This window comes from Pseudoalteromonas sp. GB43 (assembly GCF_054923805.1).
On the sequence record NZ_JBPCHJ010000002.1, the window covers coordinates 634,386 to 692,056 of the forward strand.

The following is a 57,671-nucleotide window of genomic DNA, read 5'->3' on the forward strand; positions in this document are numbered from 1 at the left end:
CCTCTATTTTGGCTATTATCGCTTTAGCAACAACGCAGTTTTTTAACAATGATCTGGGCTTGAAACTTTACCCGGTCATTATAAATACAGTAATGGCCATAACCTTTGCTTATTCGCTGAAAAGTGGCCCAACAGTCATTGAGAGTTTTGCTCGAATTAAAGAGCCTGAGCTTGATGAAAAAGGGGTTAATTACACGCGCCAAGTTACTAAAGTATGGTGCGCGTTTTTTATTATTAATGGCAGTATTGCGTTATACACTAGCCTATTTACTTCGTTACAGACATGGACACTGTACAACGGACTAGTAGCCTATATTTTGATAGCTCTCTTGGGCCTTGTGGAATGGCTTGTTAGACAAAAGGTTAAAAATAATGGTATCGAGTAACCTGAAATTTCACCCAGATGCTGCATTTATTATTGCAGGGCAGCCAATAACACACACACAGTTTTTTGCTGATATTGCCGCTTATCAAAGTAAGCTTACGGCGCTTAAAGCTGGCAGTCATGTGGTATTATTCCACCCCGATACCTACCAATTTGCAGTTCGCTTATTTGCCTTAGCCTGTAGTGGTCATAATGTTATTCTGCCGCCTAATGGTCAGCACGAAACCTTAAGTTTATTGCTTGCTCAGTCTGCTTTTTTTGCAGGCGATGCGACCAATATCGATGATGATGTGCTATTTACCAACCTTGAACTCAGTCTGGGTCACACGCCTTTGCAAACTAACCGTTTACAATGGCCAACAAACACAGCGGTTATATTTTATACGTCAGGCTCATCAGGACAATCTAAACCGATAGTAAAACCGTGGCGGGTATTAAATCGAGAGCTTGCAGTACTTTCAATGTCATTTGACTTACCCAGCCAATTTACGTTTTTAGCAACCGTTTCGCATCAACATATTTACGGCTTATTATTTCGTTTACTTTGGCCGTTGGCGAAAGGCCATATAATTGATAGTGAACAAATTCAGTACCCTGAGCATATTGCGCAAAGGCTAAAAAATATTCGTTATGCAGCGCTCGTTTCAAGCCCTGCGCAACTTGGTCGCTTATGTGCTGATAATGTGTTAATTCCTGAGCGTGACAAAATTAAATGGTTATTTTCCTCTGGCGGACCGCTCAATAATGAGCATGCCGAAACTTTATTTAACCAGTTAGCTCGCCCTGCTACCCAAGTATTTGGTAGTACCGAAACCGGCGGTATTGCTTATCGACAAGTTACACAAGCCGCGGTTGATGTACCATGGCAGCCGTTTAATGGTAATTTTTTATCGCTGAATCATGAAGGACGCTTGATGCTAGACTCTGCGATTTTAGAGCAATCGAATTTTCCTTTAGATGATAGAGCACTCGTTCATAAAAATGGTCAATTTAAACTGTTGGGCCGTATAGACAGAACGATAAAAATTGAAGAAAAACGTTTAAATCTAGATGAGCTTGAGAGTTATCTGCAAAGCCATGACTGGGTAAAAGAAGTTAAAGTGGTGGTTATTCCAGCTAAGCGCGTGCAAATTGGTGCGGTGGTTGTGCTCAGTGATGAAGCTAATAAAGAGCTTGAACAGCAGGGTAAATTGGCAATTAACCGCACATTACAAGCGCACCTCTCAAACCGCTTTGAACGTATTTGCTTACCGCGTAAATGGCGCTATATCGATGCACTTCCTTTTAACAGCCAAGCTAAATTAAGTTTAAAAACATTGGAGCAGTATTTTGCCAAGCCTGAATAACGTGACCCCAGAGGTGGCCGTTTTATCACAAACAGAAACTAGCGTGAGTTTAGCGTTAACCATTGCGGCTGATTTAGATTATTTTCGCGGCCACTTTCCTGATGCTCCAATTTTAGCAGGCGTAGTACAGCTGGATTGGGCAGTAAAATATGCTCAGCAATATTTGGGTTTTGGCAAACTAGTACAAGATTTAGAAGTGTTAAAGTTTCAGGTGGTAACAACCCCCGATATGACGGTAAACCTAACTCTTGAGCGCAATGCAAAAGGCAAGTGCCTGTTTAGCTATCACTCAGACAAAGGCCAACATGCATCCGGTCGAATAGTATTTTGTGATTAAGCCATGAACCAGTTTTGTATTGTTATTCCTAATTACAATCACACCCATGCTATTGCTGCTGTACTCGATGAGCTAAAAGAGCTACAGCTGTCGATAATCATGGTTGATGATGGCAGTGACGCTGATGCCAAGCAAGTATTTGCAGAGCTTGACGCACAGTACGATTTTTTGACCTTGATAAGCCATGCTCAAAATCAAGGTAAGGGTGGGGCAGTTCAAACTGGCTTGCTGGCTGCCTATCAGCAAGGGTTTAGCCATGCCATTCAGGTTGATGCTGACGGCCAGCATTCGTTAGCAGATATTAGTAAGTTGATTGAACTCAGTAATGCATCACCTAACAAGGTGATCAGTGGTTGTCCTATTTATGATAGCTCCGTGCCAAAGCACCGTTATTTGAGTCGTTACATCACCCATTTTTGGGTTTGGGTAGAAACACTCAGCTTTGATATTGTTGATTCAATGTGTGGTTTTCGGGTTTACCCATTAGCAGCCGTTGAACAATTAATGGCTAAGCAAGCGCTTGGCAAGCGCATGGACTTTGATATTGAAATTTTAGTCAGGCTTTATTGGCAAGGTGTTAAAGTCACGTTTTTGCCAACCCAGGTTATTTACCCTGAAAATGGCGTATCTCATTTTCGAGCTTTACACGATAACGTGGGAATTTCGTGGCTGCATACGCGTTTATTCTTTGGTATGTTGCTACGCTCTCCCAAGCTACTTTGGCGTAAGGTGGCTGGCTAATGGCTGTAAAGCACTGGTCAAAAATGCAAGAACGTGGCAATCGCTTTGGCATGCAAATATTGCTCGTGTGCTATCGCGTATTTGGTCGTAAAGGCTTGTGGTTGGTGTTGTTTCCGGTGGTGTTTTATTTGTTTTTAACAGGCAAAACTGCCCGTCAAGCGTCACATGCATTCTTAACCCAAGCGCGTAAAGTGAATGGCAATAACAAAGCGGTTACTTGGCGCGATAGCTTCCGTCATTTTCGCTGCTTTGCTGACAGCGCCTTTGACAAAATAGATGCATGGCTTGGACGAATTCAGCAACATAATATTCTTTACACCAACGAAGCGCTGTTTAAACAACTCGATGAGCAACAGCAAGGGGCTATTTTTATTGGCTCACACCTTGGCAATTTAGAGGTGTGTAGAGCACTTAGCCAACACCGAAACAGTAAAACGATCAATGTATTGGTGTTTACGCATCATGCTGTTGAATTTAATAAATTACTGAAAAGTATCAATCCGGATGTTGCAGTAAACCTCATTCAAGTAACCGATCTTGGCCCAGATATGGCAATTATGCTCAAAGAAAAAGTCGAGCAGGGTGAAATTGTGGTGATTGTCGGTGATAGAACCAGCACCACCACCGCAGGAAGAGTTATTGAAGCGGACTTTTTAGGTAAGCCAGCCCCTTTTTCACAAGGGCCATTTATTTTAGCTGCGCTGTTAGATTGCCCGGTGTTTCATCTGTTTTGTTTAAAAGATAAAAAGCCAAATGGCGAAACATGTTACCGCGTGATTTTTGAAAAATACGCCGACAAGCTCGTTTTACCGCGTAAAACGAGGCAACAAACATTACAACAAATTGTTAGCGATTATGCGCAAAGGCTCAGTTTTTATGCTGCGGCCTATCCGTATCAATGGTTTAATTTTTATGATTTTTGGCAAAATGACGAGCAAGTGTCTCGTAGTCAAAACAAGGAGAACTAAGGTGTCAGAGCACTCGACTACCGTATTTGGCCAACAGCGTTTATCAATCGAAGATATTGTTCATATTGCATTAGAGCAAGGTGCTGTAGCGTTAACATCAGACCGTCAATTTGCAAATAAAATAGACAGCGCAGTAGCGTTTTTAGATAAGTTGCTTGAAGATGATGGCGTGATATATGGTGTTACCACAGGTTATGGCGACTCAGTAACCGTAAAAGTGCCACTTGATTTAGTCAATGAGTTACCACTGCATCTTACTCGTTTTCATGGTTGTGGCCTTGGCGATGTGTTTAATCAAGCCCAAGGGCGCGCTATTTTAGCGACTCGTTTAACCTCGCTTTCACAAGGTTATTCTGGTGTTAGCTGGGAGATGTTGAATTTATTACGTGACTTTTTAAACCACAATATCGTACCGGTGATCCCGCAAGAAGGCTCAGTGGGAGCCAGTGGTGATTTAACGCCGCTTTCGTATGTAGCCGGTGCTATGGTTGGTGAGCGAGATGTGTATTACAAAGGCGAAATTAAAAACAGTCTAGAGGTGATGCAAGAACTTGGCTTAAAGCCATTAAAGCTGCGCCCGAAAGAAGGGCTGGCAGTCATGAATGGCACGGCTGTGATGACAGCTTTAGCATGTCTTGCTTATGATAGAGCTGATTACCTAGCCAAACTGACCAGCCGTATAACAGCCCTTGCAAGCCTTGCATTAAAAGGTAACAGTCATCACTTTGATGATATTTTGTTTTCGGTGAAGCCACATCCAGGGCAACAGCAAGTAGCTGCATGGATCCGTGGAGACTTAAACCATGTAGAACACCCGCGTAATGCTGACCGCTTACAAGATAGGTATTCAATTCGCTGTGCTCCACATGTTATTGGTGTGCTGCAAGATAGTTTGCCGTGGTTTAGGCAAATGATTGAAAATGAACTAAATTCGGCAAATGATAATCCAATTATCGATGGTGAAGGTGAGCACGTATTGCATGGTGGTCACTTCTATGGTGGTCATATTGCAATGGTAATGGATAGCATGAAAACCGCTGTTGCTAATTTAGCCGACTTAGCAGACAGACAAATCGCATCCTTAGTTGATACGCGCTATAACAATGGTTTGCCTTCTAATTTATCGGCGAGTAATGATGAGCGTCGCTACATTAACCATGGTTTTAAAGCGGTCCAAATTGGTGCCAGTGCATACACGGCTGAAGCATTAAAACTAACCATGCCAGCAAGTGTGTTTTCTCGTTCAACCGAGTGTCACAACCAAGATAAAGTGAGCATGGGAACCATCGCTGCACGAGATTGTTTGCGTATATTGCAACTTACCGAGCAAGTGGTTGCTAGTACCTTGCTTGCGAGTATTCAAGGTTTGCGTTTACGTATTAATAGTGGCGAGCTTGAGTTTGCTAGTTTAACCCCTGATGTACAAAGTATGTATCAAGACATTAGCGAGTTTTTCCCGCTGCTTGATGAAGACCGTCCTCTAGAGGCTGTTCTTCGTTTTACAGTTGACGCTATTCAAACAAAACGTTGGAGTTTATATGCATAGTCGTGGCTCGTTGCTGAGCACTCATGTTGAGATTGAAATTCCTTTTCATGATTGCGATCCAATGAATGTGGTATGGCATGGTAATTACCCGCGCTATTTAGAAGTCGCGCGCTGCGAATTACTGCGTTTGTTTGATTATGATTATGTGCAAATGCAAGAGTCTGGCTATGCGTGGCCGATTATTGACATGCATATTAAGTACGTCGGCTCAGCATTGTTTACACAAAAAATCCGCGTTGATGCCTACTTAAAAGAATATGAAACACGATTACGTATCGATTACGTAATCACTGATTGCGCTACAGGTAAAAAGTTAACCAAAGCAACGACTATCCAAGTTGCGGTTGATATAGAGAAAAAAGAAATGCAGTTTGTTTCGCCGCCTGTGCTACATGAAAAACTTCAAAAGGTGATTTAATGCGATTAAGCGTGTTGTTACTGAGTGTTATTGTTTTTTTTCCTGTGTTTGCATCAAGCGCTGTGACAAAGCAAGGCACATTCAGCCAAGAGAAGCATTTTATAGGGTTTAGTAAACCTTTTATATCAACAGGTTCGTTTGAGCTTGCTGAAGATGGCCTCACTTGGCAGGTTGAATCTCCGGTTAAAAGCACGCTATTAATCAAGCAAGGGCAAGTATATACCCTGAATGACCAAGATGAGCCGCAGCTACAAAAAGGCGCGGAGCCTTACGTTAATTTGCTGCAAGCGATTTTAAAGCATGATGAAGTTGCACTTGCTGAGCAATTTACGATGACAGAGCATGCAGAGCCCGGTTGTCAGACTTTATTGCCTAAAGATGACTTGCTAAAGCAGCTATTTAGTCAGTTCGAATTATGTGTTGCAGCAGAGCAAGTGAGCCGTGTGCGTCTTCAAGAAGCAAATGGTAACTTTACTGTGTTACGCTTTGCTTATCCGCAAAATGAGCAAAAACAGTGAAAGCATGGGGCCTAACGCTCGCTTGGCTGAGCCTATTAGTTAGCGCCTTAGTGGTTGTTTTTATTGTAAAACAGCCGACGTTGAATAATGATATTTTGGCTTTGTTGCCAAAGCCAGAACCGCGTTTACAGCAAGTCGAAGAACACTTTTTTTCAGCTAACAAACAGCAGTTGAGTTTTTCTTTTCGTGGTGAGAATGCAGTAAAAGCTTATGATGATTTACATCAGTGGCTTTCTAGCAAACATATTGAGCCTCGTTTTAAGTTACCAGAAATATCCCAGTTGGCAGCATTTTACGGTCAGTACGCAGGGCATTTAGTGTCCGAGGAATATAAGCAAGCGATTGGCGATGCTAATCGCTTTCAACAGTATTACTTTAGCCAGTTGAGTAAAGTCGCTGATCCTTTTGTTTCAAGTACTATCAACCAAGACCCTACGCTTGCTACAGCGGGGTTCTTATCTGAGGCTATGGCACACACGCAGCAATTTGAGCTGCAAGATGGCCGAATTAACATTAACTATCAAGGTGATGAGTATTTAATATTATTCGTGCAAAGTGCTGACAATGCCTTTTCAATAAATCAATCAATAGCGTTAAGCAATGAGATAGTTGCCTATATCGCTGAGCTTGAAGGCCGCTATCCAGATACACAAATTCGCTATGCCGGTGCTTTATTTCATACCGCAGCAAATGCACAGCAAGCCAAATTTGAAATGACCTTGTTTGGTTCGGTGAGCTTGCTGGCACTTATTGTGATGGTGGTCTGGGTGTTCCGCTCGATAAACGCATTGTGGTTGGCCTCTGTAACCGTGATAAGCGCCGCTATTGGCGGCACCATTGCGCTGATCAGTATTTTTAGTCAGGTGCATGTATTAACCATGGTGTTTGCCGTGACGCTGATTGGTATTGCCATTGATTATGCATTTCATGGCATGCTTGATTTAACCGAGCAGCCGCAAGGTTTTAGCCAAGGGCTCAAACTGGCGCTGGTGTTGTCGTTACTAACTACCACACTCGGTTACGCGAGTTTGTTTTTCTCGCCAGTGCAGTTACTCAGTCAAGTGGGTGTTTTCGTTGTTGCAGGGCTAGTTACAGCTTGGCTTTGCACCCGCATTTTATTGCCTTATTGGCAAGCTGGTTTAACCATTAACACTGTTGCGCATCAGTTAGCAAACAGGTTAAGTGGTTATTTAGAACGATTAACGCATTATCGCGTCTCACTCAGCATGCTGATGTTAGTGTTTTTGAGTGCTTTCGCCTTACTAAAACCCCCTGTGATTAATGATGATGTAAAGCTGCTAAATGCAAGTTCTGCTGATTTAATGCAAAACGAAGCGCTGCATATGTCTTTATTTGGTAAAGATAATGGCCAAATCATGATTTTATTTGCCGATAATGCGCAGCAGTTATTAGTACAACAAGAAGCATTAAAAGCAACTATTCTCGGCCTTAATGGCACTGCTGTGATGCTTAGTGACTTAGTGCCTAGTAAACAATTACAACAGCAAAACTATGCGCAACTGCATTCGGCCCAGCAAGCGATGAGTGTGGTTAGCCAAATGACAGGGACGGCCGTTGAGCTTTCAACATCAATGCTTGATTTAAACGCGGCACTTAATTCGCCGTTAGCGCCGTTAATTGCTAACCAAGTGATCTCAAACAATACACTAACCGCAAGCTGGTTTATGGTAACCGGTGTAAATAAATCCGAGCTGATGGATTTAGCCAACGCTGACCCAGATTTAATTGTTTACGATAAAGTCGCGATGATAAGCGAAGGTTTAAGTCATTACTCAAATTCGTTACTGGTGACACTGGCCATAGCGATAACCTTTGCGTTACTACTCTTTAGCGTTAAATTTGGTTTTAAAACGGCGTGTAAGCAAACGTTAGTGCTTGTACTAACTACCGCAGCTGTACTGCTACTATGCAGTGCGCTGCAATCTCAGCTGTCGATTTTTAATTTATTAGGCTGTTTATTGATATTAGCGTTGGCAATCGATTACTTGGTGTTTTATCAGGTCAATAACTTAAGCCCGAGCAATGTACTCGCAATTAGTTTGTCAGCGGCATCATCGATGTGGGTATTTGGCATGTTGGCCGTTTCGAAAACACCGGCCATTTTCAGTTTCGGATTAACGATATTAGTGGGGCTAGTTTGTATCTATATCTTTGCGCCGCTCAGTATTGCATTACCTAAAAATAAGGAAAAATAATAGGTGAATAATCAAGTTCAACAGGCTGATGTTGTTATTATTGGTGCGGGTCCTTCAGGTGCCGTGGCTGCTAGTTTACTGGTGAAAAAAGGTTGGCATGTGGTGGTGTTAGAGCAGCAAACCTTTCCGCGTTTTTCGATTGGTGAAAGTTTATTACCCCAGTGCATGAGCTTTTTAGCAGAAGCAGGTCTTGAGCAAGCGGTGCAAGCACAGGCACAATCGCTTAGTTTTCAGTTTAAAAATGGTGCGGCGTTTCAGCGTCGGGGCGACCACACAACAATCGATTTTACAGAGAAATTTAGCGACGGCCCTGGCACGACTTTTCAGGTAAAACGCGCTGACTTTGATAAGTGCTTAGCCGATGGTGCCATGCAGCAAGGGGCTGAAATACGTTACCAACATAGCGTGTTAGCGTTCACCGATTGTGAGGATGGCGCTTTACTTGATGTTACGGATGAAAACCAGCAGCGCTATCAAATTAAAGGGCGCTTTGTCCTTGATGCCAGTGGTTTTGGTAGGGTATTACCTCGCTTACTTGATTTAGAGTCAGCATCAAATTTCCCTGTACGGTGGGCTTTTTTCAGCCATTTTAAAGATAATATTAGCGATCCCCTGTTTGACCGCGAAAAAATCTTAATTAATGTTCATCCAGAGCATAAAGATATTTGGTATTGGCTGATCCCATTTAGTGATGGTACGGCAAGCATTGGTGTAGTTGGTAAACCAGAGCAACTTAATGATAAACAACCACTCGCTGGTTTAAATGAATTTATTGAACAAGATAGCTATTTAAGTGAGTTATTAGCCAATCGAGAAGCTATTGGCGAAGCGCGCGCTATCAAAGGCTACTCGGCTAATGTGTCGAGCTTGTATGGTGAGCATTTTGCACTACTTGGTAATGCTGGTGAGTTTTTAGATCCGGTGTTTTCATCTGGGGTGACGATTGCATTAAAATCAGCTTCATTGGTTGCTCCTTTAGTTGATAGCTACTTACGTGGTGAGCAAGTTGATTTCAAAAACGATTACAGTGAACCTTTGCAACAAGGGGTTAATTGCTTTAGAACCTACGTCAGTGCTTGGTATGATGGCTCTTTTCAAGACGTGATTTTTTACAGTGAGAAAAATCAACAAGTGCGTGAGATGATCAGTGCTATTCTTGCGGGTTATGCATGGGATTTACAAAACCCATTTGTAAAACAAAGCAACAAACGCTTAAATACGTTGGTTGAATTATGTCGCGATTAACACGCTCTTTGCTTTTAACCTTGAGCATATTAGTGGCAAGTTGTGCCAGTGAATTTGCAGTAAAAACGGGCGTTGATTTAGCGCCAAATGCAGGGATTTATTTGCTTGATCCACCGCCGTCATTAGTTGCCGATAATTGGCAGCAAGTACTTGAAGTACACCATGGCGATGAGCAGCATACATTACTAGCGCAGCTGAGTTTAAACAGTGAAACGGGTATTAACTTGGCTGTTATGACGGCTCAAGGTATGCCAATCTTTCAGTTAGAAAAAGCGCCACAAGGGCCGATTAAAAGCGAAAAAATGCTCCCTATCAACGCGGTTGATCCTCGCTATATTCTTGCTGATATCATGCTTGTACACTGGCCAGTTACTGTGCTTAACTCGCAGCTTTATGATTTGAACTTGGTTGAACAAGGCTCAACGCGACGCTTATATCAAGGTGAACAGTTAATTAGTGAAATTCGCTATTTAGACGGTACAACAGAGCTTGTAAACTTTCAGCGAGATTACAAAATTAAATTTCAAAGGGTTAATTGATTATGCCATTTTGGCTTAACGACTTAGGTATTGTTAGTGCATTGGGGGTTGGTCATCAACAAACAATGCAAAGTATCAGCTTGCAACCTAAACAAACACTCACAGAGGTGACGTCGCTTGCATTTGAGCAGCGCCCAACGTTTGTGGGTTTGGTTAATGAACTGCCATTAACCGCATCAATGCGGTTTTATCAGCTAATCGATTTAGCGCTGGCGCAAATTACTGACACATTGACAGGCATAAACATTCCGAGTAGCCGTATTGCTGTGGTTATTGGTACCAGTACTGCTGCAATTCAAGAAGGTGAAAGAGGCCGAATTGCCCATGCAGCTAAGGGAAAGTGGCCAGAGGAATTTGATTATTACGACCAAGCGCTCGTCGCACCTGCCAATTATATTGCCAAAAAACTCGCTGCGAAGGGGCCAAGTTACAGCATTTCAACTGCGTGTAGTTCAAGTGCCAAGGCGCTTATTAGTGCGCGTGCCTTACTCAGTGCTGATTTAGCCGATGTGGTAATTTGTGGTGGGGTAGATAGCTTGTGTCAACTCACTATTAATGGCTTTGATTCGTTATCTTCGATCAGCGATGAAATCTGTAAGCCGTTTAGTGACGACAGGTCAGGCATCAATATTGGTGAAGCCGCAGCATTATTTATTATGAGTAAAGAGCAGCACACAAAACAAAGTATTGCCTTTTTAGGTGGTGGTGAAAGCTCTGACGCTCACCATATTTCAGCACCGATTGCAGACGGTTCTGGTGCAATCGCAGCTATGACAATGGCATTGCAAGACGCGAATTTAACACCTTCAGATATTGACTACATTAATGCCCATGGAACAGCTACACCGCAAAATGATGCCATGGAATCTCTGGCAATCAATGAGGTATTTGGCAAAAATACTAAAGTGAGCTCTTCTAAACATTTGACCGGCCACACTCTAGGTGCTGCAGGTGCTTTAGAAGCGGGATTATGTTGGCTCTATTTGGCCTATCCGGAATTTAATCAATTAGTATGTAATCAGGTTATAAAAGACGAATCATTGGCTGAAATTGGTTTAATAACACAACCAGAAACGGCAGAAATTAACACTTGTTTATCAAATTCGTTTGCCTTTGGTGGCAATAATGTCAGTGTAGTACTAGGACATCTAAATGAATCACTATAAAATTGAGCAAGTCGTCCCTCATTGCGAACCAATGATATTGCTCAATCGCCTATCTAGTTACAGCGAAGAGTCAGGTTGCTGTGAAGTGGATATTAGTTCACAAAGCCCGTTTTATGACGAGAGCTTAAATGGGGTTGCCAGTTATATTGGCTGTGAATATATGGCGCAAACTATCGCAGCTTACGCGGGTGCGCTGGCAAAAGACAAAGGAAATGAAGTACAAATCGGTTTTTTAATTGGTACGCGCAAATATAAAACCTATGCACCGGTATTTAAAAACGAGCAAACGCTTAAAGTCTCGGTGACAAAATTATATCAAGAAGAATCAGGGTTAAGTGTATTTGAGTGTCAAATACATAGCGATGAAACATGCTTAGCAGAAGCAAAAATCAATGTGTTTCAACCACAAGACCCCATGCAGTTTATAAGAGAAAATCAATGACAAAACGTATTTTAGTCACCGGCTCAAGCCGCGGTATAGGCAAAGCAATCGCACTGAGATTAGCTAACGATGGCTTTGATATTGCTGTTCATTGTCGCAGTGGCGTGGCTGAAGCAGAGCAAACCTGTGAAGAAATTAGTGCGCTTGGCCGTCATGCAAGCTTATTGCAATTTGATGTTTGCGATAGAGAACTAGCGAAACAACAAATTGAAGCTGATATTGCCGAGCACGGTGCGTATTATGGGGTGATCTGTAATGCCGGTATCACGAATGATATGGCGTTTCCTGCGATGCAAGGTGATGACTGGGATAAAGTGATCCGTACTGGCCTTGACGGTTTTTACAATGTGGTTCATCCAACGGTGATGCCAATGGTGCAAGGTCGCAAAGGTGGCCGAATTGTCACTATGGCGTCAGTGTCAGGGATTGCTGGTAATCGCGGGCAAGTTAACTACAGTGCCGCTAAAGCGGGCATTATTGGTGCGACCAAAGCGCTTTCGCTTGAGCTTGCAAAGCGTAAGATCACCGTTAACTGCGTGGCACCAGGGTTAATCGAAACCGAAATGACAGACGATTTACCGGTTGATGAAATGCTAAAAATGATCCCATTAAAACGTATGGGTTCAGTGAATGAAGTAGCTGGCACTGTGTCGTTCTTGTGTTCCGATGACGCCGCGTATATCACCCGCCAAGTTATTTCTGTGAATGGCGGTATGGTGTAATGAAGCGTGTTGTTGTTACAGGCATGTCTGCCATCACTGCATTAGGTGATACCTGGGGCGAGTTTAAAACCGCTTTGCAAAAAGGTGAAAATGCTGTTCAGTACATGACTGACTGGGATGTGGCGCCTGAATTAAACACTCGACTAGCAGCACCTGTTACTTATTTTAGTAAACCAAGCCATTATAAGCGTAAACAAGTTCGCTCAATGGGGCGTGTTGCTTTGATGTCGACCCGTACTACAGAGCTTGCTTTAGAAGAAGCTGGGCTATTAGACCACCCAAGTCTAACCGACGGTTCTACAGGGATTGCTTTTGGCTCGTCAACGGGGTCAACGCCACCATTACTGGCTTTTGCAAAAATGATGGAAACCGGTGAAATGACGGGCGTAACAGCCACCAGTTACATCCAGATGATGGCACATACGGCGCCTGTGAATGTGGGTGTCTTTTTTGGTTTAAAAGGCCGCGTGATCACTACCAGCTCTGCCTGTACATCGGGGTCGCAAGGTATTGGTTATGCTTACGAAGCGATTAAGTATGGCCGTCAAAAAGCCATGGTGGCTGGTGGTGCAGAAGAGTTATGCATTACAGAAGCCGCTGTATTTGACACCTTGTACGCAACGAGCACAAAAAATGATGCTGCGAAAAGCACGCCACGACCATTTGATCAAAATCGTGATGGTCTGGTTATTGGTGAAGGTGCAGGCACACTCATTTTAGAAGAGTATGAGCATGCCCTTGCACGTGGAGCGACCATTTATGCGGAGCTAGTTGGTTTTGGTTGTAACTCAGATGGTCAACATGTAACGCAACCTACCGCAGAAACAATGCAAGTAGCTATTGAAATGGCCCTTAATGATGCACAGCTTACTGCCGACCAAATTGGCTATGTGAATGCCCATGGTACGTCAACAGATCGCGGTGATATTGCGGAGTCTCTGGCGACTTTCAATGCCCTTGGCAAGAAACCTATTAGCTCATTAAAAAGTTATTTAGGTCATACCTTAGGAGCGTGTGGCGCCATTGAAGCATGGGCAAGTATCAATATGATGAATGATGGTTGGTTTGCACCTACTATCAATTTAACGGATGTCGATCCTGAGTGTGCTGATTTAGATTATATCAAGGGCAATGGCCGTGACATGCAAACAGACTACATTATGAGTAATAACTTTGCGTTTGGTGGCATCAATACCTCGTTAATCTTTAAAAAGTGGCAAGCATGATCAAGTGCAGCATCATAAGTATTTTATTTATTCTAACTTTTAATGCTTATGCTGCAGAAGATAGTGTAGAAAAGGGCACTGCAAAAATGGAGTTCGGTGCAGGCCTTTTTTATGCTGATATCCCGCATTATTTAGGTTCAGATGAAAGTGAGCAATACCTATTGCCTGTGCCTTATTTTCGTTATCAAAGCGATAAAATGGCCATCGACCGCAATAATTTCACCGGCTTTTTGTGGCAGCAAGAAAATCTCCATTTAGACTTATCTGCCAACGTAGGTCTTGCGGTTGACAGTGAAGACAACAAAGCCCGAGAAGGTATGGATGATCTAGATTGGGTGTTTGAATTAGGACCTTCACTTAATTACTACTTAATAGGTGAACCAAATTCTAGACAGCACTTGTATTTAAGCCTGTTTGCACGCAAAGCCATTGCGACAGATTTCTCTGGTATTGATGATATTGGCTGGCGTTATGGATCAAGTGTGTATTATCGAGTGCCGATCATCGAAAAAGCGGATTCACAATTTTCATTAGCGTTTCGTGGCAATATCAACTTTGCTAGCGATAAATACCTTGATTACTACTATGGAGTGAGTGACTTACATAGCAATGAAACTCGCCAAGCATACTCAAGTCGTTCAGGTTTTTCTGGTGCTGATGTATCAATTGGGGTACATTTTGACACACCAAAGTATTGGTTAGGTGGTTTTGTTAAATACCACCACCTTGCTAACAGTCAACAAGAGGCAAGCCCACTCGTGAAGCAAGATTATAATGTTTCGGTTGGTTTTGGTGTTGCATGGAAATTTTATAGAAGGAATTTTTAAATGAAGTTATTGACCCTTGCATGTGTTTTAGTAGCTTGTTTGTTTTCAGCAAACAGTTTTGCACGTGATGATTTACAAACGCTACCTGTACAAGCATTACTTGAAACCACCAAAGCGAAACAAGCATTGTTAGATATTCCGCTGTATTTTGCTGATCAAAGTCATAACACGATTAAAAAAACTTATGGTGAAGTGATCACCAACAAGAAAACCAATGCATTTAATAAAACTGACCGAGAAGCGTGTGAGTGGGTAATGCTAAGTGCTTTAAAAGCATTACAAGAGCGTGCTGTCCGTGAAGGCATGAATGCAGTTGTAAATATTCAGTCGTATTACAAGAAGCGTGAGTTTGTTAGCCAAACAGAATATCAATGTGGTGCGGGTACGTTTATCGCTGGTGTGGCATTAAAAGGCACTTTAGTTAAGTTATAACTAACTAAAGTCATTTTTTTTCTGTATAATTTGCGACCCTTGATATGATGGCCGCAGGTTATACAGCATGAATTTTAAATCATTTAGTTTTTCTTCTGAGCTTTTACAGGCATTAGAAGAGCTTAATTTCGAAACGCTTACTCCCGTTCAACGTAGTGCAATTCCTGCAGTAAGAAAAGGCAAAGACGTACTTGTTAGTGCGCAAACCGGCACGGGTAAAACCGCTGCATTTGCTTTACCACTTATCCAAAAATTATCAGAATCAGCTGTTAGCGAAAATAATGCACCAAGTGCACTAGTGCTTGCACCTACTCGCGAGTTAGCAGAGCAAATTGCTAATAACTTTAAAGCGTTTGCAAAATACACTGAACTCAAAACAGTGTGCTTGTTTGGTGGTATTAATCTAGCGGGTCAAGCTAACGATTTGAAAGCAGGTGTCGATATTGTTGTTGCAACGCCAGGGCGCTTACTTGATCATATTCGTTTAGGTAACATCAGCTTAGCTAATGTTAAGCATTTAGTGCTTGATGAAGCTGACCGTATGCTAGACATGGGCTTTATCAGCGATATGCAAACGGTTATTAATGGCTGTGATGAAGCGCGTCAAATCTTGTTGTTCTCGGCCACTTTCCCTGCGGCAATTAAACAATTTGCCAGTAAAGTACTAAAGCAGCCTGAAATCATTCGTGTCGATCAAACAAACAGTACCGCAGAAACAGTGCAACACGTTGTGTATCCTGTAGAAGAGCGCCGTAAGCAAGAGCTTTTATCTGAATTGATAGGAAAGAAAAACTGGCAGCAAGTACTTGTTTTCGTAAACATGAAAGAAACTGCCGATGAGCTTGTAAAGGAGCTTAACCTTGACGGTATTCCAGCTGTTGTTTGTCATGGTGATAAAACCCAAGGTAACCGCCGCCGCGCTTTACGCGAGTTTAAAGAAGGTAAAGTTCGCGTGCTGGTCGCAACCGAAGTGGCTGCCCGTGGTATTGATATTGAAGGGTTACCACGTGTGATTAACATCGACTTACCTTGGCTTGCAGAAGACTACGTGCATCGTATCGGACCGTACAGGTCGTGCTGGTAAGCCGGGCCAAGCTATTTCGTTTGTGAGCCGTGAGGAAGAAAACACTTTATTCGATATCGAAAAGCTAATTGGACAGCGCATCAAGCGTGTTGTTTTACCAGGTTATGAGGTAAGCAGCCGTGAAGTACTGATTGATAAAATAGGTAAAAAGCCGTCGCATTTACGCCGTAGCCGTACAAATAAGGCTTCGGGTCAGGCAACGGGTGAAGCGCGTGCGAAGAATCGTTCACGTATCGCAAATGTTCGCAAATCTTTGAAAGGCAATAAATTAAGCCTTAAAAAGTAATGAATTTCGATAACAAACGATAAGAGCTTCTATAAAAAAGCCCCATTGCTGTTTGGCAATGGGGCTTTTTTGGCTCTGCTAATCGTACAAATGGAGTGTTTTGTTAATTTTTATACAGTTAAATGCAAAATTAGATTAACAAATGTACCTTGATGAATTACAATCGCTTTGAAATCAGTCAAGTAGCGTTTCTAACGCGTTAGTGTCTAAATGGATGTTTATGCAGTACATAAAAAGAATAATAAATAAAATAACCGCCCCTACTTTTTTACTCAGTGTTGCTAGTGTGCCTTTTTCTGCTAATGCATTTGATAAGGCTGAGTTCTCCCTTGCCCATATTAAAGAGTCTATTAGCGTTGATGGTGTGATGGATGAGCCACACTGGCAATACGCCACTAAAGTGCCATTAAAATATCAGAACGAACCAACCGAAAAAGGCACACCGCTCGTGCAAACCGATGCTTACATGTACGAAGATGGCAAGTACTTGTATGTGGGTTTTATTGCAAAAGATAATGATCCTTCGCAAATTCGTGCCGCTCTTCGAGATCGCGACACACTTTGGCAAGACGACAATGTTGCCTTGATGATTGATACTTTTAATGATGAACGAACTGGCTATGAGTTTTATGTAAATCCATTGGGTGCGCAAGGTGATATGCGCATGACAGATATTGATGATTGGGTGGAAGACCCATCATGGGATGCTATTTGGGATAGCGCAGGGCAAATAACAGAGGACGGCTATGTTGTTGAAATGCGTATTCCATTCACTGCACTTCGCTTTCCAAAAGACCAGGCCGAATTAACGTGGAGTTTTGCAGTATGGCGAAATTACCCGCGTGATGTGTATTATCAAATGTCGAACGTTGGTTTTGACCGAGATGTAAAATGTAGCTTTTGTCAGTTTGATAAACTCACAGGTTTTGCCAACATGACAGAAAGCCAAAATATTCAGCTTACACCCACTTTAACTGCGCTTCGTCATGATAGCAAAGACACAGTGCCGGGTGATTGGCAAAATGGCGATATTGATACTGAAGCAGGCTTGGACTTACGTTGGGGTGTGACGCAAGATGCGGTTATTAATGCCACTATTAATCCTGACTTTTCGCAAGTCGAGGCAGACTCACTCGAACTTGATGTAAACACCACTTATTCAATTTATTATGCTGAAAAGCGTCCATTCTTTTTAGATGGTGCGTCTTATTTTAATACCAGCCAACTAGAGCTTTTATATACGCGAATGATTGCTGAACCTGATGTAGGTTTAAAATTAACTGGTAAAACCGGCGCGCACAGCTATGGTTTTATGTACGCTGATGATCAGAATACCAGTGTTTTACTTCCGACAAATCAAGGGTCGGGCTTTGCTAATCTGGCAGATAAAACGCAAGCAGTAGCGGGGCGTTATCAGTTTGATATTGGACCAAAAAGGCACAATTGGTGTGATGAGCACTCACCGTGAAAATGATGATTACCATAATACCGTGTTATCGATTGATGGTAGTTATTGGTTTAACCAATCAGATAGTTTGCAGTATCAAGTTGCAAGCACAGATACCACTAACTCAGAATTTTTAGTTGATTATTATGGCGTTGATAAGAATCAATCCGATCAAGCTTATGCTATTGAATTTACAAGAACTAAGCGTGATTACGAAGTCTATGCTAATTACGAAAATATAGGTAAAGAATACCGCTCTGATTTAGGCTACCAAGCTAAAGTTGATTACGAACAAGTACAATTAGGTGGTGGGCAAACTTGGTATCGTGATGCTGATGATGCAATCACAGAGTACAGCTACAATGTTGAGTGGGATAAAACGTGGGCACAAAATGGCGACTTACTCGAAGAAGAATACGATGGCTTTATTACTTTTAAAGGTAAGATGCAGTCGCAAACAGAAATTGGCTTTATTCATCGTAATGAGTTTTATGCCGGCGAGTTCTTTAATCAAAATATAGGCTATATCTACGGTGGTTTTAGACCTATTCGTGATGTGCGGTTCTTATTGTATGCTCAATATGGCAGCAAAATTGATTACAGTAATGCAGCTTTAGGTACCATGGTTCGTATTGAACCTGAGATGACATGGGATATTAACGATCATTGGCAGGTTCAACTAGAGCACAGTTACAGCTATCTAGATAACGAACAAAATGATCGTGTTTATACTGCAAATTTAACTGATTTACGTGTTTATTATAAATTTAATATGCGCTCAATGCTAAAACTCGTTTTGCAGTTTGAAGATGTCGATCGAAACAACGAAGCTTATCGATTTGATGTCAGTCAAACTAACCGCGATTATGGCAGTCAGCTGGTGTATTCATACAAAATTAACTCTCAGACGCTGTTTTACTTAGGTTATTCAGACAAAGGATATCAAGACGACTCTTTGAAAAGTCTTGAGCGTGACGAGCGTACCTTTTTCACTAAACTAAGCTATGCATGGCAGCTCTAAGTAATTATAAAAAGAGTCAGAAAAAAGCAATATAAACTAATATGTTGGTCAGCTTATGGCTGACCAACCTCTTCGTTAACTTTGCTTCTTACCACCCCTTCAAGGCTTTTTAAGCCCCATTGTTTACCAATTTCAACAGCTTCATCAATTGGCTTTTTCAAGGTGACGGCATTATAAAGTGCAACGAGAGCGCCAACACGGTTGCTGCTCGCACAATGAAGTAAGGTAGTTTGCTGTTGCTGTTTATTGAGTAATGCCTGAAGTTTAGTGGCGTTTTCAATGGTAATATCAGCTTTAGATTGCACAGGAATATGGTAATAGTTCATACCAAGCTCAGTGACTAACTCTTGCTCAGACCAATTCGTTTCGTTATCACCGCGAAGGTTGATGATGTTCTGAACACCAAGTTGCTTTAACTTGGCAAAATCAGTTTGACTTGGCTGCCCTGAAGTTAGCACATTCTCAGACTGCGCCCTAAGATTTAAAATATCCAGTTTTGTAGTAACGGTTTGTGCTGCAAATGCAGAAAAAGACAGCAGCGCAGCACATGCTAATTGTATGAACTTATTCATGTTACTCCTTAAAGTGTGTTTAATTTTTGCTGTAGACGGTTTCACCACGACTAATGGTTTCTAACACTTGTAAGTTATGTAGCTCTACAGGCTTTATCTTTAGCGGATTCTTATCAAGAATTATCAAGTCTGCTTGCATCCCTTGTTTTAATTGCCCTTTTGAACTTTCTTCAAAATGTTGATACGCAGGCCATGTGGTCATTGCTTGTAGTGCAGTATACACAGAAACACGTTGCTCTGGCCCTAATACTTGATCTGTTCGGGTTGTGCGGTTCACAGTTGCATCTAATACACGTAGTGCATCAGGTAGGGCGACTGGTGCATCATGATGGGTGCTAAACATTAATCCTTGTTTGCGAACAGCTTGAGTGGGTGAAATAAAATCGGCACGGGGGTGACCTAGCACTGAATTTACATGCCAGTCGCCCCAATAAAAAGTATGCATTGGGAAGAGCGATGGAAATATGCCTAATTCTTTAAGACGATTTACCTGATCTTGTCGAATTGTTTGACCATGAATGAGTACAGGGCGGCGATTCTTTTTTGCCGAGCTTGTTATTGGCACTTTCAACGGCATTTAAAAACTGCTCAATGGCGGCATCACCATTTGCATGCGTCATTACCTGCCAGTCATTGGCAAAGGCCGTTTCAATATACTGATAAGCTTGCTCATTATTAAAAGTAGGGTAGCCTGCATAACCTTGCTCTTGGCCTTCGGGGGCTTTTAAGTATGGCTGAGATAACCAAGCGGTTTTACCTTGCGGTGAGCCATCAAAGTTAAGTTTTACACCCCCAATGCGAAAATGATTTGTGTAGTTTTTACTGTTATAGGCTGAGTCCATAAATCCGCTGCTGGTGGCCATATCGGCATAGGCAACTATATCAATCACGAATTTATCTGCCTTTGATGCTCTTACCATCGAGTCATAAGCTTCTTGGGTAGCACGTCCTTCTTGGGCCGTTGTGTAGCCGTATTTTGTACAGAGTTTTTGCCCTTCTTGCAGCATTAAATCTTGTAAATCAGGATCAACAGATTTCATAAGTTTAAACAGTAATCCAAAGTGCGCGTTTTCTTCGAGCACCCCATTGGGCTCTTGTGAGTTTGTCATGCGACGAATTATCCCGCCATCAGGATTTTCTGTGTTTTCATCGATGCCAGCCATGGCTAACGCTTTAGTGTTTGCCACACTTAAGTGCCCTGAGGTATGAATGATGATCACAGGCTTTTCAGTGCTAACTCGGTCTAAGTCCATTTTTGTAGGGTATCTATCAAGCTCAGCATCATCGTACCCAAATCCTAAGATAGCGCCGGTTTTTTCAATAAAAGTGGTGTAATCAGGGTTGTTCTGTGCAGCTGTGAGAATATTAACGATTTGCTCAACGCTGTTAGCATCACCATCTGGACTAGGTAATACATTGGCTACCATGGCTTGTAAGCCTACCGCGTACACATGACTGTGGCCATCTACAAAGCCAGGCATTAGGGTCTTGCCTTGTAAATCAATCAGCTTCGTTTTACCAAACTTATGCTCAAGGGCTTTAGTTTTATCACCCACAAAGATAATTTTGTCGCCTTGCGTTGCGATTGCTTGCGCATACTCTGGTTCATCGCCAGTCATTGTAAGAATATCACCACCATAATAAATGGTATCTGCTGCACTCACTTGCAGTGGAAGCGTTTTAGCTGTTTGTTCAGAGGTTTTATCGCAAGCCGTTAAGGCAAGCAATGAACATGCAATTGCGAGGTGATGTTTCATATAATCTTCCTTGAATTCTAAGTATATCTAATAATATAGTCTGTTTGCTCAGTTTGTGTTTTTATATTGGACTTAAATTTCATTAAAGTACAAGACAATAGCAGCGCCATCTAGGCTACTGCCATTATGAATGTTGATACCAATACCAAAGTTATCGAACCATGACGTCCATTTTATGCTATCCCATAAAAAGCCAATACCGTATTCATAAAAGTGATCGGTCCCAAACGCTACCCGACTATCGCCGCCTAAATCGATACGTTGGCCTTTGATGTAAAAAGCTTGCTCAAAAACCCCGATTTTGAACATGTTAAATTTAGCTTTAATACCATTGAGTGTGCGCCATGTCTCAGGCGCCGCATTATTTATTCCATCAGGGTGAGAGAGTGCCCAGCCATAGTAATAATTAAAGTTAAGTTTGTACTCGTAATAGCCCCAATGCCTAGGTAAGCGATAGATCATGGTCGCATTAGGGTTTAACACCAGTGCATTACTATTGAGGTTGGTGTAAAGATTTTCAGCTAAAGGCTTAAAATTACGTCTAGACTCGGGAGAGTTGTACTCATAATCATTGTTGTAATGTAAGTAGTGAGTATTAAAACCAAATTGATATGACCATTTAGAGCCAAGTGCTTTTTCGGCATTAAAACCGATCATCCCGTTATACACTGTTTCTGAAATATAGTCGTCAGCCACATTATCAAAAAGCGAAATGAAATCTGATTGATTTAAATAGCTTACTTTGCTGGTCAGGCTTAGTTTGTGTTGATAAACAGGCTCATCAAGCTGCCAAGTGTAAGGAATACTGTAGAGTTTGAGTTCTTTTCTAAGCGCAATACTGTCTTCATCTTTGTTGGCATGTTGCGAGTCAAACAGTGTTTGTGGATCAAAATCACCAAAACCCAAGGTAATACTATCACCATCGGTTAAAACCAACGACGTGGCAAAAGGTCGATTCGAGCTGCTCGCGAATTCAAGTCCGAAGTGCACCACTCGCTAAATTAGGCTGCTTTGCGTAATTCATCGAATATTACCGCTGGTTGCCTAAACCCTAGACATTTTCTCGGCCTCGCATTGAGCGCCTTTTCTATGTGCGCAATTTGCTTATCTGTCACCGTTCGTAAATCAGTGCCTTTGCGAATATATTGACGCAACAAGCCATTAAAGTTCTCATTTAACCCTCTTTCCCATGATGAGTAGGGGTTAGCAAAGTAGATGTCGGTTTTTAGCTTGTCTGAAACATGCTCATGTTCACAAAACTCACTCCCGTTGTCTGCGGTTATCGTATGAACATGGCGTCGATAGCGCCACAGCATACCTATCATTGCTCTGCTCACTTGCGCTGCACTTTTTGCTGGCACTTTGCGTATCAGGTAAAACTTACTTGTACGCTCGACTAAACTAACGATTGCTCCCGTACCATGCTTGCCAAGTACTGTATCCGCTTCCCAATCACCAAATCGTGTCTTAGTGTCAACAATCGCAGGTCTATGTTCAATGCCAACACGATTTGGGATGATGACACGTTTGCTTCGGCTGCCTTTACGATAACGTCTGTGCCCTTGTCGCAGATGTTTGTATAGCTTGCCACCACTCAATTTATCTTTTTGAATATAGCCATAAATCCATTCATGACTCACAGGATGCCCGATAATTTTGCTTACACCCGCAACCTGCTCAGGGCTCCATTTTTGCTCCAATCCAAACTCAACGAACGCAATTGTAAGTGCTGGCATGGAATACTTGGCAGCTAGATGTTTTCGTTTACATGCCTTTGAATGTGCAACCTCAGGCAAGTAATGACTTCGAGTACTATTGCGCCTAACTTCACGACTTATAGTGCTGTGGCTCACTTTTAGCCTTTTCCCTATCTCTCGATAGCTAAAACCCTCGCGTAAGTAGGCCTCAATCTGGTATCTTTGCCCTTCGATCAACTGCTTGTAACTCATGGTATCTACTCTTGTTTTTTGGCGATTACAGAGTACCACCAACAGGCAGTTGATTCCTTCTCACCGTTTAACCATGAGTGGTGCACTTATTATCTGAATTCGGGCTTAGTCGGGTTTGCAAAAACCGCTGAGCAGATGCAGAAAATAATAGGGGTATAAAAAATAAATTTAAATCTATAGCTATTTTTCATTAATAAAGCGGGAATCATTATTTTATGAATAATAATAGCCCATTTATTTCAAACTATGACTAGTTATTTAGAATTGATTTTTTTTCAATTATTCAAAATCACCAAATAACTAATAACAATGTCTGTCGGAAATTTCACAAGCTCATAAATTTAGGAAGATTCTGATTCGGATCACTCATCTTTTCATCTAATGTAAAACATAAATGCAGAGTTGATATTCTGACTTTTAAATCTACATATTATTGTATTTAAATCAATTCTGTGCCCGTTTAATTAGATTAAGAGAGTGCTTTATTTTGAACCATAAATACTTTTTAACTAAAAGTTCTAGTTGTTTTTCATGGGCTTTTATACTGATTCTTTTTTCTGGTGGCTCACTACTCAGTACAGATGGGCAAGCTAAAGAAAATAATTGGTATTTGTATGGCCAAATAGGCCACGCTTCGACTGATTTTAAGGCAGACGCTGTTAAAAATGAGCTTGTTGCACAGAGTGTCAATTATGAAAACTTATCAGTGAAAGATGCTGACGTAGGTTATCAACTAGGATTTGGATATCAGCTAGATTCTATATTTTCAGTCCAACTGGGTTATTTAGATTTTGGCGATAGAAATTTTCGTTTAACAGGAGAGGTGACTGATTTAGACAATTTTCATGATGTAATGCAAGCAACTTACCCTGAATCTGCAAAGGGGCCACACCTAGTTGTTTTAGCATCATGGCCTCTAACAAATGACCTATCACTAACAGGTAAACTTGGGTACCTTGATTGGCAACAAGATTACCAATACCAAATCAATACATCAGATGTTTTTAAAGCGAAACGCAGCGGCAATAGTGTAACTTTTGGCGGTGAAATCAGCTATTCAATATTTGAAAATACTCTACTTTTCTTAAGTTACGACCAAGCTAGGTTAGATGATTACTCAACGACAATGTTTTCAATTGGCGCTAAGTATCAGTTTAACTAATCAACTCCAAATGTATGCAGGGGGCGTACATTTTTAATTATCTCAAGGAATAGCTGAGTCTACTTACTAAACCACTCATCGTGAATTAGCAAACAGCTTGAAGTTTCTACAGGATTAAAATGCCATGTTATCAACAATTATTAAATATTTATACTTAGTCGCACTTATTGCGCCCATGTCGATATTGGCTATGCCAATAACAATTATCGCTCCTAGTAAAACGTTTACGCTTGATGTAGAGCCCAGTGACAGTATTGGTACTCTACGACAATTAATAAGCGATGAAACGAGTATCCCGTATGACAGAGTGGTCATTACTCAAAGTGTTGAGGGCGGTACCGCTGTGTTAGATGATAACTATGTTTCTTTGTCAGATAGAAACATCAAAAAGAATGATGAATTAACAGTTATAAAGAAAAATACAGCGCCTAGTTTTTCATTCAGCGAGTGGAAGGATCTTGGCAGTGCTAGCTTCGTTCAATCAAACTTTGCTAAAAGTTATGTAAAAATTAGGGTCGATACTAATGATGTACCTTGGGTAATTTTAAGAGGAGGTCCAACTGGTAGCAGTGTTATGAAATTCAATGGTACAGATTGGGAGTTCATTGGTGATGAGATGGATTCTTCAGATTCATATTTTGCTTCTTTGTACCCGGATTTAATTTTTGATAGCAACAACACACCGTTTATTTCTTTCGGTGATATAGTAGATTCTGATAAAATTTTGAGAGTACGAACTTTTAATGGAACATCTTGGAAGGACGTAGGTTCACCTGTAACTAATGGCGATGTATCATACATTAATCTAGCGTTTGATCATAATGGCGTTTTACATGTTGTTTATATCGACAGTAGTTTAGGAAATAAAGCTGTTGTAAAAAAATATGATGGTAATAATTGGGTAAGTGTTGGCTTTACAAGGTTTTACCCAATCTGATGTAACCCATTCTGAAATTGCTTTTGATAGCTCAAATACTCCTTACGTTTTATTCAGTCAGTATTCTCAAACTACCACAGGTGTTTCTGTGATGTATTTCGATGGTTCATCTTGGGAATATGTCGGAGAGGCGGGTATATCAAATGCAAGAGCAATTAAACCGTCGATAGCAATTGATAGTAATGACAATATTTATGTAAGCGCTAGAACCTCAAGCAATGGAACTGTTGGGCTAGGTTTTTATAAGTTTGACGGCACAACTTGGTCTTTAGTTAGTGAGAACTTGTCTGATGGTTCTGCAGGTGATTCTGACCTTGAATTGGGTGCAAATGACATACCATTTATATTTTTTAGCGGTGGTAGGGGTAACGTAGTAAGTTATCAAAATGACACTTGGCAGTATGTTGGTAGAGAAGGCTTTGCTGAAGAAAGCACCCGCGGCAATTCTATTTCCCTTGACAGCCAAAACACTCCTTATGTTATTTATTCTAAAAATACGACTAGAACAACAAATTCTGTAATGAAGTATGCTACAACATCATTTTCAGACTCATCTCTAACGATCAATCAAGGAGACTCAATAGGTGATCCGTTTGCTGATTTCATAATATCAGACAAAGACCGCGACGACGTGATGTTAACTATTACACTTTCGGATACCAACGCAGGGAGCTTTTCAGGTAATGGAAGCGGTGGGGCTAACTATAACTACGACACTAACAGCGGTGTATTAACAATTTCTGGTAGTGTTAGTGATGTAAAGGCAACGATTGAAAACTTAACCTTTACTCTTGATAGTAACTACACTGGTGAATTCACATTCACTAACGAACTGACTGATGGCACAGAGAGCGCCTCGCCAGTAACTTTAACTTATAACGTAGTTACACCTAACAAAGCGCCGTCAGTTTCTGTTAATAAAGGCCTCTCAATTGATGAAGGTGCTACGACACTAATTTCTACACTTGACTTATCAGCCTCAGACCCTGATGACACAGGTGCAGAGCTTACATTTACACTTAAATCAGTGCCTACTAACGGCAGCTTGTTTGTTGATGCCAATGATAACGGCAGCTTAGACTCAGGCGAAGCGCTTGCTGTAAATGGCACGTTTACCCAGCAAACGTTGGATGATTCAAACCTTTATTATAAACACAATGGCTCAGAGACTACCTCTGATAGCTTTACATTTGACCTAGCCGATGGCTTGGAAGATGGTGTTGAGCCAGTTACCAATCAAAACTTTACTATTTCTGTTTCATTAACAAATGATGCGCCAGTGATGGTCACTAAACCAAAATGGGATTTTGCGGGTAATACAGGTTTTTCTATAGCGGCTGCCTTTTCTGTTAGCCTTGAGTTAGATAGTCATGATATTCCCTATGTGGTTTTTTCAGACAAGTTCAATAACCGTAACGTATTATCAGGAATTAAATTAGAGGGTGATTCTTGGCAATATGTAGGACCTCAACGTTTCCATACTGGAATTACTAGTGGATTAAAAATGGCGATAGATAGTCATAATGTCCCGCATATTATCTATAGTGATATATCACTTGGTGGTAAAGCCGTCGTTCAAAAGTTTATTAACGGAAGTTGGCAAACCATAGGTGGGGGACCAGTCAATTTAAACGAAACTAATTATTTATCAATTGCAATTGATAGTGCAGACAACCTATATGTTGCTTATCAAGATAGTCGTTATTTTAACAAAGCAATTGTTAAAAAGTGGGATGGTACAAATTGGCAGACTGTCGGTGGGACGAATGTTACGCCTCGTGATGCAAGGTTTATCTCACTTGCATTTGATGACAGTGACACACCTTTCCTTGCATATGTTGATAAAAGAAACGACAAGTGGTTTGGCAATGTTAAAAAATTTGTGAATGATAGTTGGGTGCCTGTTGGTCCTGTCGATTCCCTTGAAAATGTTTATAGCTCTAACTTTGCTTTAAATAATGATACGCCTTACTTTGTAAATGCTAATTCGTCTGAAATTTTTGTAAGAAAATTCGATGGCACAGATTGGGTTTTAGTAGGAGAACGAGGTTTTTCTGCAGAAAATAAATATACACCCGATATTGAGTTTGATAGTAACAATAGACCTCATGTCGCTTATACGAATAGGACTTATAAGAATGGAACTGAGGGCTTTGAGGTGAGGGTGACGAGTTTTGATGGCACAAGCTGGCATACGGTATCTCCCCTAGGTGTAAGATCAGGTAAAGCTTATCAGTATGGATTCGCGATTGCGAGTGACGACAGCTTGTACATTTCTTTTAATGATTCTGCTGATGATTATAAGGCTTCGGTTTTGAAATCCAGCCGAGCAGTATTTGATAGTTATGCGCTTTCTGTTGCAGAAGACAGTGACGCGAGCTTACTATTCGATAATTATCAAATCACCGATGAAGAGGGTGATGATGTTACCCTGACAATTACACTTGCTAATAACACATCTGGCTTACTAGCAGGCGCGGCGAGTGGTAGTGCCGTCGTTAATTATAATAATGACAATGCGACACTAACAGTCAGTGGCTCGCTCGCGGATGTCACCACTACACTTGCAAATTTATCATTTAAACCAGCGGCTAATTTTTCTGGCTCACTGGGTATTACATTTAACTTAACTGATGGCAGCAATAGTATAACGCCAGTGAATGGCACGATTACGGTGATTGGTGTAAATGACGCGCCGAGTATTTCATCAATTGCGGTGACTCAAGCAACAGAAGATACGCTTTATTCGTATCAACTAACAGTATCTGATGCTGATAAAGACGATACATTTACATACAGAGCGACCCAATTACCAAGTTGGTTATCGCTAAACCCATCCGGTCTGCTGGCGGGTACACCGACTAATGATGATGTAGGTGATCATACGGTGACTATATCAGTGACCGATCAGGCAAATGCAAGTGACATTCAATCATTCACGATTTCGGTTGAAAACGTGAATGACAAGCCTGTGATTTCTTCCACGCCGATTAGAGCAGCAACACAAGACCAGCCATACAGCTACACCCTTGTTGCGAGCGATATCGATAAAGGCGATACGTTGACCTATACAGCAACGAAGATCCCTGGATGGTTAGGCTTTACAAGGTCTACGGGCGAACTGTATGGTACCCCAAATAAGCATACCATTGGTACATATGCCATTGCTTTAACTGTTACTGACAGTGCTGGCGCATCTGTTACGCAATCATTCTCTATCACGGTTGAAAATGTGAATGACGCGCCGGAAATTTCTTCTGTGCCAATCACATCGGCAACCGAAGACAGTTTTTATAGTTACACGTTAACGGCAAAGGATGCTGACAAAGGTGATACGCTCACGTATGCGGCAACGAAGCTCCCTAATTGGTTGACGATCAACCCATCAACGGGCGTACTTTCTGGAACACCAAGCAATGATGATGTGGGTGAGCATGCTGTTACTTTGAGCGTCAAAGACGGTGCTAATGCACTTGATACTCAATCATTCACTATCTCGGTTGTAAACGTGAATGACGAGCCGGTGATTTCTTCAACGCCAATTACAGTGGCAACGGAGGATAATCGTTATATCTATACCTTGAACGCAAGCGATGTCGATAAAGATGACACCTTGATGTATGGAGCAACAAACTACCCTGACTGGTTGGTGTTTAACCGTTCAACAGGTGTGCTTACTGGTACGCCTAGCAATGATGATGTCGGTGTGCACTCTGTGACGCTAACCGTCACTGACAGTGCCAATGCAACGATTGAGCAAACTTTCACTATTACGGTTGAGAACGTGAATGACGTACCTGATGTGCAAAATGACATCGCCAGTGTTGATGAAGATAACAGCGTTGCTATTAATATTCTTGCCAATGACAGTGATGTCGATAGTAAGCTAAACCCAGCAAGCGTGATGATTGTTACAACGCCAACACAAGGTCAAACTAGCTTGAATACGGCAAATGGTGTGATCACTTATACGCCGAATGAGAATATTAACGGGACCGATACATTTAGCTATACAGTCGATGACATAGAGCATGACCGTTCAGATGTGGCGACAGTGACCATTACTATTAATCCTGTTAATGACGCGCCTCTTGCAAATAGCGATAGCGCGATGACCGAAGAAGACATGGCCATTGAAATTGATGTTGCACTAAACGATGCTGATATTGACGAAGGAGACTCACTCGACTTATCAAGCTTAGTAGTCGTTTCTGCACCTGAAAATGGTCAAGCAAATGTTCAAAACGATCGCATTGTTTACACGCCTGCGTCTAACTTTAATGGTAGCGATACATTTACGTATCGTATTGCAGATAAAGCAGGTGCAGTGTCAAATATTGCACGTGTTTTAGTGACTACCGGTGAAGTTAATGATGCACCAGTGGCGACCAATGATTTAGGTGTACTTGATGAAGATACATCAATTGAGTTGTCTATTCTTGACAACGATATTGATGTTGATAGTGAGTTGCTTATAGGGAATGTGACGATAACGCAAGCTCCTAAGCATGGCGAGCTAACTGTCAATAAAGAGTTAAGCACAATCCGCTTTACACCACATTCAGATTTCTTTGGTACTGATAGCTTTGAATATAGTGTCAAAGATGATCAGTCTTTAATGTCAAATATTGCGACAGTCACTTTAACGGTAAATAGTGTGAATGATGCGCCAGTTGCACAAAATGACACCGCCGTATTACTTGAAGACACATCTCATAATATCAATGTGTTAGGTAACGACAGCGATGTTGATGGCACCCTTGATAAGACGAGTCTAGAAGTTGTTACACAGCCTGAACACGGTAATGTACAAGTGAACAATGGCGTGCTCAGTTACACACCAGATAGTAATAGTTATGGAGCAGACACATTTACTTATCGTGTTAAAGACGATTTAGGCCTTTGGTCAAACCATGCAGAGGTGTTCATTACGGTGACAGCTGTTAACGATGCACCATTGGCAAATAATGATGTGATCCAGACCAATGAAGATGAGAGCGTGATTATTGATGTGACGCAGAATGATTCAGACATTGATGGTCACCTTGATGAGGATTCAGTGAATATTGTAACAAACCCTGCATTTGGTCATATTACCAATAATGTAGATGGTACAGTTACTTATACGCCTATTAGCAATTATGTGGGCTTTGATTCATTTACTTACTCTGTACTTGATAATGAAGGTGCACAGTCAAATACAGCCTCAGTGACTATCACCGTGTTAGCAGTCAATGATGCGCCTGTTATTGAATCTCACCCAGTCACGTCGGCTACACAAGATGAAGCGTATAGCTATGTTGTTACTGTTAAAGATATAGACAGTGCAGATAGCTATAAATTAAGTGCGCTAGAGCTGCCAAGTTGGCTTGATTTTGATCCTACAACAGGCGAGCTAAGCGGTACGCCGAGTAATGATGATGTAGGTACTCATACTATCAACTTAGTTGCCACTGATGCAGGAGGATTAACCGATACTCAAACCTTTGCTATCACAGTGGCCGATGTTAACGATGAAGCCACGGGCGGGATCAGTATTACTGGTGAAGCAAAAGAAGGTGAAACCTTAGCTGTTGAGTCGACAATCGAAGACCCAGATGGCGTAGGTGAGTTTACCTACCAATGGATGCGTAACGGCGAAATCATTACTGGTGCAACGCTTGCAGAGTACATGCTAACCGAAGCTGATATTGGCGCGACAATCACAGTTGTCGTAACCTATGTTGATGGCCATGGTAATACAGAAACCTTTACCTCAGATGCAACCAGTGTTGTCATTATCGCGAATGTTGCACCGGTTACCCATGACGAACAGTTCAGCATGGATGAAGATGAAAGCATTACCTTTTCGCTAAACTATTTTGACGAAAACGGTGATGAGCTTACGCTTAATCTTGTGACACCTGTGAGTAATGGTACATTGATAATGGATGCAAACCATCTGGTGTATCAACCAAACGCTGACTTCAATGGTACTGATAGTTTCAGTTACACCGTATCGGATGGCATGCTGAACTCTAATATTGCGACAGTGACTATTGTCGTTAACGCAATCAATGATGCGCCAGTGTCTATGCCAGATAACTTTACCGTCAATGCGGATTTAAATGAGTATGTGGTGCTTGATGTGCTCGCAAACGATATTGATGTTGACGGTGATGAACTTACTCTTGTTAAGGCAACCGTGAGTGCTGGCACGATCCGCATTGTCGATAACAAACTAGAGTACTTAGCCCCAGTTGGCTTGAATGCTGATGTTGTAATTACTTATCAAATTAAAGATTCAAATGGTGAAGTGGTTGAAGTCACATTGGTGGTATCTGTTGTGTCTACGGCAGCTGAAATTACGATTACAGCACCAGAAGACAAAACAATTGCATCTAAAGGTCTTTTCACCAAAGTGAATATGGGCACTGCTATTGCGAAGGATGCACTGGGTAACCCAGTTCGTGTCACCGCAAGCTCAAAAGGTTTCTTTGCACCGGGGACTCACACTGTGATTTGGAGCGCCGGGGAAGGCGATGATCAAGTTTCTGCAACGCAGTTAATCAATGTTATTCCTCAGGTTAACTTTAGTAAAAATCAAACTGCAACTGAGGGGACGACCGTTTCTATTAAAGCAATTCTCAATGGTGATGCCGTTAACTACCCAGTGGTTGTGCCATATACAGTATCTGGAGATGCGCTAGAGGGTGCAGACCATGACCTAGTTGAAGGTGAATTTAGATTTGAAAAAGGGCAACGTGAAGCGAGTCTGATTGTTAACGTGTCATCTGATGACATTGATGAGAAGTCTGAAACACTGGTTCTTCAGTTTTCAACGCCTGAGAATGCTGTTGTCGGTCCATTAGGTGAGCATACTCTTACCATCGAAGAAGGGAATGTTGCGCCAAGCATTGAGGTCTTTGCAAATCAGCAAGGGATAGTGACGCGAATCATAAATAGACAAGGTGGTGATGTAACGTTAACGACACTAGTAACGGATGCAAACCTAACCGATACACACATATATGGTTGGTTAACGTCTGATAGTGCCATTGTCGATACTGACAGTGTTGAAGAGAGTTTTACTTTTGATCCACAACTTCTTGAGCTAGGGACGTATCAATTTGAAGTCGGCGTGTTTGACGGACAACAAGCGGGATCTTCACTATTAGAACTGACTATTGTTGACTCAATGCCTCAATTATCTTCTGAAGATACTGACTTTGATGGTATTCCTGATAATGAAGAAGGTTACGGGGATGCTGATAATGATGGCATACCTGATTATTTAGATGCTGATTCGTTAGCGCTCAACGTTGTACAAGAAAAACTGAACGAAAGTGAATTTTTCTTAATGGAAACCGAGCCAGGTTTGCAACTTAGCCTAGGTCATGTAGCGTTTGTAGCACATGGCACCAATACCGGAGTGTCAGAGCAAGAAGTAATGCATTACGGGAATTATGGTTCAGGTGCCACAGCAGATGCTGGATTTGATTATGCTAGCGGAGTCTTTGACTTTAACGTTAGCCAAATCCCCGTAGCGGGTCAGTCAGTCGGCATTGTTATAGCTCAGTTTGCACCCATTCCGAGCAATGCTGTATATCGTAAGCTAATGCATACCGGATGGACTGAGTTTGTCGTAGATAGTCGCAATAGCATTGCATCAGCACCTGGTGCAGAAGGTTTCTGTCCACCACCACATGATGCTCAGTATACCCAAGGATTAACTGAAGGACATTGGTGTGTTCAACTTACTATTGAAGACGGTGGCCCAAATGACGCCGACGGAAAAGTAAATCGTATCATCGAAGATCCAAGTGGTATTGCCAGTACAATGAGTACAAATACTCAACCGGTTGCTGAAGATGATATGGTTAGGGTTAAACGCAACATTAGTACATACCTTGATGTACTCTCGAATGACACAGATGCGAATGATGATTCGTTAATTCTGACATCCGCAGCAGTAGACATTGGTGAAGTAAGTATTGTTAATAATTTACTTTATTTTGTCCCGCAAGCAGAGCACCTAGGAATTGCAACGATTAGTTATAGCATTTCAGATAGTCAGGGAGGGGCTGATTTTGCGACAGTGATAGTTGACGTCGTATCCAATGAAGCGCCGATGATAGATGCCATCATTGATGTTAGCACCGATGATCAAAGTCCAGTCACGATTGATATTTTGGCAAATGTGACAGATGAAGATAATAATGACTTCACTATAATTTCAGCCACAGCAGAGAATGGCAGTGTGGTCATTAACGATGATGGGACGATTACCTATACTCCAAATGCAGGTTTTGAAGGTACTGACACAGTCACCTTTGTTATCTCAGATGGTGATGGCGGAACAACACAAGGACAATTTAATGTGGTTGTTAAAGCGTATAAGCAGGTGAGTGTAGAACATAAAACCAGTGGCGGTGGTACGCTGCCAATGAGCTTAATCTTGTTATTATTCGCATTGACAATGATAAGACGCAGCTATTATCGAACATATCGATAAACATTAAAAAGCCAAGCTTCAAAGCTTGGCTTTTTTACACCTTTAAGAAGCGCTTTAAGGCTGATAGTAAATCGGTGATTCAGGACCAACTGGGAAACCCAGAACAAATACCCATAAGTAGAATAACGCGACCCAACCAACAAAGAAGATCATGCTGTAAGGAAGCATGGTCGCAACCAATGTACCAATACCCATGTCTTTCTTATACTTAGTTGCAACAGCCAGTATCAAACCAAAGTAACTCATCATCGGGGTGATAAGGTTAGTAACCGAGTCACCAATTCGATACGCTGCTTGAATAGTCTCAGGCGCATAGCCGATTAGCATTAACATTGGCACAAAGATGGGGGCCGTTACAGCCCATTGTGCAGATGAAGAACCTAAGCTTAAGTTTACTAATGCACACATTAAAATGAATAGCACAAATACTTCAGGGCCAGTTAGGTTTAATGCTTGTAAAAGAGCAGCACCGTTAATGGCTAAAATTGTGCCTAGGTTGGTCCACTTAAAGAAGGCAACGAACTGTGCTGCAAAGAAAACCAGCACAATGTACATACCCATCGAGCTCATACTTTTACTCATGGCATCGATGACATCTTTATCGTTTTTCATGGTGCCAACAACGCGGCCGTAAACAAAACCCGGAATACCAAAAGTCACAAAGATAAACACCACAATGCCTTTTAAAAATGGTGAATGTGCCACAAGGCCTGTTTCTGGATTACGTAAAATGCCGTCTTCAGGAACAATTGTCCAAGCAAGTAATAGTGACACCACTAACAGTGACACACCCGCCCATTTTAGTCCTGACTTTTCTTTATCGGTTAAACCGGCAATATCATTTTTAGGCAAATCGTTGCTTGCTTCATCAGGGTTGTACTTACCAAGGCGCGGCTCAACGATTTTCTCGGTAACAAACGTACCTAAAATGGCAATTAAAAATACCGAAATCATCATGAAATACCAGTTTGCTTCAGCGCCAACTTGATAATTTGGATCAATCATTTGTGCTGCTGGCGTGGTGATACCAGCAAGTAGCGGGTCAATGGTACCGAGTAATAAATTGGCACTGTAACCACCAGAAACACCGGCAAATGCCGCAGCAAGACCGGCAAGAGGGTGACGACCAAGGCTGTGGAATATCATGGCTGCTAATGGAATAAGTACGACGTAACCAAGCTCAGACGCCGTATTTGATAAAATCGCAGCAAACACCACCATAAAAGTAACTAAACGCTTAGATGGGCCCATTACCATGCCGCGCATAGCAGCAGAGAGTAAACCTGAGTGTTCTGCAACACTTACACCTAATAAAGCGACTAATACCGTACCAAGTGGTGCAAAGCTGGTGAAGTTCGTAACAAGGCCAGTAACGATACGCTGCAACCTTCGGCACTAAGTAGGCTGACAACTTCAATAACACCATCTGGGTCTCGACCAGCAGCGCCTTCAGGGCGTGGGTCGATAGCGCTTAAACCATACCAATCGGCAATGCCGCTAAAAACGATAATAGCAACGCAGAACATTGCAAATAAAGTGATAGGGTGGGGGAGCATATTACCCAAAAATTCAACGGTTGCTAAAAATCGGTTAAACAACCCATTATTGCCACCTTCATGGGTGTTGTGAGAGTTTATAGTTTTTGACATGTCCAGTTCTCGTTATTTCAAAATGGCGCTAACCTAGCATTTTTTACCGGACAGATCATGTTTTAGCGGTGGGAGAACTAATAGGTACGTTCCAAAATGCCCTTGTACAACAAGGGATAGCGGCGCAAACGTTTGCCAATGTAATCATCGGCTAGAATTTGCGCACAGATTTGCTCTACATCGTTACTTGCTTCAAATACCCAATCAAAACGCTCAATAGCAAGCAAAAAGCCACGCTTGAGGAACTGTTGTTCACGATAGTAACTAAGATTTTCGCGAATGATATCTAACTTATCTGGGTTAGATTTTAGCTCATTAATAACTTGGTTAATAAACGCCTGCTGTTGCTTTGACTCAGCTTTTACCCGTCGTTTCATTACTTCTTTACAGTTCCTTATCAGCGATATAAAGCACTTTCTTTAAAAAGTCCTCTTTGTTCTTTTCATGTTGATAGTCAAGGTGATAAGTATTGTGAAAACCAAAGCGCAGTAACACGCCACTGCCTTTTAGATAGACCGTATAACCATCGATATCCGAAAAAGCGCAAATACCCTCATATAGCTTTCCACCTTCATGATCTTCACCGTGTTGAATGATTTTTTCATACACTGAGAGGATCAATTTACCGTCTAGCTCATTTTTCATAATGACTCCTTTTTTTGTGTAATACGTTTCAAACCTATAAAAAGTTTAGTGTTATTTTATGTAGGCATTAAACGAGTTGTGAATTTTAAAACCTTACTTTGCGATAAATCACTAAAATCACATTTAGATAGCAGATGTCGAAAATTTACAATATTTTCTCTTACCTTAAACTTAAGATAGATTTTATTTGAGGGACGCACAATGAAATATAAGTTTATACCCCTGATACTACTAGCAGGCTTGTTACTTGTAAGCAAAAGCATATCAGCGAATACAGCACCATTGGTGCTAGAAAATGAAGCAGGGCAAATAGTTAAGCTTAACAGTTACTTAGGCAAGAAACCCGTTTACTTAAAGTTTTGGGCGACTTGGTGCAAGCCATGTATGGAGCAAATGCCACATTTTCAGCATGCATATGAGCAATATGGCGATAAAATTCAATTTGTGGCTATTAATATTGATCTCAATGATGATGCAGACGCTGTTGCTAAGGTTAAAGAGCGTTTTTCACTTACTATGCCAATTTTTACTGATCACACAGGGCAAGTTGCTAAACATTATGAATTTATGGGCACCCCTTTTCATGTATTGATTGATAGTGATAAAAAGGTGATTTTTCAAGGCCACGAAGCTGATAAACCGCTTGATAACACATTACGTTTGTTATCACACAATGGCAAAGTTGATGAAGCGCGCTTATTAAACGAAAAGCAAGGCCAAGCCACTCCTTTGGTTATTCCGAAACAAGGCAAAAAAGCCGTGCTATTCACCGCAACATGGTGCGACTGGTACTTAGCCGACACTCGCCCTGCAATGGCAAAGCAGTGTGTATTAGCGCAGCAACATGCTAATAAACTTGCAGAGCAAGGAGTTGATGTCGAGGTTAAAGTGAGTCAGTTATGGACTGACCAAAGCGCAGTGCAAGAGTATGTTGATAAATTCTCTGCAACCATGCCAGTTTCAATCGATTATGGTAATGATTTATTTATTGAAAATGGCATTAATTCGGTACCCAGTTTACTTCTCTACAACGACGGAAAATTAGTCTCTAAAAAAGCTAAATTTTAATTAAAACAGCGTAATTTTGCTTTGTAATTATGCAAATTTAGCCTATGCTCAAGGCTCATTACACAGTGAGCCTAGAGCATGATAGATAAGGCATTATTAGCAAAAACCCGCGAGTTATCTGACCGATTAATCGCACTGCAAACACCCATTCGTATTCTTGATGCGATCAACTGGGATAAACAAATAAAAGAAGAGTTTTTCAAGCACAAGTGCCAAAAGAACCCAACGGTTGATCAAGCCTATTACCAACAGCGTGACCTTGGTTTTGTACCAAGTGAGTTACGTCGTGCGTTTTCTGATTTAAATCGCGATATCATCAGCCAGCTAGGGCAATTAAACCCAATTGCGCAATATATGAGCAAGATGTGTACTGAATATAAAACCGTACTCAGTATGATTGAATATCGTGGTACTCCTGAATTTCATGATTTGTCTGTTGAGTTATTTGGTCATCCAAAAGATTTATTCCATGCTGGAGAGCCTTCACTTTCTGAACTTGCAACCATGCTTGAGCAGCCACTAAAAAGTATGCTTGATGCTGATATCTTGCCTGATGATCCAAAAAACATTGATGCAGAAGATGCAGTAAAAATTTTAGCATCACAAGTAGCTCAAACGATGCCAGGCATTGATGTTGAGGTTATTCTGAGTGATGGTATTGTGAGTGATGCTGCGGCAGGTGCAAATAATATTAAACTTAATCAAGATGTTAAATTTTCTCAAAGAGAGCTAGATATTCTTGAGGTGCATGAAGGCTGGATCCATGTTGGGACCACGCAAAATGGTCTTGCACAGCCATATTTAACTTGCTTAAGTAAAGGCACTCCGAGCTCTACGGTCACCCAAGAAGGTCTTGCTGTCTTGACCGAAATTATTACCTTAAAGTCAACGCCACGACGTTTAGCAAAATTAGTGAACCGTATTCAAGGTATTACTAAAGTCATTGATGGCGCAGAATTTGTTGATATTTATCGTGATTATGTAGCGCAAGGGTTGAGTAAAGAGGAAAGCTATACACTTACTCAACGGGTGTTTAGGGGCAGCACAGCAACAGGCTTACCTTTTACCAAAGATATCGCCTACATTAAAGGTTTCGTGTTGGTGTATAACCTTATTCGGGTTGCCATTCAATTAGGCCGAATTGATCAATTGCACTTATTATTAGTCGGTAAAATCTCAATTGATGATTTCAGGCTGATATCGCAATTACATGATTTAGGTGTGATTGAAGACCCTAAATTTATACCACCACACTTTAAAGACTTACGAGGTCTAGCAACGTGGCTAAGCTTTGGCCGTTTTATTGGTAACTTGTCGTTTGAACAATTAGAAAACGACTACAAACCACTGTTTCTTTAAGCAAAAAAAATGCAGCTGGAATGAGCAGCTGCATTTTAAGAGTTAAAGCATGTTGCCTTACATGCTTTTAGTCGAGGAAACGATTAACCGGTGAGTGCGTCAACCTGCACTACATCATTCAGTACGATAACTTCTGCACGTTTGAAGAAGTTAAAATCTGTTGCAGTTGCTAATGTGTAAGCACCCATCATACGGCTGATGATTAAATCGCCATTGTTTAATTTTGGTAGCATGATTGATTCACTTACTACGTCGATGCTATCGCAAGTCGTAATTTGCTAACACGGACTCAACACGTTCGTTTGATTGTTTAAACGAGTCGATAGGGTATGAGGCTTCATCGAACAATAAACCACTGAATGATCCATAAATACCATCATCTAAATAGTACCAAGGCTTACCATCACGCACTGCTTGACCCATGACCGATGCAACACTGGTAACCGCACTGGCTACAATAAAGCGACCTGGTTCAGCAATTACGCGAACTGTCTCTGGTAACTGTGCTAAGGCATCATTAATAGGCGCACAAAATTCCTCAATTGGCAGCACGTCTTTATGGTAAGGCACAGGGAAGCCACCGCCAATATCAAGCGTACTAAGCGCAGGTAAGCCTAATGCGGCTACGTCGTTAATCACTTGATTACATGCAGCAATGGCAGTGACATATTTAGCTGGGCTTGCTGTTTGCGAGCCAACATGGAACGACAACCCTTTAATACGAATACCTAATTGTTGCGCGTAGCTAATGATTTCAATAGCCATTGCTGGGCTACAACCAAATTTTTTCGATAAATCAGCGAATGCTTCCGCATTACGAAAACTTAAGCGAACAAGTAACTCAACCTGGTCTTTGTATGCAATGAACTTTTCTAATTCGTTGATGTTATCAACCACAAACACATTACAACCGTAATCAAGTGCATCACAAATATCACGATCACGTTTGATTGGGTGCGTGTGAATAGTACGATCACTTGGTACGCCTTGGCTGGCGACTAAGTCAACTTCACCGCTGGTTGCTAAATCAAAGCTGGCGCCTTCTTCTAAAAGCGTACGAACAACCGCAGGATGAGGAAGTGGCTTCAATGCAAAGTGTAAAACAACGCCAGGCAAAGCACGGCTTAATGCACGGTATTGATGACGAACAGATTCACAATCAAGCACCATTAATGGCGCGCCATGTTGCTGAACAAGCTGCTCAATAAATTGGTTTGAAGGTTGTGCTACTGGTTCGTTTGCAGCAACCGACGCTGCAGGTACTTTGATTGTTAGGTCTTGTGTAAGTGTTGAAATAGCCATTTTACTCTCCGGCAATTAAGCAACTGCTCGGAAAAAAATGGAAGTCCGAGTCAGTTGAGTGTTATTAAGCGCACAGTTTGATCTGTGCAATCAAATACACTCTTGGATAGTTGCTCTATCGCCTTGCTACAAACAGGGTTTGTAATGTACTCGGATTGGCTATCATCAAGAAGCGGCGAGATGATAAATTTGCGTTTTTATTTGCGCAAGTGTTTTTTGATAATATTTTGAGTTATTTTTATGCAAAAGTTAGAGGCTGCTTAGTCGTTTTGAAAGAGTATTCCATATTCGTTTGTGTAAATTTTAAGCATTACTTCTGCGTCGCTAGGATCGTTCATTTGCTGGTGGAGTTCTTTGATATAAGCAGCCATTTCTACCTTTTGCATATAATCATTTATAAGCGACATAGCTCGATAACCTTCTGTGTTTTTACTACATGTAAAAAAGCCATTTATAAATTCTGGGTATTCAGCAATACGTCTTGATGTGAGTTGGTTTAATTCATGAGCTGGAATGTGTACATCAAGTGTTTGTTTGTATGCAACGATGTAATCAATACGTTTGCTGAAAAGTAGGCGGCTTAATTGCAAAAAAGCATTTTCACCGTAAATCGTTGCGACATTGAATTTTTTATCAGCGAAAATGCTATCAAGTTCGCGGTAACTAGTTGAGCCAACAATCCCAAAGCTAGCTTTGCTTTTTAGTAGCTCTGTAACAGAAACAGGCTCCGAACCTGACTTTAAGGTACTTTTAAGGGCGTATAAACGACGCTGTACATGCATGTACGTGGGTATCGTCGAAAATATCATAGCTTTCGATCGATTTTGGGTTTTGATGGCATTGTAAGTGCAACTAGCTTCGTTACCAGATAAGCGTTTTAATAACCGAGCATGATTTGTTATTTCGACATCTATATCGAATTCATCTGCAAGGGCTGGTTTGATTACAGCATTTAGGTGACGGTTGACACTATTTTTGTCAAATTCATTAGCAAAATATGCATGAGACAGAATTGTTAGCTTAGGCTTTTCTGTTGCCGTAGCAGTGTTTAGAGTAAATAAAATTACGATAAACCCAATTAGCCTCATACATAAACTCTTTTTAGTTATCGAGCATTGGTGCTCTCAAATATTTTGTCAGCTGATGCTGCAACAAAGCCAGTGTATAGCTCACCATCTGGTTTTTCGTAGCGCAAAGCAAACTCATAAAAACAACTTGGTACGGCAACAACACCATCGCTAAATTCAACTTCGCTGTCATCAGCAAGGGTTGAAGATTGCTCGAGTAATACCTCTGGTGAACCTTTGATTTCGCCGCCAGATGTATTTAGCGCAAAACCCGCATCTTTAAGTGCTTGGTTTACACTTTCGATATCATCGAATTTAGCCAACTCATTGATGCTCACCGTAAAGTGATTAGCACGGTAACCCCATGCTGACATCCATGCTGCATATTCACTTTCTGCGAGCAGTTTTTTGTAAGTGTCTGAACTTACTTGCCAGTGCGTACCAGAATACAGGAAATTATCGGCTGTAACAGCGTTTTCGTCAATCTGTGCAACCATGTCGTTGACAATCGTTTGCAGCTCTTCTGAACATTGCTCAACAAGTAATTCAGAAATGAAAACTTTAGGTTGCTTAGGATCTGAGTGTTCGAAGTGCTTTGCGTATAGTTTTTTCGCTTCGAAGTGGTACTCGCCGCATTCTTTGTAGCCAACTGCTAAAAAGTGCGCTGCTAGTTTTTCTAAACCGATTTTTTCATGGTTAAAAGTACGTAAAGCAATGTGATCGTTAATCACGTCATCTTTTTGTGTTGAGCCAAGTAACTCATGTACTTTTACCGCCGATGGCGTAACTGATAAATAGTTGTCCCATAGGTTTTCAAATAGGGCGTTTACATCTGTGTGCATGTTTAATTCCTTCAATTAAGGCGGCGATGTCGCCAAACAATTATTCAATAATTAAGCCCGGCGCAAGGGTCTGTGGTAAGTTAACTTTTTCGGCTTCAACAGAAGCAACAGGGTATGCACAGTAGTCAGCAGCGTAATAAGCGCTCGCTCTGTGGTTACCACTGGCACCAATACCACCAAATGGTGCAGCGCTAGATGCGCCTGTAATTGGTCGGTTCCAGTTAACAATACCGGCACGAATACGTTTTAAGAAATGCTGGTAGTCATCGCTATCATCACTTAATAAACCAGCAGATAAACCAAATGAGGTGTTATTTGCTTCATTAATCGCGCTATCGAAATCTGTGTAGCGATAAACTTTGATAAGAGGACCAAAGTGCTCTTCATCAGGCATATCTTTAACAGCCGTTACATCAATAATACCAGGGCTTACAAAACCAGTGCCCGGCTCAAGATGCTTAAGTTCGACAAGAGAGGTTGCTCCCATATCAAGCAACTGCTGCTGAGCTGCAACCATACCTAGTGCTGCTTTTTCGCTGATCATTGCACCCATAAATGGTTGATCTTCGCTAAAGCTGTCGGCGACTTTAATTTGTTTTGTTGCAGCAATTATTTTTTCTAAAATTGCATCACCATTTGCCGAGTTCTCGATAAATAAACGACGAGAACAGGTACAACGTTGGCCAGAAGTAATGAAACCAGACTGGATAATGTCGTGAACAGCGGCACTTACATCTGCGACATCTTTTACGATCAGTGGGTTATTACCCCCCATTTCCAGCGCTAAAATTTTACCTGGGTGACCTGCAAATTGCTTATGTAATAGGTGACCTGTATTTGAGCTACCCGTAAAGAATAAGCCATCAATATCTTGATGAGAGGCAAGTGCAATACCTGTGTCTACTTCACCTTGCACAAGGTTGATGACACCGGCTGGTAAGCCTGCTTTAAGCCAAAGTTTTAAGGTGAATTCAGCAACATGTGGTGTTAGTTCTGATGGCTTAAATACAACGGTATTACCCGCTAAAATAGCTGGCACAATATGGCCATTTGGTAAGTGACCCGGGAAGTTATAAGGGCCAAACACTGCAACAACACCATGTGGCTTATGACGAATAAATGCTTTAGCGCCAGGCATTGGGTTTTCTGTGGTACCCGTACGCTCGTTATAGGCTCTGATTGAAATGGCGATTTTACCCGTCATTGCACCTACTTCAGTACGTGTTTCCCAAAGCGGTTTACCTGTTTCGCGGGCAATGATCGTTGCAAATTCTTCGCTATGCTCTTTAAGCTCTGCTGCAAAGTTTTCAAGAATAACGATACGCTCTTCAAGAGTCATATCAGCCCAGCCTAACTGCGCACTACGAGCTGCTTTGATTGCATCAGCGACTTGTTCAGCTGTGGCTGTTTTACCTTGCCAAACAACCTCGCCATTACTTGGGTTGATTGAACTAAAATCATGACCAAGGCCTGCTTGCCATTGGTTATCGATAAGTTGAGTTGTGACACTCATTTTAAACTCCTTAAGTGGTTACAAACGGAAAAACCGTGCTGCATCCCCTTGTTTTAATTTAAGTGCATCTGCCACTTCTTGGCTGACGATTAATGTGTGCTTAGCGTGGTTATAATGAGCATGCTTGGTGAATGTGGCTCTAAAATCATTCACGCCTTGGTTGCAAATAGCTAATGTATCTGAGCTTTGCTCATTGATATGCGCAAGTTCACCAATGCTGATAGGGCAAACTTGTGACTCACGGACACTGCGAATATTGCCAAGCTTTGCTTCTACCGTTGGCCCTGCATCGAATAGGTCGACATAACCACGGTGCTCAAACCCTTCTTTTTCCAAAAGTTTAAGCGCAGGCTTGGTTTTTTCATGAACCTTACCAATCACAGCTTGTGCTTTTTTGCTCAGTAAGTTGGCATAAATAGGGTACTTCGGCATTAACTCGCTGATGAAGACTTTATCGCCTAAACCGACTAAATGGTCAGCCTGTGGGAACTCAATGCTAAAAAAGTGTTCTTGTAACCACTGCCAAAAAGGTGAATGGCCATCTTCATCACTTACACCACGCATTTCTGCGATAATGGTGTCAGCAAAACGCTCGCTATGCTGGGCCATAAATAAAAAGCGAGAACGCGATAAAAAGCGACCTGTTAAACCTTTGCGGTTTTGCTCACGTAAGAACAAGGTACAAATTTCAGAGCAACCAGTGTAGTCATTACACATACTCAGAATATCAACCGTGTTATATACATTGAGAGTAGGTGAATGGTGAACAGTTTTACCTTGGTGGTAATGATATAAAGGAACCGACATTCCTACAGCAGCTTCGATAGCCGTTGTGCCGACAACATCACCCGTTTTACTGTCTTCTAAAACAAATAAATAGGTTTCGTCTTGTGGTTTATTAATGTCTTTTGCAAAACTGCGTTCTGCGCGTTCAATTTTTTCTTGTAGTAAATTGTCGTCAACTGGTAACGAGGTAAAACCATGACCAGATTCAACAGCAATTTGTTTTAACGCAGCAAAATCATTTGCTGTTATAGGACGTAATACTTGCATTAAGTGCACTCCAATGGCGCATGCTTTAAACATGCGCCAACTAGGATTAACCGTTTACAACGTCTGCAACCGCTTTTTCAAAGCGAGCTAACCCTTCTTTGATATCCTCTAATGGAATAACTAAAGATGGTGTAAAGCGCACAACGTTTGTACCAGCAACAAGGCTCATTAAACCGTGCTTAGTGCTTGCTACTAGGAAATCACGTGCACGGCCTTCAAATTTGCTGTTAAGTACTGCACCTAATAATAGACCTTTACCACGTACTTCACTAAATACGTCGTATTTTTCGTTGATTGCAGCAAAGCCATCGCGTAACAGCTGTTCGCGCTCTTTAACACCGGCTAGTACTTCTGCTGTGTTAACAGTATCAAAAGCAGCTTCAGCTACCGCACATGCAAGTGGGTTACCGCCGTAAGTAGAACCATGAGTACCTACTTTTAAATGCGCTGCAATGCTTGCTGTTGTGATCATCGCACCAATTGGGAAACCACCGCCTAACGCTTTTGCTGTTGTTAGGATGTCTGGTGTTACATCTAAGCCTTGGTATGCGTATAAATCACCTGTACAAACGCCAACACCTGTTTGTACTTCATCAAAAATAAGTAAAGCATTGTGTTTATCACATAATGCGCGAACACCTTTGATAAAATCGCTCGTTGGCGAAATGATACCGCCTTCACCTTGTAGTGGCTCCATCATTACGGCACAGGTGTTGTCACTGATAAGTGCTTCAAACGCAGCTAAATCGTTATAATCACAGTGATCAACAGCAGCAGGCTTAGGACCAAAACCGTCTGAGTAAGCCGCTTGACCACCTACGGTAACAGTGAAGAATGTACGACCGTGGAAACCTTTGTTAAACGCGATGATTTGGTTCTTTTGCTCGCCATGTACATCTAATGCCCAACGACGCGCTAATTTTAATGCCGCTTCGTTAGCTTCTGCACCTGAGTTTGCAAAATATACTTTATCTGCAAATGTAGCATCAGTTAACTTTTTAGCTAGGCGAAGCGCAGGTTCGTTTGTCATTACGTTTGATAAGTGCCAAATTTTTTCGCCTTGCTCTTTTAGGGCATTGACAAGAGCTGGGTGACAATGGCCTAAACAATTAACGGCAATACCACCTGCAAAATCGATAAATTCTTTACCGTTTTGATCCCAAACACGTGAGCCTTCACCGCGAACAGGAATAACCTCTGATGGGTTGTAGTTTGGTACCATTACGTCGTTAAAAAGTTCTCTTGTTACTTGCATTTATTACACCTAAATCTGGCTTAGTATGAAAAAAGTTAAATTGCAAAAAATAGGTCAGTTAAGCCGTTCCTGCCTAATTAAGCACGATGAGATTATTTTTCTTATCTATTTTTCTTATTATCTGGGTTAGGGACTTAAATTTGCAGTGCTATTTTGTGAAAAATGACTAAAATAAAAAGCAAATTAACGAAAAGAGTAGTCAAAGTGATAACTTCACAAGATGAAAAACTATTAGCTATCTTAAGAACCAACGCGCGTGCGAGTATTTCAGACCTAGCGAGGGCGCTTAACTTATCGCGCTCAACAGTTCAAAGCCGAATGTTAAAATTAGAAGAAACAGGGGTGATCAAAGGCTACAGCGTAGACTATGGAGATGCTTATTTGAGCCAAATGGTATCAGCCCACGTTTCGATTAAAGTGAAACAAAAATTGACCACTAAAACGAACCTTGAACTAAAGCAGATTGATGCTATTTCACAGCTCTATGCAATTAGCGGTGAATTTGATTTGATCGCCGTTGTGCAAGCTCAAAACCTTGAAAAGTTAAGCCACTTGTTAGATGACATTGGTAACCTAGATGGTGTTGAGCGAACAACGTCGTCGGTGATTTTAGAAACGAAGTTTAAGCGTTAACCTTTGATTTAGTTTTTGCCTATAGAACTTAATTTGTATCAGCTTGAGGCGCTTTGCGGATGACCTTCTTTTCGACTTCATCAAGCTTTATAACATAGGCATTACCACCAATGCCTTTAAACTCTTCGTCTGTAAAAACAATCGTGTTGTCATCGTAAAAAGTGATGGCTTCTTTTTGCGTAACAATACCTAAGTCAATACGTGATACATCACCAGAAAAAAACTTATCACCCCGAAAGTTCTCAAATAACCAAATACTGGTGGAATCAAGTAGAACCAACTTAGTTCTATCTGGGCTAAGCGCCGCGGAAGTGATCCAACAAAGCTTTTCCATGGTTGTGCAAGTTTTGAACGAATCAATTAACTGTGCATCAAAATTAGCTGCATGATCGCCAACTTTGTAAACTTTAGTAATGCCATCAAATGGCTCAGTACGATTTTTGGTAAATAGATATAAATGTCGCCCTAAGGCTACAAAGGCTTCTAAATCAAAATTTCGCTGATCAGGTTGGATGGGGCGGCCATCCATTTCGGGGTATGTAAACTTGATAATCTCTGCTTCAGTGGTGTCGCCTTTAATATCGATTGGATTTTCGATTTTATAAATGGTTAACCATTTTCGGTCGTTTTTGTTATTGCCAAAATCACCCAAAAAGAAATGACCAAATTTATTTTGCGTCATATCTTCCCAATCAATGTTTTTAGCATTGGTTACCAAGATTTCTTTTGCAATAGACCCATCTTGATTAAGGCGGTACAACTTGGGTTGATCGCCACTGTCGTTTATGGCCCAAAGTCGATTAAATTTATCAAATTCAATCCCTGAGATTTCTTTGACTTTGGGGTCTACAGACAATCTTTTCTTACTATAGAGAGTGTAAATAGATGAACCAATGAGTAGGCTAGTGATAGCGAAGGAAACTAAAAAAATGGTTAATAGGCTTTTTTTTAACATCAACAGGGTAAAAGTACAGATTAATAGCTGGGATTATAGCGGTTTATGCTATTTTTGTATATTCCAAACACCACGGTTGGTGGCTGATATAAAGTTTAAGTTATCTTGCAAAACTTTGTGCCCTACATTTAAAGATGACTCTGGGTGACTTATCAAATAACCTTGAATACTGTTGATACCCATAGATTTTACCAATTCAAATTGTTTTACATCTTCAACACCTTCAGCCACGACTTTTAAACCGAGCTTAGCACCTAGCTCGCTCACAGAGTGCATTATTTTATGGTATTTAGCGTTATCTTTAGCTTGCGATACGAATAGACGATCTAATTTAATAACATCAATTGGAAGATCTGCAAGCGTACTTAACGAGCTAAAGCCAGTCCCAAAGTCATCAATTGCGATAGTAATACCTTCTGCACGCAATTGTTCGAGTGTTTGAATAATCTTATTGCTTGCTTCAATAAAAGTAGATTCAGTGATTTCAAGCATTAATGCGTGGGCAGGGAGGCCTGTTTTTGATAGTTTATCCATAACCCAATCATAGATATTGCAATGCTTTAACTGTACTCCTGAGATATTTACAGATATTTTAACTTTTCTCATACCAGCGTTGTACCATGCCGACATTTGCCTACATGATTCGAGCATTATCCAGTCTCCAAGTTCTAGAATAATATTCGACTCTTCTGCGATCGGAATAAACTCCTCGGGAGAAATAAGTCCTTCTTTTGGATGCTCCCACCTAACAAGCGCTTCAAAATAATCAATGGCGCAGTCATCAACATCAACAATAGGTTGAAACGATAAATGAAAATTTCCGCTTGCAATTGCAAGACGCATTTCGTCAAGTAAATAATGATATCGCCTAATTTTCTTGCCCATATCAGGTGAATAGACTTTAAAAATGCCTCGACCATCGGTTTTTGCTCTATACATAGCAACATCAGCCATCTGTAACAGTGATTGTGGTGTGGCTGCACTATCTGGGTAAACCGCAATGCCTATACTTGCACTAATTTTTATTAGTTTATTACCTAAAACGAAGTCACGTTCTATTTCGTGTAAAACATTTTGCGCTACATCTAAGGCTCTATTTTTACATTCTTTAAGGTCAATAAATATCGAAAATTCATCACCACCTAGTCGGGCTAAGTTTTGATCTAGTTGGCTCGTCGGAGATAAGTTAGATAACTTATGGTGTCGCATTATGCTACTTAAGCGTGATGCGACTTGTATTAGAATTTCATCCCCAAAACTATGACCAAAAGAATCATTTACTTGTTTAAAACCATCTAAGTCAATAAAAAGTAATGCGCAACGATATTTTTGTCGCTCTGCGATTCTAAGTTGTTTGGCTAAATGCTCTATGTATGCGTGGCGGTCAAGCAGGTGAGTGAGCTTATCTTGAAATATACTTATTTCAGACTCTTTAGTGTAGTTAGTGATATGCGTGCTAAGAGCGTCATAGTTGACGCGGAGTTGCTCAATATGTGGTTGTTTAGCTGTAGAGCTGGTAGCTAAGTTTAGACTTTTAAGTAAATCAGATGCTTGAGTATTAAGCAATTTGAGAGTGTAACTCTCATTTCGAGTTTGTACTCTTATATTTACTATCCAGCTTACTGCCATTATCAATAATAATAGTATAATTATATTTATTGGAGCTAACAGTGTAGATAATATTATATCTGATGAAAGTGCCGCGACAGTCAGCCCTTGCTCAGAATTTATTACTATATAGGTTTCATTCTCTTTTCTTATTATGTTTTGCCCACTTAACAAAATATTATACCAAGCTGTTTTTGTTATCTGTGATTCTACACCAGTTAAATAGTACAGCTTTATTCCGCTATCAATATAATTTAAATCATTGATTTTTTTTGTTAATAAGATACTCATCCCATAAACGAAAGCAATTATGGTAATAATAATCGTGAATGAAGTTCGTATTGCATTTGTCATCTAGAGTACCATTTTGGTGCATTTTTATAAGTAGTGCTCACCTTTATAATGTCAGTAATTATATTGTTACAGATAAGTTAGCAAAAGCGTTTTATTGATAATGGTGTTTAGATTGGTACAAAATGTGAAAATTCACATCGTTTAGAGTATAAGCTCTATTTGTGGGGTGGTAGTGAGCTAATAATATTCGCTTAACGTTTACGATGTAAAATAAATTTACTTCACTGGAAAAACGTCCGGTTTTAAATTTTTAAAAGGTTTTTATTTTTATTTTAAAGCTGGGTCTGATGTTGGTTTTATAACTAGTTTTAAATTTTAAATTTACGATTTTGTACTTATTGTTTTTGTCTTTCTGCTTGGGTAGTTTTTAAATAAGTTAATTGGGTAGTAAAAATTAACGGTTGGTTTTGCTTTGTTTTGTAGGTTTTTTTCTGGAAGGAATAACGATTTATATATGTCTCATATAGATTTATATAATTTACCTTACAGAAACAATGTAATTTATTTTTGTAAATTATATGCTTATATTTTTTACGAAATGAAATAGTGTCTTTTTAGTGTTTTTGCTCTAATTGTTCACTTCAATTTAATTCACTTTACCCAACCCAATTTGTTATCTACTTTTTATAAGTCATTACGAGAGTAGATAAAACATACTGAAATTAAAGTGTATTTTATCATCAACTTGGTTCAGTTATTGCTCGTAATAATACAGCAATATGATTGTTGTAATTTTTGTTTAATTTACGCACTATCTTGGTGCGAAAAATAAACAGTTGCACTGTCATAATGCGTAAATATAGGTTTGATTTACTTAATGAACTTGATGATTTGGTAATCAAGTTTATGAAACCTGGAACGCACAGCCTCCGCTTATAGAGTCGTTGAATGCGGTACTGTGGCAAGGATTAATTTACCAATTGGTTGAATTGGAGCCCACTATGCTAAGCAAACGTTTTTTTAAAACTAAAGACGAAACCGAAGTTACTTTTGAATTTAAGCATCCTGATGCTGAAGATGTGCAATTAGTTGCGGAGTTTACAGATTGGCAGCCTGTGCCAATGAAGTTCAATAAAAAAGAGCAAGTTTTCAAATGCAAGCAGCGTTTACCACTTGATCAAGAGTTTCACTTCCGTTACCTAATCAATGGCGAAACATGGGACAACGACCACCAAGCTGATGGTTATATCCCTAACGGTTTTGGTACTGATAACAGCATTGTTAATACCCAGCGCGCTTAGGTGTTTTGATGCACTCACTTTCTCAGTTATATTACCTGCATGGCATAGGCTATGAATATACTAAATACACTGGTGAGCATGTTATTTTCGATGAAAGTACACGCAAGCAGGCGCTTAGTTGTTGCGGTATAGATACCCAAGATTCTGATGTAATAAACCAACTTAATTTTGCATTAGATGCAGGTACTTGGCTGAACTTGTTGCCTCATACAAGCATTATTGAGGCACACCATCCAATTTTGAAAGTACGCGTTGATGAGCGTTTATTAACACGCTCATGTACTCTAAGCGTGCCTTCGCTTGATATTCATTTTACTTGTGAAAACTTGCAAGGTTTAGCTGTATTAGGTGATTACGGCCTAAACGGCATTCGTTATCTTGAGCTTGCATTGCCAGTTCCTGAAATGCCAATCGGTTACCATGATGCACTCATTACAGTGGCAGATCAGCAAGCTCACAGTCAGCTATGGATCACACCTAAAGAAAGCTTTTCTATTGATGATAAAAAGCGTTTGGGCTTATCCATTCAGCTTTATAGCTTATGCAATGAAGAGGGGTTAGGAATTGGTGATTTCGCTGATTTAACAAAACTTATTAAAGCAGCCGCGACTAACAATATGGATTATGTGTTGCTTAATCCGCTGCATTTACTGTTTGAACACAGTCCTGAGAGGGCGAGTCCTTATAGTCCAAATAGCCGAGCGTTATTGAACCCGCTGTATATTGCTGTGTCATTATGCGAAGACGCCAAAAATAATAATGCACTTGATAAATTATTGGCAAATAAACCGCAAACCGATGCGACTTACATTGATTATACATCGGTTAGTGATTTTAAATATCAAGTGTTTAGCTGTTTATATCAACAATTTTGTGAGTTTGCTTCAGAAGAGCGAAAACAGCAGTTCGCTCGTTTTTGTGAAACCCATAAACACAGCCTGTCGACCATGTTGGTTGGCGACCGTGATTATGCTAGCTATTTACAATGGCAAGCTCACCTTCAATTAAATATCTGCCAGCAAGCTGCCCGTGATAGCGGTATGGCAATTGGCCTTATTAATGACTTAGCCGTTGGCTGTGCAGGTGATGGCAGTGAGTTCAAGAGCCAAAATGAGCTATTTGCCGAAAATGCACATGTTGGGGCTCCGCCTGATCCTTGGGCTGAACATGGTCAGAATTGGGGCTTGCCGGCACTGAATCCACAAAAGTTAAGTAAAGACAACTTTGCTTTTTATCGCTCACTTATCCGCGCCAATATGGAAGATGTGGGTGGTCTTAGAATTGACCATGTAATGGCAATTCGCCGTCTTTGGTGGTGTTTTGAGAATAATTCCCAGCAAGATGGTTGTTATGTTTATTATCCGTTTGAACAGTTATTAGCAGTGCTTAAAATTGAATCTCATCTTAATCAATGCGTCGTAATTGGTGAAGATTTAGGTGTGGTACCTAATGAAGTGCGTGAAGCATTAAAAGCAGGTGCAATCTATTCAAATGGGTTGTTCTACTTTGAAAAGGATTATCAAGGCGAGTTTTTAGCGGCTGAGCATTTTGCGCCTCATAGCCTTTTAATGATAGCCAACCATGATGTACCACCATTCAAAGGCTGGTGGATTGGCCACGATATTACGATTAAACAACAATATGGTTTGCTTGATGATGAGCAAACTCGGGCTCAATTCGATGCGAGAAACATTGAAAAGCATCGTATGCTTAATTTTATCGCACGAGAGTCACACCAGCATTTATCGTTAGAAACAGATGCCTTTACGGTTTATGAAGCGTTGGCATCCTCATTAGCGGCAGCACCAGCAAAGTTATTTACTATTCAAATAGATGACTTAGACCAGCAAATACTGCCTGTAAATATCCCCGGTACTGATAAAGAGTACCCAAATTGGCGGCGTTTATTGTCGCGTCCAGCTGCGCAGATTATCGAAGCGCAACAGTCATTCTTAGCCAATTTAATTTCGATAAGGAATCAATAATGCGAAGTCGTGTTCGTCAAGAGCAAAGTGCACAATCTGTTATTTATCAAAAACAAATCGATGCATTAGCCAGTGGTTGTTTTAGAGATCCTTTCAGCTTTCTTGGGGCGCATAAAAGTGGCCCTACAAGCTATGAAATTCGTTGCTTTTTGCCTGGCGCAAGCAGTGTTTCGGTTCTGCTTGGCACAGAAAAAATCGTTGCGCAGCAACAAGGTGATAGTCATTTATTTGTCGCAAATATCAAATCAAAAACGAAACCTGACTACCAGCTGGATGTTAGCTATAGCAATGAATTTACTCATCAACAATATGATGAGTACAGCTTTGAAAGCAGCTTAGATGAACAGGCAATGTATCTGTTTAATGAAGGCAGTTTAGAGTATGCGCATCAACATTTTGGTGCACATTTTGTGACTCAACAAGGTGTTGATGGTGTTCGCTTTACAGTGTGGGCACCGAATGCCAGTAGTGTATCTATTATTGGTGAATTCAACTATTGGCAGCGTAATCGTCATTTTATGCGTTTTCATCCTGCCAGTGGGGTATGGGAGTTATTTATTCCTGGGCTTAAAGAGCATCAATGCTATAAATTTGCTATCACCACTCTAACAGGAGAAGTGCTTGATAAAGCCGATCCTTTTGCGTTTAAGATGCAACAAGCACCGGGTACGGCGTCAGTGCTACAAAAGCTAAAAACAGGTATTCAGCTTTCAGAAAAGGCGTTAGCAAATCGTGCAAAACGAAACAGTGTTGATGCGCCTGTTAGCATTTATGAAGTGCATGCGGGTTCTTGGCAAAGACGAGATGACGGCGAGCGCTATCTCACATGGCGTGAACTTGCTGATAATCTTATTCCTTACACAAAAGAGCTCGGTTTTACGCACCTACAATTAATGCCAATCAGCGAGTACCCATTTGATGGTTCTTGGGGTTATCAACCCGTTGGATTATTTGCCCCGACCAGTCGCTATGGCAGCTTTGAAGATTTTGTTTACTTCGTCGAGCAATGTCACGAAGCAGATATTGGTCTCATACTGGACTGGGTACCTGGTCATTTCCCAAGTGATCCTCATGGTTTACATCGTTTTGATGGCACCCATCTATACGAACACGCTGATGTGAGACAAGGTTTTCACCCTGATTGGAATACCTATATCTACAATTATGACCGCGCAGAGGTTCGTAGCTTTCTGATTGCGAATGCAATGTACTGGCTACATGAATTTGGTATTGATGGCTTACGTGTGGATGCGGTTGCTTCAATGCTTTATTTAGACTACAGCCGTGAAGAAGGGCAGTGGGTTGCAAATCAATACGGCGGCAGAGAAAACTTAGGCGCTATTGAGTGCTTAAAACAAGTCAATATGCGCTGCTATGCGAAAAATCCGGGTATTATGATGGTGGCTGAAGAGTCAACTGCGTGGACCGGGTGTTACGCGCCAAGTTGACCATGATGGTTTAGGTTTTGGTTATAAGTGGAATATGGGGTGGATGAATGACAGTTTGCATTATATGCAGCGCGATTCCCTTTACCGTTCGCATCACCACCACGAAATGACCTTTTCGATGGTTTACGCCTACAGCGAGAACTATATTTTACCGCTTAGCCATGATGAAGTGGTGCATGGTAAAGGCTCATTAATTGAAAAAATGCCAGGGGACGACTGGCAAAAGTTTGCAAACTTACGTGCATATTATGCCTTTATGTGGGCGCATCCAGGTAAAAAATTATTGTTTATGGGTGCTGAAATCGCCCAGCGTAAAGAGTGGAATCACGACCAATCGCTTGATTGGCATTTACTTGAGCATATTAGCCACAGTGGCATGCAGCAAACGATTAAAGATTTAAATGCTGTTTACACTAGTACGCCAGCTTTATACGAGCAAGATACCAGCCCAGCAGGTTTTGCTTGGCTCGACAGCAACAATGCTGAGCAAAGTATGTTTAGCTTTATTCGCTATGCAAAGAAAGCAGAAGATTTTGTGGTTGTGATATGTAATTTAACGCCACAGGTGTATCACGACTACGTGATAGGTGTGCCAAAAGCTGGTACTTATCAAGTTATTTTGAACACAGATAAAGCGGACTATTTTGGTTCTGGCGTTGATGCAACTAGTCACGCAGAGCAAATCATTGTAAGCCAAGCGATTGAAAGCCATGGCTTTAATCAAAGCATCAGTGTGTCTTTGCCTGGTCTTGCGACAATTTACCTTAAGAAGGTGAGCGATGAGTCATAGTGTTGAACTCGAAGTTGGGGTGAGCTCGCCTTTAGGGGCATCTGTTGTTGGTGAGGGCGTAAACTTTGCTGTGTACGCACCACAAGCACAACATATGTCTTTATGCTTATTTGATAGCAGTGGTCATTCAGAAATTCTCACCCTAGCGATGCATATGAACGAAGGCGGTATCTGGACACTAAAAGTGAGTCCTCTGAAAAGTGGCGCCTTGTATGGCTTTCGCGCTGATGGTGAGTACGCACCCGAAAAAGGACTATTTTTTAATAATCACAAATTGCTGTTAGACCCTTATGCGCGTGATTTATATGGCGAGTTTACGTGGAGTGAACGTCACTATGGGCAAATGCCTGTAGGAAAGTTAAGCCAGGTTAACAATGCTATCGATATGCCAAAATCTCGAGTTCGTGAGTTGGCACCTTACACAGGTAAAAAGCCGAATCACAGCTGGGGTAAAACGGTTATTTACGAATGTCATGTAGTTGGTGCAACCTGTCGTCATCCTGAGATCCCAAAATCGTTACAAGGTAAGTTTTTAGGTTTAAGCCATCCTAGCTTTATTGAGCATTTACGCACTATTGGGGTGACTTGCCTAGAATTATTACCTATTCATGCATTTATCAGCGAGCAGTTTCTTACCGCTAAAGGTTTACAAAATTACTGGGGCTACAACACGCTTAACTTCTTTACGCCGCATAAAGAGTATCTCGTTAATGATGATATTAGTGAGTTTCAAGAAATGGTGGCAGCGCTTCACAAAGCGGACATAGAAGTAATACTCGACGTGGTTTATAACCACACTGCAGAGGCGGGCACAGATGGGTCCTATTTTATCATTACGTGGCTTAGACAATTTAGGTTATTACCGCACTGTTGCTGATAAACCGCAGCATTATATTAATGATACCGGCTGTGGTAACACGGTAAATATTGATTCGCCTCGTTCTTTACAGCTGGTACTTGATAGCTTGCGTTATTGGGTTGAAGTGATGGGGGTCGATGGCTTTCGTTTTGACTTAGCAACCATTTTAGCGCGTAACCCGAATGGTTTTAATCAGGCGCATGCGTTTTTCCAAGCGATTAATCAAGACCCAGTATTAAGCCAAGTTAAACTCATTGCAGAGCCTTGGGATATAGGCCCAGGAGGTTACCAATTAGGGGCTTTTCCGGCACCGTGGCGTGAATGGAATGATAAATATCGCGATACGATAAGACGCTTTTGGAAACAAGAACAGGGCGTAATTGGTGAGCTTGCAAAACGTTTACATGGTTCGTTTGACTTGTTTGAGCATAACCTACGTGGGCCGCTTAACAGTATCAATTTTATCACTAGTCATGATGGCTTTACGCTTGCTGATTTAGTTAGTTACGAGAATAAACATAACGAAGCCAATGGCGAGCAAAATCGTGATGGACACAGTGACAATCACTCATTCAATTGTGGCGTTGAAGGGTTTACCAATGACCCACAAGTGAGCAAATTACGCTTACAGCAACAAAAAAATATGCTGTTAACTTTGTTGCTTTCTAAAGGCGTGCCTATGCTTTCATTAGGAAGCGAAATGGCACACTCACAAGGTGGTAACAACAACGCCTATTGTCAAAACAATCGCACAAGTTGGCTTGCATGGAAAGACTCACAATTTAGTCATCCTCTTACACGTTTTATTGACGATGTTTTGCGCATTCGTAAGCAGTTCAGCATTTTTAAACACCGCTTTTTTGTTCACGACAATGACCCGCGTTATGACGTCGCGTGGTTCACTGAATCAGGCACCAATATGCAACAAGACGATTGGCATCAAGGCGATCGCCAGGTGCTGATATACAGCCTGACTGACAAGCACACAAATCAAGCTTTATTGATCATATTAAATGCAGGATCAGAGCCTGTAACTTGCCAACTTCCTAACTTAGATAAAGGAAAATGGCAGTTAGCGCTGACCAGCATTCATCCAATGTCAACTCAGTTTGTTGACAAGGAACACGAGATTGCTGCAATGAGCAGCTGGGTTTTTACCGCCAATTCAGAGGATCTTAATCATGGCTAAAAATGCCGATCAAGTATGTGTTGTTAAGGGCTGGCAGGATGCGCCTACAGTTGATGAAAGTACCTTAGACGATGATTTATCACGCCATTTTTATTACACCCTTGGACGTGACAAAGTAGGTAAATCACAACTGTATTTATACCATGCATTAGCATTAACTATTCGTGACCGATTAGTTGCTCGTTGCCGAGTAACAAAACAGCAAATTCATGAACAAAAACGCCGTAAAACAGCTTACTTGTCACTTGAATTTTTAATGGATCGCGCCCTTGGTAATGCGATTTTAAACTTAGATTTAGATGAGCAAGTAGCTAAGGCGTTGCAAGAATACTGCACCGAACTTGAGCAAGTTGCGGAGGCTGAGCATGATGCAGGTCTAGGTAATGGTGGCTTAGGGCGCTTAGCTGCATGTTTTTTAGATAGCTGTGCAAGTCTTGCATTACCAGTGGTTGGCTATGGTATTCGTTATGAATATGGCATGTTTAATCAAGCTATTGAAAATGGTCATCAAATTGAACAACCAGATAATTGGTTACGTGAAGGGCACCCGTGGGAGCTGAGTGCGCCTGAGCAATCAAAACGCGTAAAATTCTTCGGTCATGTTGAAAGCTATACTGATAAACAGGGTCGTGAACACCGTCAATGGCTAGATTCTCATGATGTCTTAGCTGTCCCTTATGATGTGCCGATTCCGGGTTACAAGAACGATATTGTAAACACCCTACGTTTATGGAAATCAGAAGCCACTGACGAATTTGATTTAAGCGAGTTCAATGCGGGTAGTTACTCAGAAGCTGTAGCGCGTAAAAACTTAGCTGAACAAATCACAATGGTACTTTACCCAAATGATAGTAGCGAGAACGGTAAAGAGCTACGTTTACGTCAGCAATACTTCTTATCATCGGCGAGTTTACAAGACATCATTGATACCTGGGTTAGCAAACATGGCGAAGACTTCTCTGACTTTGCTGATTACCATGTTTTTCAATTAAACGATACGCACCCAAGTATTGCTGTTGCTGAGCTTATGCGTATTTTGGTTGATGAGTATGAGCTAGATTGGCAAGAAGCGT

The 57,671-nt window shown here is 41.1% G+C and carries 42 protein-coding genes and 5 pseudogenes (2 of these 47 cut by a window edge); 30 read left to right on the plus strand and 17 right to left on the minus strand.

The window, feature by feature from the left end; genetic code table 11:
* The 19 genes and pseudogenes from ACRWSG_RS20285 to ACRWSG_RS20375 all read left to right on the plus strand — a co-directional run.
* A protein-coding gene (locus ACRWSG_RS20285) for a COG4648 family protein (protein WP_138599435.1) crosses the window boundary here: on the plus strand, positions 1 to 386 show its 3' portion. It extends 181 nt beyond the left edge of the window; only the last 386 of its 567 coding nucleotides appear in the window; its start codon lies beyond the left edge, outside the window; its stop codon occupies positions 384 to 386.
* Positions 373 to 1,731 (plus strand): AMP-binding protein, encoded by a 1,359-nt coding sequence (locus ACRWSG_RS20290; RefSeq protein WP_138599436.1) that lies wholly within the window; start codon positions 373 to 375, stop codon positions 1,729 to 1,731. Before ACRWSG_RS20285 ends, ACRWSG_RS20290 begins: the two co-directional genes overlap by 14 nt.
* Positions 1,715 to 2,068 (plus strand): ApeI family dehydratase, encoded by a 354-nt coding sequence (locus ACRWSG_RS20295; protein WP_119853021.1) that lies wholly within the window; start codon positions 1,715 to 1,717, stop codon positions 2,066 to 2,068. The genes ACRWSG_RS20290 and ACRWSG_RS20295 overlap by 17 nt, the downstream gene beginning before the upstream one ends.
* A gap of 3 nt (positions 2,069 to 2,071) precedes the next feature.
* A complete protein-coding gene (locus ACRWSG_RS20300; RefSeq protein ID WP_462167384.1) occupies positions 2,072 to 2,809 on the plus strand; it encodes a glycosyltransferase family 2 protein in 738 nt (245 codons plus the stop codon).
* Positions 2,809 to 3,777 carry an LpxL/LpxP family acyltransferase gene (locus tag ACRWSG_RS20305; protein ID WP_138599438.1) on the plus strand — a complete coding sequence of 323 codons (969 nt, stop codon included), beginning with the start codon at positions 2,809 to 2,811 and terminating at the stop codon, positions 3,775 to 3,777. The genes ACRWSG_RS20300 and ACRWSG_RS20305 overlap by 1 nt, the downstream gene beginning before the upstream one ends.
* Before the next feature lies 1 nt (position 3,778).
* The gene (locus ACRWSG_RS20310; RefSeq protein ID WP_235373138.1) at positions 3,779 to 5,323 is read left to right on the plus strand and encodes an HAL/PAL/TAL family ammonia-lyase; all 1,545 of its coding nucleotides are present in this window, start codon (positions 3,779 to 3,781) and stop codon (positions 5,321 to 5,323) included.
* Positions 5,316 to 5,741, plus strand: a complete 426-nt coding sequence (locus ACRWSG_RS20315) for an acyl-CoA thioesterase (RefSeq protein WP_054554548.1) — start codon at positions 5,316 to 5,318, stop codon at positions 5,739 to 5,741. The genes ACRWSG_RS20310 and ACRWSG_RS20315 overlap by 8 nt, the downstream gene beginning before the upstream one ends.
* Positions 5,741 to 6,259 (plus strand): LolA family protein, encoded by a 519-nt coding sequence (locus ACRWSG_RS20320; RefSeq protein WP_462167385.1) that lies wholly within the window; start codon positions 5,741 to 5,743, stop codon positions 6,257 to 6,259. The genes ACRWSG_RS20315 and ACRWSG_RS20320 overlap by 1 nt, the downstream gene beginning before the upstream one ends.
* Positions 6,256 to 8,475, plus strand: a complete 2,220-nt coding sequence (locus ACRWSG_RS20325; RefSeq protein WP_462167386.1) for an MMPL family transporter — start codon at positions 6,256 to 6,258, stop codon at positions 8,473 to 8,475. Before ACRWSG_RS20320 ends, ACRWSG_RS20325 begins: the two co-directional genes overlap by 4 nt.
* Before the next feature lie 3 nt (positions 8,476 to 8,478).
* On the plus strand, positions 8,479 to 9,720 hold the full coding sequence (locus ACRWSG_RS20330; RefSeq protein ID WP_199528726.1) for a tryptophan 7-halogenase: 1,242 nt from the start codon (positions 8,479 to 8,481) through the stop codon (positions 9,718 to 9,720).
* Positions 9,708 to 10,259, plus strand: a complete 552-nt coding sequence (locus tag ACRWSG_RS20335; RefSeq protein WP_138599443.1) for a DUF3261 domain-containing protein — start codon at positions 9,708 to 9,710, stop codon at positions 10,257 to 10,259. The genes ACRWSG_RS20330 and ACRWSG_RS20335 overlap by 13 nt, the downstream gene beginning before the upstream one ends.
* A 2-nt stretch (positions 10,260 to 10,261) precedes the next feature.
* Entirely contained in the window at positions 10,262 to 11,425 is a 1,164-nt protein-coding gene (locus ACRWSG_RS20340) for a beta-ketoacyl-ACP synthase (RefSeq protein WP_294407854.1), read from the plus strand.
* On the plus strand, positions 11,412 to 11,867 hold the full coding sequence (locus ACRWSG_RS20345; RefSeq protein WP_294407856.1) for a hotdog family protein: 456 nt from the start codon (positions 11,412 to 11,414) through the stop codon (positions 11,865 to 11,867). The genes ACRWSG_RS20340 and ACRWSG_RS20345 overlap by 14 nt, the downstream gene beginning before the upstream one ends.
* Positions 11,864 to 12,589 (plus strand): 3-oxoacyl-ACP reductase FabG, encoded by a 726-nt coding sequence (gene fabG, locus ACRWSG_RS20350; RefSeq protein WP_063707666.1) that lies wholly within the window; start codon positions 11,864 to 11,866, stop codon positions 12,587 to 12,589. The genes ACRWSG_RS20345 and fabG overlap by 4 nt, the downstream gene beginning before the upstream one ends.
* The gene (locus ACRWSG_RS20355) at positions 12,589 to 13,815 is read left to right on the plus strand and encodes a beta-ketoacyl-ACP synthase (RefSeq protein WP_294407862.1); all 1,227 of its coding nucleotides are present in this window, start codon (positions 12,589 to 12,591) and stop codon (positions 13,813 to 13,815) included. The genes fabG and ACRWSG_RS20355 overlap by 1 nt, the downstream gene beginning before the upstream one ends.
* A complete protein-coding gene (locus ACRWSG_RS20360; protein ID WP_462167387.1) occupies positions 13,812 to 14,642 on the plus strand; it encodes a MipA/OmpV family protein in 831 nt (276 codons plus the stop codon). Before ACRWSG_RS20355 ends, ACRWSG_RS20360 begins: the two co-directional genes overlap by 4 nt.
* Complete coding sequence (locus tag ACRWSG_RS20365; protein WP_235377292.1) at positions 14,643 to 15,074, plus strand: excinuclease ABC subunit A; 432 nt, start codon at positions 14,643 to 14,645, stop codon at positions 15,072 to 15,074. It abuts the gene before it with no gap.
* A gap of 67 nt (positions 15,075 to 15,141) precedes the next feature.
* Positions 15,142 to 16,444: pseudogene (locus tag ACRWSG_RS20370) on the plus strand (DEAD/DEAH box helicase).
* A gap of 220 nt (positions 16,445 to 16,664) precedes the next feature.
* Positions 16,665 to 18,912, plus strand: a pseudogene (locus ACRWSG_RS20375) (carbohydrate binding family 9 domain-containing protein).
* Between the two features lie 53 nt (positions 18,913 to 18,965).
* On the opposite strand, the gene ACRWSG_RS20380 reads toward ACRWSG_RS20375, so the two are convergent.
* The 5 genes from ACRWSG_RS20380 to ACRWSG_RS20400 all read right to left on the minus strand — a co-directional run bounded on the left by ACRWSG_RS20380 (position 18,966) and on the right by ACRWSG_RS20400 (position 23,190).
* Entirely contained in the window at positions 18,966 to 19,484 is a 519-nt protein-coding gene (locus ACRWSG_RS20380; protein WP_462167388.1) for a protein tyrosine phosphatase family protein, read from the minus strand.
* Between the two features lie 19 nt (positions 19,485 to 19,503).
* Positions 19,504 to 20,061 (minus strand): amidohydrolase family protein, encoded by a 558-nt coding sequence (locus ACRWSG_RS20385; protein ID WP_462167389.1) that lies wholly within the window; start codon positions 20,059 to 20,061, stop codon positions 19,504 to 19,506.
* A complete protein-coding gene (locus ACRWSG_RS20390; protein WP_462167390.1) occupies positions 19,961 to 21,241 on the minus strand; it encodes an amidohydrolase in 1,281 nt (426 codons plus the stop codon). Before ACRWSG_RS20390 ends, ACRWSG_RS20385 begins: the two co-directional genes overlap by 101 nt.
* Positions 21,242 to 21,313: 72 nt before the next feature.
* Positions 21,314 to 22,234, minus strand: a complete 921-nt coding sequence (locus tag ACRWSG_RS20395; RefSeq protein ID WP_462167391.1) for a Solitary outer membrane autotransporter beta-barrel domain — start codon at positions 22,232 to 22,234, stop codon at positions 21,314 to 21,316.
* A gap of 8 nt (positions 22,235 to 22,242) precedes the next feature.
* Positions 22,243 to 23,190, minus strand: a complete 948-nt coding sequence (locus tag ACRWSG_RS20400) for an IS30 family transposase (RefSeq protein WP_074989424.1) — start codon at positions 23,188 to 23,190, stop codon at positions 22,243 to 22,245.
* Positions 23,191 to 23,677: 487 nt separating this feature from the next.
* On the opposite strand from ACRWSG_RS20400, the gene ACRWSG_RS20405 reads away from it, so the two are divergent.
* The 3 genes from ACRWSG_RS20405 (at position 23,678) to ACRWSG_RS20415 (ending at position 33,783) form a co-directional block, all read left to right on the plus strand.
* Positions 23,678 to 24,352 (plus strand): outer membrane beta-barrel protein, encoded by a 675-nt coding sequence (locus ACRWSG_RS20405; protein WP_462167392.1) that lies wholly within the window; start codon positions 23,678 to 23,680, stop codon positions 24,350 to 24,352.
* A gap of 124 nt (positions 24,353 to 24,476) precedes the next feature.
* Positions 24,477 to 25,289 carry a hypothetical protein gene (locus tag ACRWSG_RS20410; protein ID WP_462167393.1) on the plus strand — a complete coding sequence of 271 codons (813 nt, stop codon included), beginning with the start codon at positions 24,477 to 24,479 and terminating at the stop codon, positions 25,287 to 25,289.
* Positions 25,261 to 33,783: an Ig-like domain-containing protein gene (locus ACRWSG_RS20415; protein WP_462167394.1), complete on the plus strand. Its 8,523-nt coding sequence runs from the start codon at positions 25,261 to 25,263 to the stop codon at positions 33,781 to 33,783. Before ACRWSG_RS20410 ends, ACRWSG_RS20415 begins: the two co-directional genes overlap by 29 nt.
* A 54-nt stretch (positions 33,784 to 33,837) precedes the next feature.
* On the opposite strand, the pseudogene ACRWSG_RS20420 reads toward ACRWSG_RS20415, so the two are convergent.
* The 3 genes and pseudogenes from ACRWSG_RS20420 to ACRWSG_RS20430 form a co-directional block, all read right to left on the minus strand.
* Positions 33,838 to 35,339 (minus strand): annotated as a pseudogene (locus ACRWSG_RS20420) (AbgT family transporter).
* Positions 35,340 to 35,509: 170 nt separating this feature from the next.
* Positions 35,510 to 35,809, minus strand: coding sequence for a hypothetical protein (locus ACRWSG_RS20425; RefSeq protein WP_054554529.1), 300 nt, complete (start codon positions 35,807 to 35,809; stop codon positions 35,510 to 35,512).
* 7 nt (positions 35,810 to 35,816) lie between these two features.
* Positions 35,817 to 36,077, minus strand: a complete 261-nt coding sequence (locus tag ACRWSG_RS20430) for a DUF3081 domain-containing protein (protein ID WP_462167395.1) — start codon at positions 36,075 to 36,077, stop codon at positions 35,817 to 35,819.
* Positions 36,078 to 36,278: 201 nt separating this feature from the next.
* On the opposite strand from ACRWSG_RS20430, the gene ACRWSG_RS20435 reads away from it, so the two are divergent.
* Positions 36,279 to 37,145, plus strand: a complete 867-nt coding sequence (locus ACRWSG_RS20435) for a TlpA family protein disulfide reductase (protein ID WP_462167396.1) — start codon at positions 36,279 to 36,281, stop codon at positions 37,143 to 37,145.
* Between the two features lie 78 nt (positions 37,146 to 37,223).
* Positions 37,224 to 38,504: a flavohemoglobin expression-modulating QEGLA motif protein gene (locus tag ACRWSG_RS20440; RefSeq protein ID WP_462167397.1), complete on the plus strand. Its 1,281-nt coding sequence runs from the start codon at positions 37,224 to 37,226 to the stop codon at positions 38,502 to 38,504.
* A gap of 83 nt (positions 38,505 to 38,587) precedes the next feature.
* Here the strand turns inward: ACRWSG_RS20440 and ACRWSG_RS20445 are convergent, their stop codons facing one another.
* The 7 genes from ACRWSG_RS20445 to ACRWSG_RS20475 form a co-directional block, all read right to left on the minus strand.
* On the minus strand, positions 38,588 to 38,737 hold the full coding sequence (locus ACRWSG_RS20445; RefSeq protein ID WP_462167398.1) for a hypothetical protein: 150 nt from the start codon (positions 38,735 to 38,737) through the stop codon (positions 38,588 to 38,590).
* A gap of 25 nt (positions 38,738 to 38,762) precedes the next feature.
* The gene (locus ACRWSG_RS20450) at positions 38,763 to 39,806 is read right to left on the minus strand and encodes a type III PLP-dependent enzyme (RefSeq protein ID WP_462167399.1); all 1,044 of its coding nucleotides are present in this window, start codon (positions 39,804 to 39,806) and stop codon (positions 38,763 to 38,765) included.
* Positions 39,807 to 40,066: 260 nt separating this feature from the next.
* On the minus strand, positions 40,067 to 40,894 hold the full coding sequence (locus ACRWSG_RS20455) for a hypothetical protein (RefSeq protein ID WP_462167400.1): 828 nt from the start codon (positions 40,892 to 40,894) through the stop codon (positions 40,067 to 40,069).
* 17 nt (positions 40,895 to 40,911) lie between these two features.
* Positions 40,912 to 41,715 (minus strand): DUF1338 domain-containing protein, encoded by an 804-nt coding sequence (locus tag ACRWSG_RS20460; RefSeq protein WP_138599460.1) that lies wholly within the window; start codon positions 41,713 to 41,715, stop codon positions 40,912 to 40,914.
* A 40-nt stretch (positions 41,716 to 41,755) separates the two neighbouring features.
* Positions 41,756 to 43,228 (minus strand): succinylglutamate-semialdehyde dehydrogenase, encoded by a 1,473-nt coding sequence (gene astD / locus ACRWSG_RS20465; RefSeq protein ID WP_462167401.1) that lies wholly within the window; start codon positions 43,226 to 43,228, stop codon positions 41,756 to 41,758.
* Positions 43,229 to 43,246: 18 nt separating this feature from the next.
* Positions 43,247 to 44,281, minus strand: coding sequence for an arginine N-succinyltransferase (gene astA, locus ACRWSG_RS20470; RefSeq protein WP_462167402.1), 1,035 nt, complete (start codon positions 44,279 to 44,281; stop codon positions 43,247 to 43,249).
* A gap of 46 nt (positions 44,282 to 44,327) precedes the next feature.
* Entirely contained in the window at positions 44,328 to 45,536 is a 1,209-nt protein-coding gene (locus ACRWSG_RS20475; RefSeq protein ID WP_462167403.1) for an aspartate aminotransferase family protein, read from the minus strand.
* 204 nt (positions 45,537 to 45,740) lie between these two features.
* Here ACRWSG_RS20475 and ACRWSG_RS20480 point away from each other — a divergent pair, with 204 nt between their 5' ends.
* A complete protein-coding gene (locus ACRWSG_RS20480) occupies positions 45,741 to 46,169 on the plus strand; it encodes an Lrp/AsnC family transcriptional regulator (RefSeq protein WP_054554593.1) in 429 nt (142 codons plus the stop codon).
* Positions 46,170 to 46,197: 28 nt separating this feature from the next.
* Here the strand turns inward: ACRWSG_RS20480 and ACRWSG_RS20485 are convergent, their stop codons facing one another.
* Positions 46,198 to 47,124, minus strand: a complete 927-nt coding sequence (locus ACRWSG_RS20485; protein WP_138616545.1) for a hypothetical protein — start codon at positions 47,122 to 47,124, stop codon at positions 46,198 to 46,200.
* A gap of 48 nt (positions 47,125 to 47,172) precedes the next feature.
* On the minus strand, positions 47,173 to 49,086 hold the full coding sequence (locus ACRWSG_RS20490; RefSeq protein WP_462167404.1) for a putative bifunctional diguanylate cyclase/phosphodiesterase: 1,914 nt from the start codon (positions 49,084 to 49,086) through the stop codon (positions 47,173 to 47,175).
* Positions 49,087 to 50,027: 941 nt separating this feature from the next.
* On the opposite strand from ACRWSG_RS20490, the gene ACRWSG_RS20495 reads away from it, so the two are divergent.
* From ACRWSG_RS20495 to ACRWSG_RS20515, 5 genes and pseudogenes are all read left to right on the plus strand, one after another.
* Positions 50,028 to 50,327 (plus strand): isoamylase early set domain-containing protein, encoded by a 300-nt coding sequence (locus ACRWSG_RS20495; protein WP_054551968.1) that lies wholly within the window; start codon positions 50,028 to 50,030, stop codon positions 50,325 to 50,327.
* Positions 50,328 to 50,335: 8 nt separating this feature from the next.
* Positions 50,336 to 52,312, plus strand: coding sequence for a 4-alpha-glucanotransferase (malQ, locus tag ACRWSG_RS20500; RefSeq protein WP_194441374.1), 1,977 nt, complete (start codon positions 50,336 to 50,338; stop codon positions 52,310 to 52,312).
* A pseudogene (glgB, locus tag ACRWSG_RS20505) lies at positions 52,312 to 54,550 on the plus strand (1,4-alpha-glucan branching protein GlgB). The gene malQ and the pseudogene glgB overlap by 1 nt, the downstream one beginning before the upstream one ends.
* Positions 54,540 to 56,598 (plus strand): annotated as a pseudogene (gene glgX / locus ACRWSG_RS20510) (glycogen debranching protein GlgX). Before glgB ends, glgX begins: the two co-directional pseudogenes overlap by 11 nt.
* Positions 56,591 to 57,671: the beginning of a glycogen/starch/alpha-glucan phosphorylase gene (locus tag ACRWSG_RS20515; RefSeq protein WP_462167405.1), read on the plus strand. Its footprint extends 1,442 nt past the window's final position; only the first 1,081 of its 2,523 coding nucleotides appear in the window; the start codon lies at positions 56,591 to 56,593; the stop codon falls past the right edge of the window. Before glgX ends, ACRWSG_RS20515 begins: the two are co-directional and overlap by 8 nt.

Bases quoted from the DNA above. Each gene is read 5' to 3' on its own strand.
- ACRWSG_RS20290 (WP_138599436.1), top strand. From the start codon at position 373: ATGGTATCGAGTAACCTGAAATTTCACCCAGATGCTGCATTTATTATT.
- ACRWSG_RS20300 (WP_462167384.1), top strand. From the start codon at position 2,072: ATGAACCAGTTTTGTATTGTTATTCCTAATTACAATCACACCCATGCT.
- ACRWSG_RS20305 (WP_138599438.1), top strand. From the start codon at position 2,809: ATGGCTGTAAAGCACTGGTCAAAAATGCAAGAACGTGGCAATCGCTTT.
- ACRWSG_RS20315 (WP_054554548.1), top strand. From the start codon at position 5,316: ATGCATAGTCGTGGCTCGTTGCTGAGCACTCATGTTGAGATTGAAATT.
- ACRWSG_RS20320 (WP_462167385.1), top strand. From the start codon at position 5,741: ATGCGATTAAGCGTGTTGTTACTGAGTGTTATTGTTTTTTTTCCTGTG.
- ACRWSG_RS20335 (WP_138599443.1), top strand. From the start codon at position 9,708: ATGTCGCGATTAACACGCTCTTTGCTTTTAACCTTGAGCATATTAGTG.
- ACRWSG_RS20340 (WP_294407854.1), top strand. From the start codon at position 10,262: ATGCCATTTTGGCTTAACGACTTAGGTATTGTTAGTGCATTGGGGGTT.
- ACRWSG_RS20345 (WP_294407856.1), top strand. From the start codon at position 11,412: ATGAATCACTATAAAATTGAGCAAGTCGTCCCTCATTGCGAACCAATG.
- fabG (WP_063707666.1), top strand. From the start codon at position 11,864: ATGACAAAACGTATTTTAGTCACCGGCTCAAGCCGCGGTATAGGCAAA.
- ACRWSG_RS20355 (WP_294407862.1), top strand. From the start codon at position 12,589: ATGAAGCGTGTTGTTGTTACAGGCATGTCTGCCATCACTGCATTAGGT.
- ACRWSG_RS20360 (WP_462167387.1), top strand. From the start codon at position 13,812: ATGATCAAGTGCAGCATCATAAGTATTTTATTTATTCTAACTTTTAAT.
- ACRWSG_RS20365 (WP_235377292.1), top strand. From the start codon at position 14,643: ATGAAGTTATTGACCCTTGCATGTGTTTTAGTAGCTTGTTTGTTTTCA.
- ACRWSG_RS20380 (WP_462167388.1), bottom strand. From the start codon at position 19,484: ATGAATAAGTTCATACAATTAGCATGTGCTGCGCTGCTGTCTTTTTCT.
- ACRWSG_RS20385 (WP_462167389.1), bottom strand. From the start codon at position 20,061: ATGCCGTTGAAAGTGCCAATAACAAGCTCGGCAAAAAAGAATCGCCGC.
- ACRWSG_RS20390 (WP_462167390.1), bottom strand. From the start codon at position 21,241: ATGAAACATCACCTCGCAATTGCATGTTCATTGCTTGCCTTAACGGCT.
- ACRWSG_RS20400 (WP_074989424.1), bottom strand. From the start codon at position 23,190: ATGAGTTACAAGCAGTTGATCGAAGGGCAAAGATACCAGATTGAGGCC.
- ACRWSG_RS20410 (WP_462167393.1), top strand. From the start codon at position 24,477: ATGTTATCAACAATTATTAAATATTTATACTTAGTCGCACTTATTGCG.
- ACRWSG_RS20425 (WP_054554529.1), bottom strand. From the start codon at position 35,809: ATGAAACGACGGGTAAAAGCTGAGTCAAAGCAACAGCAGGCGTTTATT.
- ACRWSG_RS20430 (WP_462167395.1), bottom strand. From the start codon at position 36,077: ATGAAAAATGAGCTAGACGGTAAATTGATCCTCTCAGTGTATGAAAAA.
- ACRWSG_RS20435 (WP_462167396.1), top strand. From the start codon at position 36,279: ATGAAATATAAGTTTATACCCCTGATACTACTAGCAGGCTTGTTACTT.
- ACRWSG_RS20440 (WP_462167397.1), top strand. From the start codon at position 37,224: ATGATAGATAAGGCATTATTAGCAAAAACCCGCGAGTTATCTGACCGA.
- ACRWSG_RS20445 (WP_462167398.1), bottom strand. From the start codon at position 38,737: ATGCTACCAAAATTAAACAATGGCGATTTAATCATCAGCCGTATGATG.
- ACRWSG_RS20450 (WP_462167399.1), bottom strand. From the start codon at position 39,806: ATGGCTATTTCAACACTTACACAAGACCTAACAATCAAAGTACCTGCA.
- ACRWSG_RS20455 (WP_462167400.1), bottom strand. From the start codon at position 40,894: ATGAGGCTAATTGGGTTTATCGTAATTTTATTTACTCTAAACACTGCT.
- ACRWSG_RS20460 (WP_138599460.1), bottom strand. From the start codon at position 41,715: ATGCACACAGATGTAAACGCCCTATTTGAAAACCTATGGGACAACTAT.
- astD (WP_462167401.1), bottom strand. From the start codon at position 43,228: ATGAGTGTCACAACTCAACTTATCGATAACCAATGGCAAGCAGGCCTT.
- astA (WP_462167402.1), bottom strand. From the start codon at position 44,281: ATGCAAGTATTACGTCCTATAACAGCAAATGATTTTGCTGCGTTAAAA.
- ACRWSG_RS20475 (WP_462167403.1), bottom strand. From the start codon at position 45,536: ATGCAAGTAACAAGAGAACTTTTTAACGACGTAATGGTACCAAACTAC.
- ACRWSG_RS20485 (WP_138616545.1), bottom strand. From the start codon at position 47,124: ATGTTAAAAAAAAGCCTATTAACCATTTTTTTAGTTTCCTTCGCTATC.
- ACRWSG_RS20490 (WP_462167404.1), bottom strand. From the start codon at position 49,086: ATGACAAATGCAATACGAACTTCATTCACGATTATTATTACCATAATT.
- ACRWSG_RS20495 (WP_054551968.1), top strand. From the start codon at position 50,028: ATGCTAAGCAAACGTTTTTTTAAAACTAAAGACGAAACCGAAGTTACT.
- malQ (WP_194441374.1), top strand. From the start codon at position 50,336: ATGCACTCACTTTCTCAGTTATATTACCTGCATGGCATAGGCTATGAA.